The sequence below is a fragment of the Pseudomonas sp. Fl4BN1 genome (genome assembly GCF_009908285.1).
Lineage (GTDB): Bacteria > Pseudomonadota > Gammaproteobacteria > Pseudomonadales > Pseudomonadaceae > Aquipseudomonas.
Genome location: NZ_JAAARM010000040.1, coordinates 1 through 50,929 on the forward strand (window position 1 = coordinate 1; position 50,929 = coordinate 50,929).

48 protein-coding genes are annotated in these 50,929 nt (G+C 62.4%); 26 read left to right on the forward strand and 22 right to left on the reverse strand.

Annotated features, from left to right (window positions below; genetic code table 11):
* Positions 1-233 precede the first annotated feature (233 nt).
* Entirely contained in the window at positions 234-1,466 is a 1,233-nt protein-coding gene (locus GV818_RS28855) for a TPM domain-containing protein (protein WP_161778184.1), read from the reverse strand.
* 286 nt (positions 1,467-1,752) lie between these two features.
* Between GV818_RS28855 and GV818_RS28860 the strand changes: the two genes are divergently transcribed.
* From GV818_RS28860 to GV818_RS28875, 4 genes are all read left to right on the forward strand, one after another.
* Positions 1,753-2,289 carry a DinB family protein gene (locus tag GV818_RS28860; protein ID WP_161778185.1) on the forward strand — a complete coding sequence of 179 codons (537 nt, stop codon included), beginning with the start codon at positions 1,753-1,755 and terminating at the stop codon, positions 2,287-2,289.
* A 163-nt stretch (positions 2,290-2,452) separates the two neighbouring features.
* Positions 2,453-2,701, forward strand: a complete 249-nt coding sequence (locus GV818_RS28865; protein WP_368668913.1) for a YceK/YidQ family lipoprotein — start codon at positions 2,453-2,455, stop codon at positions 2,699-2,701.
* A gap of 63 nt (positions 2,702-2,764) precedes the next feature.
* Positions 2,765-3,019 (forward strand): YceK/YidQ family lipoprotein, encoded by a 255-nt coding sequence (locus GV818_RS28870; protein ID WP_256667537.1) that lies wholly within the window; start codon positions 2,765-2,767, stop codon positions 3,017-3,019.
* Between the two features lie 60 nt (positions 3,020-3,079).
* Positions 3,080-3,469 (forward strand): YceK/YidQ family lipoprotein, encoded by a 390-nt coding sequence (locus GV818_RS28875; protein ID WP_256667536.1) that lies wholly within the window; start codon positions 3,080-3,082, stop codon positions 3,467-3,469.
* Positions 3,470-3,505: 36 nt separating this feature from the next.
* Here GV818_RS28875 and GV818_RS28880 read toward each other — a convergent pair whose 3' ends face one another.
* Positions 3,506-4,279, reverse strand: a complete 774-nt coding sequence (locus tag GV818_RS28880) for an EAL domain-containing protein (protein ID WP_161757530.1) — start codon at positions 4,277-4,279, stop codon at positions 3,506-3,508.
* A 248-nt stretch (positions 4,280-4,527) separates the two neighbouring features.
* Here GV818_RS28880 and GV818_RS28885 point away from each other — a divergent pair, with 248 nt between their 5' ends.
* Positions 4,528-5,529, forward strand: coding sequence for an AraC family transcriptional regulator (locus GV818_RS28885; protein WP_161757529.1), 1,002 nt, complete (start codon positions 4,528-4,530; stop codon positions 5,527-5,529).
* 46 nt (positions 5,530-5,575) lie between these two features.
* Here the strand turns inward: GV818_RS28885 and GV818_RS28890 are convergent, their stop codons facing one another.
* A complete protein-coding gene (locus GV818_RS28890) occupies positions 5,576-6,097 on the reverse strand; it encodes an SgcJ/EcaC family oxidoreductase (protein WP_161757528.1) in 522 nt (173 codons plus the stop codon).
* 172 nt (positions 6,098-6,269) lie between these two features.
* Between GV818_RS28890 and GV818_RS28895 the strand changes: the two genes are divergently transcribed.
* Genes GV818_RS28895 through GV818_RS28910 form a run of 4 tightly spaced genes read left to right on the forward strand, consistent with a single transcriptional unit; the run spans position 6,270 to position 10,871 of the window.
* Positions 6,270-7,433, forward strand: a complete 1,164-nt coding sequence (locus GV818_RS28895) for a sensor histidine kinase (protein WP_161757527.1) — start codon at positions 6,270-6,272, stop codon at positions 7,431-7,433.
* Positions 7,430-8,098 (forward strand): response regulator, encoded by a 669-nt coding sequence (locus tag GV818_RS28900; protein ID WP_161757526.1) that lies wholly within the window; start codon positions 7,430-7,432, stop codon positions 8,096-8,098. The genes GV818_RS28895 and GV818_RS28900 overlap by 4 nt, the downstream gene beginning before the upstream one ends.
* On the forward strand, positions 8,095-10,422 hold the full coding sequence (locus GV818_RS28905) for an ATP-binding protein (protein WP_161757525.1): 2,328 nt from the start codon (positions 8,095-8,097) through the stop codon (positions 10,420-10,422). The genes GV818_RS28900 and GV818_RS28905 overlap by 4 nt, the downstream gene beginning before the upstream one ends.
* Positions 10,419-10,871, forward strand: coding sequence for a response regulator (locus tag GV818_RS28910; protein WP_161757524.1), 453 nt, complete (start codon positions 10,419-10,421; stop codon positions 10,869-10,871). Before GV818_RS28905 ends, GV818_RS28910 begins: the two co-directional genes overlap by 4 nt.
* Positions 10,872-10,988: 117 nt before the next feature.
* On the opposite strand, the gene GV818_RS28915 is transcribed toward GV818_RS28910, so the two are convergent.
* On the reverse strand, positions 10,989-11,786 hold the full coding sequence (locus GV818_RS28915; RefSeq protein ID WP_161778186.1) for an AraC family transcriptional regulator: 798 nt from the start codon (positions 11,784-11,786) through the stop codon (positions 10,989-10,991).
* Between the two features lie 85 nt (positions 11,787-11,871).
* On the opposite strand from GV818_RS28915, the gene GV818_RS28920 reads away from it, so the two are divergent.
* The 5 genes from GV818_RS28920 to GV818_RS28940 all read left to right on the forward strand — a co-directional run bounded on the left by GV818_RS28920 (position 11,872) and on the right by GV818_RS28940 (position 17,209).
* On the forward strand, positions 11,872-12,870 hold the full coding sequence (locus tag GV818_RS28920; RefSeq protein ID WP_161757522.1) for a bile acid:sodium symporter family protein: 999 nt from the start codon (positions 11,872-11,874) through the stop codon (positions 12,868-12,870).
* Positions 12,871-12,974: 104 nt separating this feature from the next.
* Entirely contained in the window at positions 12,975-14,003 is a 1,029-nt protein-coding gene (locus GV818_RS28925) for a hypothetical protein (RefSeq protein WP_161778187.1), read from the forward strand.
* 25 nt (positions 14,004-14,028) lie between these two features.
* On the forward strand, positions 14,029-15,219 hold the full coding sequence (locus GV818_RS28930; RefSeq protein WP_256679551.1) for a hypothetical protein: 1,191 nt from the start codon (positions 14,029-14,031) through the stop codon (positions 15,217-15,219).
* 153 nt (positions 15,220-15,372) lie between these two features.
* Entirely contained in the window at positions 15,373-16,056 is a 684-nt protein-coding gene (locus tag GV818_RS28935; protein ID WP_161778188.1) for a hypothetical protein, read from the forward strand.
* 658 nt (positions 16,057-16,714) lie between these two features.
* A complete protein-coding gene (locus GV818_RS28940) occupies positions 16,715-17,209 on the forward strand; it encodes a hypothetical protein (RefSeq protein ID WP_161778189.1) in 495 nt (164 codons plus the stop codon).
* A 97-nt stretch (positions 17,210-17,306) separates the two neighbouring features.
* On the opposite strand, the gene GV818_RS28945 is transcribed toward GV818_RS28940, so the two are convergent.
* The 10 genes from GV818_RS28945 to GV818_RS28990 all read right to left on the reverse strand — a co-directional run bounded on the left by GV818_RS28945 (position 17,307) and on the right by GV818_RS28990 (position 30,236).
* The gene (locus GV818_RS28945; RefSeq protein WP_161778190.1) at positions 17,307-18,224 is read right to left on the reverse strand and encodes an arginase family protein; all 918 of its coding nucleotides are present in this window, start codon (positions 18,222-18,224) and stop codon (positions 17,307-17,309) included.
* 300 nt (positions 18,225-18,524) lie between these two features.
* Entirely contained in the window at positions 18,525-21,032 is a 2,508-nt protein-coding gene (locus GV818_RS28950) for a TonB-dependent receptor (RefSeq protein ID WP_256679552.1), read from the reverse strand.
* A gap of 198 nt (positions 21,033-21,230) precedes the next feature.
* Entirely contained in the window at positions 21,231-22,235 is a 1,005-nt protein-coding gene (locus GV818_RS28955) for a siderophore ABC transporter substrate-binding protein (RefSeq protein ID WP_218586314.1), read from the reverse strand.
* The gene (locus tag GV818_RS28960; RefSeq protein WP_161778191.1) at positions 22,222-23,013 is read right to left on the reverse strand and encodes an iron ABC transporter ATP-binding protein; all 792 of its coding nucleotides are present in this window, start codon (positions 23,011-23,013) and stop codon (positions 22,222-22,224) included. Before GV818_RS28960 ends, GV818_RS28955 begins: the two co-directional genes overlap by 14 nt.
* Complete coding sequence (locus GV818_RS28965) at positions 23,010-23,960, reverse strand: iron chelate uptake ABC transporter family permease subunit (protein ID WP_161778192.1); 951 nt, start codon at positions 23,958-23,960, stop codon at positions 23,010-23,012. Before GV818_RS28965 ends, GV818_RS28960 begins: the two co-directional genes overlap by 4 nt.
* A complete protein-coding gene (locus GV818_RS28970) occupies positions 23,957-24,898 on the reverse strand; it encodes an ABC transporter permease (protein ID WP_161757515.1) in 942 nt (313 codons plus the stop codon). Before GV818_RS28970 ends, GV818_RS28965 begins: the two co-directional genes overlap by 4 nt.
* Positions 24,899-24,913: 15 nt before the next feature.
* A complete protein-coding gene (locus GV818_RS28975; protein ID WP_161778193.1) occupies positions 24,914-26,674 on the reverse strand; it encodes an ABC transporter ATP-binding protein in 1,761 nt (586 codons plus the stop codon).
* On the reverse strand, positions 26,668-28,476 hold the full coding sequence (locus GV818_RS28980) for an ABC transporter ATP-binding protein (protein WP_161778194.1): 1,809 nt from the start codon (positions 28,474-28,476) through the stop codon (positions 26,668-26,670). The genes GV818_RS28975 and GV818_RS28980 overlap by 7 nt, the downstream gene beginning before the upstream one ends.
* Before the next feature lie 230 nt (positions 28,477-28,706).
* Positions 28,707-29,708 (reverse strand): FecR domain-containing protein, encoded by a 1,002-nt coding sequence (locus tag GV818_RS28985; RefSeq protein ID WP_161778195.1) that lies wholly within the window; start codon positions 29,706-29,708, stop codon positions 28,707-28,709.
* A 9-nt stretch (positions 29,709-29,717) separates the two neighbouring features.
* Positions 29,718-30,236 carry a sigma-70 family RNA polymerase sigma factor gene (locus tag GV818_RS28990; protein WP_161757511.1) on the reverse strand — a complete coding sequence of 173 codons (519 nt, stop codon included), beginning with the start codon at positions 30,234-30,236 and terminating at the stop codon, positions 29,718-29,720.
* 192 nt (positions 30,237-30,428) lie between these two features.
* Between GV818_RS28990 and GV818_RS28995 the strand changes: the two genes are divergently transcribed.
* The 3 genes from GV818_RS28995 (at position 30,429) to GV818_RS29005 (ending at position 32,271) form a co-directional block, all read left to right on the forward strand.
* The gene (locus GV818_RS28995) at positions 30,429-31,154 is read left to right on the forward strand and encodes a CPBP family intramembrane glutamic endopeptidase (RefSeq protein ID WP_372242131.1); all 726 of its coding nucleotides are present in this window, start codon (positions 30,429-30,431) and stop codon (positions 31,152-31,154) included.
* A gap of 70 nt (positions 31,155-31,224) precedes the next feature.
* Positions 31,225-31,845, forward strand: coding sequence for a LysE family translocator (locus GV818_RS29000; protein ID WP_161757510.1), 621 nt, complete (start codon positions 31,225-31,227; stop codon positions 31,843-31,845).
* A gap of 63 nt (positions 31,846-31,908) precedes the next feature.
* Positions 31,909-32,271 (forward strand): hypothetical protein, encoded by a 363-nt coding sequence (locus GV818_RS29005; RefSeq protein WP_161778196.1) that lies wholly within the window; start codon positions 31,909-31,911, stop codon positions 32,269-32,271.
* A gap of 32 nt (positions 32,272-32,303) precedes the next feature.
* Here the strand turns inward: GV818_RS29005 and ptrR are convergent, their stop codons facing one another.
* On the reverse strand, positions 32,304-33,182 hold the full coding sequence (gene ptrR, locus GV818_RS29010) for a putrescine utilization regulator PtrR (protein ID WP_161757508.1): 879 nt from the start codon (positions 33,180-33,182) through the stop codon (positions 32,304-32,306).
* A gap of 101 nt (positions 33,183-33,283) precedes the next feature.
* Here ptrR and GV818_RS29015 point away from each other — a divergent pair, with 101 nt between their 5' ends.
* Positions 33,284-34,675 (forward strand): aldehyde dehydrogenase family protein, encoded by a 1,392-nt coding sequence (locus tag GV818_RS29015; protein WP_161757507.1) that lies wholly within the window; start codon positions 33,284-33,286, stop codon positions 34,673-34,675.
* Between the two features lie 108 nt (positions 34,676-34,783).
* Here the strand turns inward: GV818_RS29015 and GV818_RS29020 are convergent, their stop codons facing one another.
* A complete protein-coding gene (locus tag GV818_RS29020) occupies positions 34,784-36,436 on the reverse strand; it encodes an alpha/beta fold hydrolase (RefSeq protein ID WP_161778197.1) in 1,653 nt (550 codons plus the stop codon).
* Between the two features lie 251 nt (positions 36,437-36,687).
* Between GV818_RS29020 and GV818_RS29025 the strand changes: the two genes are divergently transcribed.
* Together GV818_RS29025 and GV818_RS29030 are read left to right on the forward strand one after the other, a co-directional pair.
* Positions 36,688-36,936: an Arc family DNA-binding protein gene (locus tag GV818_RS29025; RefSeq protein WP_161778198.1), complete on the forward strand. Its 249-nt coding sequence runs from the start codon at positions 36,688-36,690 to the stop codon at positions 36,934-36,936.
* A 278-nt stretch (positions 36,937-37,214) separates the two neighbouring features.
* A complete protein-coding gene (locus GV818_RS29030; protein ID WP_161778199.1) occupies positions 37,215-39,395 on the forward strand; it encodes a TonB-dependent siderophore receptor in 2,181 nt (726 codons plus the stop codon).
* Positions 39,396-39,735: 340 nt separating this feature from the next.
* Here GV818_RS29030 and GV818_RS29035 read toward each other — a convergent pair whose 3' ends face one another.
* A complete protein-coding gene (locus GV818_RS29035; protein ID WP_161757503.1) occupies positions 39,736-40,176 on the reverse strand; it encodes an Lrp/AsnC family transcriptional regulator in 441 nt (146 codons plus the stop codon).
* 137 nt (positions 40,177-40,313) lie between these two features.
* Between GV818_RS29035 and GV818_RS29040 the strand changes: the two genes are divergently transcribed.
* The 5 genes from GV818_RS29040 to GV818_RS29060 all read left to right on the forward strand — a co-directional run bounded on the left by GV818_RS29040 (position 40,314) and on the right by GV818_RS29060 (position 46,573).
* The gene (locus GV818_RS29040) at positions 40,314-43,361 is read left to right on the forward strand and encodes an aminotransferase class III-fold pyridoxal phosphate-dependent enzyme (protein WP_161778200.1); all 3,048 of its coding nucleotides are present in this window, start codon (positions 40,314-40,316) and stop codon (positions 43,359-43,361) included.
* 278 nt (positions 43,362-43,639) lie between these two features.
* Positions 43,640-44,428, forward strand: a complete 789-nt coding sequence (locus GV818_RS29045) for an ABC transporter substrate-binding protein (protein WP_161757501.1) — start codon at positions 43,640-43,642, stop codon at positions 44,426-44,428.
* Positions 44,429-44,491: 63 nt separating this feature from the next.
* Entirely contained in the window at positions 44,492-45,139 is a 648-nt protein-coding gene (locus GV818_RS29050; protein ID WP_161757500.1) for an amino acid ABC transporter permease, read from the forward strand.
* A 10-nt stretch (positions 45,140-45,149) separates the two neighbouring features.
* The gene (locus GV818_RS29055; RefSeq protein ID WP_161757499.1) at positions 45,150-45,809 is read left to right on the forward strand and encodes an amino acid ABC transporter permease; all 660 of its coding nucleotides are present in this window, start codon (positions 45,150-45,152) and stop codon (positions 45,807-45,809) included.
* A complete protein-coding gene (locus tag GV818_RS29060) occupies positions 45,806-46,573 on the forward strand; it encodes an amino acid ABC transporter ATP-binding protein (RefSeq protein WP_161757498.1) in 768 nt (255 codons plus the stop codon). The genes GV818_RS29055 and GV818_RS29060 overlap by 4 nt, the downstream gene beginning before the upstream one ends.
* 405 nt (positions 46,574-46,978) lie before the next feature.
* On the opposite strand, the gene GV818_RS29065 is transcribed toward GV818_RS29060, so the two are convergent.
* The 3 genes from GV818_RS29065 to GV818_RS29075 all read right to left on the reverse strand — a co-directional run bounded on the left by GV818_RS29065 (position 46,979) and on the right by GV818_RS29075 (position 49,196).
* Positions 46,979-47,458, reverse strand: coding sequence for a DUF4265 domain-containing protein (locus GV818_RS29065; RefSeq protein ID WP_161778201.1), 480 nt, complete (start codon positions 47,456-47,458; stop codon positions 46,979-46,981).
* An 86-nt stretch (positions 47,459-47,544) separates the two neighbouring features.
* Complete coding sequence (locus GV818_RS29070) at positions 47,545-48,231, reverse strand: hypothetical protein (protein WP_161778202.1); 687 nt, start codon at positions 48,229-48,231, stop codon at positions 47,545-47,547.
* Positions 48,231-49,196, reverse strand: coding sequence for a hypothetical protein (locus tag GV818_RS29075; protein WP_161778203.1), 966 nt, complete (start codon positions 49,194-49,196; stop codon positions 48,231-48,233). The genes GV818_RS29070 and GV818_RS29075 overlap by 1 nt, the downstream gene beginning before the upstream one ends.
* A gap of 527 nt (positions 49,197-49,723) precedes the next feature.
* Between GV818_RS29075 and GV818_RS29085 the strand changes: the two genes are divergently transcribed.
* Positions 49,724-50,005: a fructose-bisphosphate aldolase gene (locus tag GV818_RS29085; protein ID WP_161778204.1), complete on the forward strand. Its 282-nt coding sequence runs from the start codon at positions 49,724-49,726 to the stop codon at positions 50,003-50,005.
* A 539-nt stretch (positions 50,006-50,544) separates the two neighbouring features.
* On the opposite strand, the gene GV818_RS29090 is transcribed toward GV818_RS29085, so the two are convergent.
* Both GV818_RS29090 and GV818_RS29095 read right to left on the reverse strand, forming a co-directional pair.
* On the reverse strand, positions 50,545-50,817 hold the full coding sequence (locus GV818_RS29090; protein ID WP_372242132.1) for a DUF3800 domain-containing protein: 273 nt from the start codon (positions 50,815-50,817) through the stop codon (positions 50,545-50,547).
* 3 nt (positions 50,818-50,820) lie between these two features.
* On the reverse strand, positions 50,821-50,929 hold a 109-nt coding region (locus tag GV818_RS29095), incomplete at its 5' end, for an IS3 family transposase (RefSeq protein WP_161778143.1).

The following is a 50,929-nucleotide window of genomic DNA, read 5'->3' on the forward strand; positions in this document are numbered from 1 at the left end:
CTCTGACACCCCGCCGCCACCGCTGACTCAGGAACAGAAAGACGCGCTGGAAAAACTCAGGGATGCGCTGAAAGAACAGCCCCGCCCTCCAGTGACGCACACCCCAGCGACCACTTCACTGATCGACGAAGTCGTCTAGCCCAGTAAAGCCGGCGGCCCCGTCTGCACCGCAGCCGGTCCGCCGGCGCAGGAAAGAGCAACGAGCATCAGGCCGCTGCCTCGCCACGCACCTGTCACCAACTGCCCGACGCACCACCGCCGCCACTGGAGCCGCCGCCCCCCGAACTGGAGCTGGAGCTGGAGCGGGTGCTGGAACCGCCACCGCTGCTGCCGCTACTGGCGCCGCTGCTCCAGCGAAAATTTCTGCTGCCGGCAAACAGGACAAAAGCGATGAAATAGGCGAACGGTAGGACCGCCAGCCAGGAGTGCAACGAGTTCCAACCACCGACCGCAGACTCAAGCAACAGAGTCAGCACCAGCAGCACTCCCAGCCGCCACCGAAAACCCTTGGCACTCTTCTTCCAGCTGTTGCGCATCATCCGGTACAGCAGCCAATGACCGCCCAGCACCAGCAACACGCCCGCGGGCACTGCCAGGCCATACAGGAAGGTCGCACTGCCCAGGTACTGGCTGACCAGGGTCAGCAGCGCGATGTACAGCAGCAGGCCCAGCACGCCATAGAACACCCGGCGCGCTTGCCACAACCCACCGAAGGTAGCGCCGCCCACCAACATGCACAGCGGCACCAGGAGCAACTGCATCGGCCACTCTCGCCCGCCCACCACGCCCACCAGCAACGCCGCCAGCAGCAACAGAGCACCCAGGACCCGGCGCCACGCCCAGCCTGCAGCCAGCATCACTCCGGCCACCGAACCAAAGATGAACGCCAGCAGCAGAGCGTAGGCCTCGGGTGGCACCGTCAACGGCGCCGATACCGGCTCCGGCAATTGGCCACCGTCCACCAGCACAATCAAGTCATCCAGGGCCCGCTCGATACCGCCGGCATAGTCCCCCTGGCGAAAGGCCGGGGTCAGGTCCCGGGCAATGATCTGCCCGGCCAGCAAGTCGGTGACCAGAGATTCCAGGCCATAGCCCACCTCGATGCGCACCTGGCGATCGTTCTTTGCCACCAGCAGCAGGATGCCGTCATTGATGCCCTTGCGTCCCAGTTTCCAGGCGCGAAACAGCTGGTTACTCAGGGTCTCGATATTCTGCTCACCCAGGTTGGGCACCAGCATCACGGCGATCTGCGCGCCGCGGCGCTGCTCCAGTGCCGCGAGTTTCTGCTCGATCCGCTGTTGCTCGACAGCGTCGAGGGTGGCGCTCAGATCGATGACCCGGCGCTCCAGGGAAATCTTCACCAGCCCCGGCGGAGGGGACTCGGCGAACACCATCGCCGGCAACAGCAGCCCCAGGAAAACCGCGAGCCACAGGCTGCGGCCTTGTTGCAAAAACGCCTTGATCATCCGTCGCCACCCGCATCGTTCATCCTGAGTGGTCGAACTTTATCACTGCCTCTCGCGGTGGCGATTCGCGGCAGTCAACGACAAGCCAAAAAACCGCTTCGCTAACCAAACCGACCCGAGGCCGACGACCTGTAGGCGTCCGCACAACCGCCCTCAGCGCGGCGTTCATGAGCATGCGCAACCGCGCCCTTGGCAGATATTTTCAAGGATCTATTGCACGCTTGCCCAGAGGCTTGCGAAGCTGTGAGCCGCCTGATCGACCGCCCCGCTATCACAAGGAACGGCAATGAACCGGACTGAGCATCTGTGCCTGATGGCCCGCTACAACCAGTGGATGAACGCCAAGCTCTACAGCGCTGCCCTGACCCTGCCCGATGAGCAGGTCAACCTGGACCGCCGGGCGTTCTTCGGCTCGATCCTCGGCACTCTCAACCATCTGCAGGCCGGTGACCTGATCTGGCTCAAGCGCTTTGCCGAGCATCCAGCGCGGCACCCGACGCTGCTGCCGCTGGACGGCCTGGCCCGACCGCAGGACCTCAAGAGCCTGCTGTTCGCCGACCTGCGCGGGCTCTGGCAGCAGCGCCAATGGCTGGACCAGATCATCCTCGACTGGACCGCCTCCCTGAGCGAAGCCGACCTGGAGCACAACCTGCACTACGCGAACATGCAAGGCACCGCGGGGGTACGCAATATCTACAGCCTGCTGCTGCATTTCTTCAATCACCAGACCCACCACCGGGGTCAAGCCAGCACCTTGCTGACCCAGGCCGGGGTGGACATCGGCGATACCGATCTGTTGCTGCTGATCCCTTCCGAGCCCTGATCAGCCCTCAACCCAGCGCGATCGAAAACGCCCGCTGCCGTAGCCATTATTTATCCGCGCCCAATCTAGCTTCATCACCAGGCTTCTGCGACTATGCGCGCGGAAAAAACCGCTTGCTAAGGAAGGCGCCATCAACGTTCTCAACGCTGTACTTGGGTTGTCTGTGCTGTCCCTCGCGGGCTGCGGCACCCTAATCGCCCGCACCCCCGATTCCCACACCCGCTACGACTACTACAAAGGCACTCAGGCCAACGTCCAACTACTGACCATGCGCGGCGCCAGCGGCTACGACGGCTATGCCACGATGTTCTGCTGGATCACCATCGTCTGCCCGGTAGTGGCCATCGTCAGCCTGCCGGTGGATGCCGTAGCTGACACCGCGCTGCTGCCCTATGACGCGATGAATCACTGAGCCTCTCCCGCCCCTGTCACACCCCTGAGTGGAAGCCTGATCATCCGAATCATCCTTTACCTGTTGCTCAACACCCTGCTGCTGAGCGGTTGCGGCACCTACGTGGTGCGTAGCGGCCATGATTGGCGCGACGACCGCTATTACCGCGGCACGACAATGAACGCGCAGATACTCACCGGCTACGACATGGGCGAAGCACGCAAGATCACTGGCGCCTGCTGGGTAACGGTGGTGTGCCCGATCCTGATGATCGCCAGCCTGCCCCTGGACGCCGCCGTCGACACCGTGCTGCTGCCCTACGACGCGATGCAGCCCTGAGCCTCGCACCCTGCCACTCCCCTGAATGGAATCCCGATCATCCGAATCATCAATTACCTGTTGTTGCTCAACACCCTGCTGCTGACTGGCTGCGGCACCTACATGGCCCGAGGCGGCGGCCTGGACTGGCGCGACGATCGCTACTACCGCAGCACCAAGACCAACGCGCAGCTACTCACCGGCTACGACATGGGCTATGGGCGCATGCTCACCGGCGGCTGCTGGGCGATGGTGGTGTGCCCGATCCTGATGATCGCCAGCCTGCCCCTGGACGCGGCGCTCGACACCGTGCTGCTGCCCTATGACGCCTTCCAGCCGGCACGGCCCCAGCGCAACATGCACGTAGATATGAAGCGTGCGTCCGAGGCAGACCTGCCCGCCCTGCCCCTCGGGGCCGCGGCGCAAGACCCGACGGCCGCCAGCCCGCCCATCAGTACCCAGGCCGATTGAAAGCGTCGCCCTGGCCATGTCCTGGCCAAAGCATGGCTACGCCTGATCCGGCGCACACCGCTCGACCTGCCGCTGCTCCAGGCGACAGCGCCGCCCCAGGCGATCCACCTGGGGTCGGCCGAACAGATAGCCCTGGCCCCACTCGCCGCCGCAGGCCGTGGCCAGGCCCTGGTCGGAGGCGGTCTCCACCCCTTCGATGATCACGCAGGGCGCCAGGGTCTTGCACAGCTGCACCAGGTGGCTGAGGGTCTGGGCGCTGTTGAGCTCGCCGCGGGCGCGCTGGATGTAGCCCTTGTCGATCTTGACGATGTCCGGCCGGGTCTGGCGGATGAATTCCAGGGTGCCCAGGCCCGCGCCGAAATCATCGATGGCCACTCGGCACCCCAGCTCGCGCAGACGCAGGACAAACTCACTGGCCGCCTCGATGCTCGGCGGCGTGGCGCTTTCGGTGATCTCGATCACCAGCCGGGCGGCCACCGAGGGTGAATCGCGCAGCCGCTCAAGGATGGCGTACCAGTAGCCATCGATGATCGCGCTCTGGGCCGAGACATTGCAGCCCAGGCGCAGGCGCTCGTCGCGCCGCAGGCACTCAATCACGCACAGCACCACGCTGCGGTCCAGCTCACGCATCAGTTGGTGCTTTTCCAGCAGCGCCAACGGATAGACGCCACCGCCCAGGGCATCGACATGCCGTAACAGCCCTTCGTGATACAGCACCCGGGTGCTGTCCGGCAGCCATACCACTGGCTGGAACGCCAGCATCAGATGGCCGTCAGCCAGTTCGCGGTAAAAGTCTTTGATGCTTTGCATGACAGATCCATAGGCAAGACAACGGCACACCCCGACCTGAGCAACGCGACGAACTGGCCATCGCCGTCGCTCAAGGGCCCCTGCCCGACCATGATCGGCCCTCCCGCACGCCTCAGGAAGTGTTCCTGGATACCTTTCGCTTGTCCTCGGAAACCCTGCGCCCTGGTTAATCGTCTGCGGCCTTTTGTTTATTGCAATCATGCCCATGGCCCCATCGACATCATTTAGCCACCAGTCCAGGAAGACCTATGCATAGAATGACCAGCGCCAGCTTTCGGGTGCTTGCCGATGTCATGAGAGAGGGTGGCGCCAACGTCGACGCCCTGCTCAAGCAGTTCGGCAGCAGCATTCAGGACGTTGATGAAAACCCCAAGGGCGTCAGGCTGGAACTGGTCTATCACGTGATGCGCGAAGCCACTCGATGCACCGGCAATCCGGACCTCGGCCTGCTGGCCTACAGCAAGGCCCACCCGGCCAACCTGGAGGCCCTGGGCTATGCGGTGATGTCCTGCGCGACCCTCGGTGCGGCGCTGCAACGCCTGGTGGATTACCACGCGCTGATCAGCAACGGCTTCTGCATGTGCCTGGAGCGCAAGCCCCAGGCGCTGAAGCTGATCGGCTTCGATGTCACCGCCGAACCTTCGCTGATGCCTCGCGCGGTGGTCGATGCCGGCGCCGCCCAGACCCTGGGCCTGCTGCACTGGTTGCTCCCCCAGCACAAACCCCAGCCCCTGGCAGCCGCCTTCACCTACCCCGAGCCTGCGGACACTCGCGCGCTGCGGCGCTTGCTGGGGGATAACCTGCAGTTCTGTGCGCCCCACAACAGCCTGACCTTCAGCAGCCAGGACTGCGCCATGGCCCTGCCCACCGCCGACCCGGCGCTGGACGTGCTGCACATGGAATATGCCCGCGCCCGGCTCAACGTGCTGCTCAGCGGCTCGATGACCGCACGCGTTCGTCGGGCCCTCGCGGAATGCCTGGCCCGGGGCGCCCCCAGCGACCTGCCGCACATTGCCGAAATGGTCGGGGTCAGCACCCGCAGCCTGCAACGGCGCCTGGGCCATGAGGACGTGCACTTCTCGGCCCTGCTGGACGAAGCCCGGTTGATGCTGGCCCACAGTTTCCTGCGCAACTCCATGCGCAGCGTGAAGTACATCGGGGCCTTGCTGGGGTTTCGTGACCAGAGCAGTTTTCACAAGGCCTGCATGCGCTGGTTCGGCATGACGCCCGGGCGTTACCGCGAGCAATAAGCACAACGCCGAGCAGAGGCTCGGCGCAATGGCTTGGGGCAATCGATCAGTGGCTGGCTTGCAACTGCGGCTGCACTTGCGGCATGGCCGAAGAGTGGTGGTTGAGGATCTTCCACTGCCCGTCGATACGCTCATAGAGGAAGGTGTAGCGTGCCTGGACTTGCTGCTGCTTGCCGTCGGCAGCGGTCAGGGTAAAGGTGTAGACGCCACTGTCCATCGCCGCATCCGGGCTCAGGTGACGGATTTCGCGGTAGTTGATCTGCCCCACCGGCTTGGACGCCAGGAAATGCTCGAAGTAGTCCTGGATCTGCGCGTGGGTATTGCGTACCTGGTTGGAAACCGTCGGCTGCAGCACCGCGTTGGCCGCATACAGGCCGACCACGGCTTGCGGGTTGCCGGTCTGCAGGGCGGTGTTCCAGCGATCGAACAAGCCGGCAATTTCCCGGTCCTGGATATTCTGCGGTTGCTCGGCCACGGTGCGGTACACGTAAGGCGTGGCTTCCAGGGCCTGGGCCAACGGCGCGGTCAGAACGAAGAACAGGGCCAGGGCGGTGGTTTTCAGTTTCATTCAGTGACTCCAGTGGGTTTCAATAAGCACCACTGTGCCCAGGGCCGCCGCCCGTGCCATCGGCCAACTGGAGCCATCGGCCTATGCCATTCGGCAGATAGGCGCAGCCCGGGGCAGCGGGTCTAATGCCCGAGCCTGTTCACTCGCACCGCCGCCCTGCTGGAGCCTTGCCATGTCCACCCCGCCCCTCGATCCCGCCAGCGCCCTGGCCCTGCGCAGCCAGTACCGGCAATCGCAAAGCCGCGCGGCGCGCCTGCGCCTGCTGGTGGACACCGGCCAGGAACTGCTGCAACTGCCGCCCGAGCAGATGCGCCTGCGGGTGGTACAGCGCGCCTGCGCCTTTGTCGCCATGGATCATGGCGTATTGCTGGAGTGGAGCGAGGATGGCGTGGTGCACGCCAGCGCCACCCAGGGCAGTGCCGAGCGCCTGCAGGCGTTGCGGGCCCTGGCTGAGCAACCGCGCTGGCTGGAGCACCCGGCCAGTCTCGACAGCCCAGTGCTGCGGGTGCTGCTGCACCGCGCCGATGGCCAGGCCTTCGGCGCCCTGTTGCTGGCCAACAGCGTGCCCCTCAGCGCGCCGGACAGCGAAGACCTGGAGTCCCTGCAACTGCTGGCCACGCTGCTGGCGGCGCACCTGGAAAACCGGCGTCTGTTGAACGACCTGCAAGCCCGGGAACGCAGCATGTCGGAATTGGTGCAGCGCCTGTTCAGCGCCCAGGAAGATGAGCGCAAGCGCGTCGCCTATGACCTGCACGATGGCCTGGCGCAAACCCTGGCCGGACTGCATCAGCGCCTGCAGGGTTTCGCCGGACGCTGCCCGTCCTTGCCCGCCGGACTGCAAGGCGAATGGCAGACTATCCTGCAACTGGCCCAGGGCTGTGTCGGTGAGGGCCGGCAGCTGATCGGCGGCCTGCGCCCCCACGTGCTCGATGACTTCGGCCTGCTGCGGGCCATCGACCGTGAAGCCGACCGCCTGCGGGACGCAGGGCTTGCCGTGCACTGGCAGCAGCGTTGCCCGGAACGCCTGCCGGCGGCCCTGGAGATCGCCCTGTTCCGGATTGCCCAGGAAGCCATGAATAACATTCTCAAGCACGCCGGGGCCGCCAACGTGACCCTGAGCCTGGCCCTGGAGCAAGGACAAGCGCTGCTCAGCATCAACGACGATGGCTGCGGCTTCCTCAACCCGCCAGCCCAGGGCGCCGAGCAATGGGGCCAGGTGGCCATGCAGGAGCGCGCCCATCTGCTGGGAGGCCGCTTCACCTGCAACAGCCGGCCCGGCGGCGGGACCTGCATCCAGGCCCAAGTGCCCGTGCAACCCCAGGAGCAACCGCTATGAATTCGGTAATACGCCTAGTCCTGGCGGATGACCATGAAGTCACCCGCACTGGTTTCGTCGCCCTCTTGGCCGGCAACCCGGAGTTCGAGGTGGTCGGCCAGGCCAGGGACGGCGAAGAAGCCCTGGAGCTGTGTGCACAGTTGCACCCGGACATCGCCATCCTCGATATCCGCATGCCCCGGCTCAATGGCCTGGGGGCCGCGCGCCTGCTGCAACAACGCCAGCCCGGGGTCAAGGTGGTGATCTTCACCATGGACGACAGCCCCGACCACCTGGAAGCGGCGATGGCCGCCGGCGCCGTCGGCTACCTGCTCAAGGACGCCAGCCGGGCGGAAGTGATCGCTGCCCTGCAACGCGTCGCCCAGGGCGAGGAAGCCCTGAACAGTGCCGTCAGCGCCCGTCTGCTGCGGCGCATGACCGAGCGCGGCAACGGCCAGGCACCCCAGGCCCAGCCCCTGACCGCCCGGGAGCGCCAGGTGCTGGGCCTGGTGGCCGGCGGTTTCAGCAACCGCGAGATCGGCGAAAAACTCGGTATCACCACCGGCACCGCCAAGGCCCATGTGGAACGGGTGATCGGCAAACTCGGGGCCGCCGACCGCACCCAGGCCGCCGTGCGCGGGATGGCCCTGGGGCTGGTGGCGCAACCTGACGGGCAGTGGCCATGAACCTGCTGAGCGCCCGGCGCTGGGCCGACCTGCCGCTGCGGGGCAAGGCGCTGGTGGTGATCTCCCTGCCGCTGGTGATCCTGCTGCTGTCCCTGGTGCTGATCTACAGCACCGAACGCCAGACCGCCCGCGCCGAGGAAGACGTGCGCCGGGTGCTGCTGGTACAGGGCGATATCCAGGCGGTGCACACCCTGCTGGCGGAAGCCGCCGCCAGCGTGCGCGGCTACCTGCTGACCCGGCGCGAGGACTTCCTCCCCGCCTACCTCCAGGCCCGGCCGCAGATCGAAGCCGCCCTGCAGCGCCTGGACCAGAATGTGCGCGATGCGCGAATGCGTGAATACCTGCAAACCATCGCCCCGCTGATCCGCACCAAACTCGACGGCCTGGTGGCCCTGCGCAACGGCAGCCGTGACGACGCCGATACCGTGACCGCAATCCTGATCGACAACAAGCAGGTACTCGACGTGCTGCGCGAACAGATCAGTGCCATGCGCGTGCGCGAAGACGCGCTGCTGGCCGAGCGCACCGAAGCGGCGGCAGCCACCCGTATGCGCCTGCTGTTCGCCACCCTGCTGGCGGCCGGTTGCGGGCTGTTCGGCGCCATCATCGCGGTGCTGTTGCTGTCCCGGGGCATCGTCTATCGGGTCCAGCAGGTACAGGGCAATGCACAACGCCTGGCCCTGGGCCAGCCGCTGCGCCCGCAGGCGCCAGAGCTGGACGAGATCGGCCAGTTGGGCACCCGCCTGGTGGAAGCCGGGCAACTGCTGGCCGAACGCGAGCGGGCCCTGCGCGACAACGAGGAACGTCTGCGGCTGATCATCGACGGGGTCAAGGACTACGGGATCTTCGCCCTGGATACCGAGGGCCGGGTCACCACCTGGAACGTCGGCGCCGAACGGATCAAGGGCTACCGCGAACAGGAAATCATCGGCCGGCACTTCTCGCTGTTCTACCTGCCGGAAGAATGCCCGCAGCACCCGGACATGGCCCTGCGCGAAGCCACCGCCCACGGTCACTACATGGAAGAGGCCTGGCGCTGTCGCAAGGACGGCAGCCGCTTCTGGGCCAGCGTGGTGATCACCGCGCAGTACGACAGCAGCGGCGCCCTGCGGGGGTTCTCGAAAATCACCCGCGACATCACCGACCGTCGCGCCGCGGAGATCGCCCTGGGCACCGCCCGCGAGGAAGCCGAAAGCGCCAGCCGCGCCAAGAGCGAATTCCTCTCGCGCATGAGCCATGAACTGCGCACCCCGCTGAACGCCATCCTCGGCTTCGCGCAACTGCTGGACATGGACTCCAGCGCCGGCCAGCGGCCTCAGGTCGGACATATCCTGCGGGCCGGCCAGCACCTGCTGGGGCTGATCAACGAGGTGCTGGACATTGCCCGGATCGAGGCCGGGCGCCTGCCGTTGAACGTCGAACCGATGGCCCTGGCCGCGGTGCTGCACGAAGCCCTGACCCTGGTGTCGCCGATGGCCGCCGACGCCGACATTCACCTCGCGGCCCTGCCGCAACTGCCAGCGGACAGCGGGGTGATCGCCGACCGCCAGCGCTTGATCCAGGTGCTGCTCAACCTGCTGTCCAATGCCATCAAGTACAACCGCGCGGGTGGCCAGGTGAGCATCGAAGTGCTGATCGAGGCGCCGCGCCTGCACATCAGCGTGATCGACACCGGTGCCGGGATTGCCGCCGATCACCTGGAGCGCCTGTTCAAGCCCTTCGAACGCCTGGACGCCGACCCCAAGGTCGAAGGCACCGGCCTGGGCCTGGCCCTGAGCAAGAGCCTGCTGGAAATGATGGATGGCAGCCTCAGCGTGCAGAGTGTTCTGGGCCATGGCTGTCGCTTCAGCCTGGAGCTGCCCTTCGTGCAGCTGCCCGACACTGTTGCCGCCGCCCCGTTCGCGGTGCCGGAACTGAACCTGCCGTCCCCCCCGCGGCCGGCCCGGCACCAGGGCAAGATCCTCTGCATCGAAGACAACCTGCAAAGCCTGGCGCTGATCGAAACCCTGCTGCAACGCCGCCCGGGAATTCAGCTGCTGACCAGCATGCAGGGGCAGATCGGCCTCGACCTGGCCCGCCAGCACGCGCCGCAACTGATCCTGCTGGACGTCAACCTGCCGGACCTGCAAGGCCTGGAAGTGCTGCAACGGCTGCGAGCCTCGAGCATCACCGCCAGCACGCCAATCCTGATGATCACCGCCGACGCCAGCGAACCGACCCAACGCGCCCTGCGCGAAGCCGGAGCCACGGCGATCCTGACCAAGCCGATCCACATTCCGGCCTTCCTCGCCCACCTCCAAGCCTGCCTGCCGGAGCCCGTATGACTGCCGATATGCGCATCCTGATCGTCGACGATCAGCGCCCCAACCTCGACCTGATGGAGCAACTGCTGGCCCGCGAAGGGCTGCACAACGTCCTCAGCAGCACCCAGCCGCTGCGCACCCTGGAGCTGTTCAACAGCTTCGAACCGGACCTGGTGATCCTCGACCTGCACATGCCCGAGTTCGACGGTTTCGCGGTGCTGGAACAACTCAACCGGCGCATCCCGGCCAACGACTACCTGCCGATCCTGGTGCTGACCGCCGACGCCACCCGCGACACCCGCCTGCGGGCCCTGGCCCTGGGAGCGCGGGACTTCATCAGCAAGCCGCTGGACGCCCTGGAAACCCTGCTGCGGATCTGGAACCTGCTGGAGACCCGGGCCCTGTACAAGACCTTGCGCACCCTGGTGCCGGCGGAACGTATCGAACTGCTGCGCCCGCCGCGCTCCTGAGTACGCCATTGCACGCTGGCATGACCCGGCATGTGGCCGCCGGCACAGGCTGCACCGGGCCACACTTGCAGGCCGCAGGGTCCGCAGGAGATGAACCCGCTGGCATGCCCCCAAGGTTCACAAGCGGCGAAAGAACTCCCCCGGCGTGGCATCGAACTGCTGGCGAAAGGCGGCGATAAAGGCCGAGGTCGAATCGTAGCCACAGCCCAGTGCTACGTCGGTGACCCGCTCGCCCTGCTCCAGCGGGGTCAAGGCGCCGAGCAGACGCAGGCGCTGGCGCCAGGCGCGAAAGGTCAGGCCGGTGTCCTTGAGGAACAGGCGGCTGAGGGTCTTCTCGGTCACTCCGAGCTTGTGGCTCCACTGGCCCAGGGTGGTGGCTTGCTCCGGGTGCGCTTGCAGACTGCGGTAGATCGAACGCAGGCGCACGTCGTGGGGCAGCGGCAGCATCAGGTCCAACTGCGGCGCCGCGGCCAGCTGATCCAGCAGCACCTGGACCAGGCGCCCGTCGGCACTGTCCTCGACATACGCCACCGGCAACTCACTGAAGCTGCGGATCAACTCCCGCAGCAGGCTGCTGACCGCCAGCACCTGGCAATTGTCGCTGGGCGCCCAGGCGGTGACGCTGCAATCCAGGTACAGGCTACGCATCTCGGTACGCGGCGAGCTGAACACCCGGTGCGGCACGCCGGCAGGAATCCATACCGCCCGTTGTGGCGGGGCGATAAAGCGCCCGCCGCGGGTCTGGATCTCCAGCACCCCGGCAATCGCGTAGGACAATTGCACCCAGGGGTGGCTGTGACGCCGGGTCAGCGCCCGGTTGGGCAGAGATTCGGTGCGCCCGTACACGGGTCGCGGCAGGCTCGGCAGACCGGGAATACTGCGCCGGACGATCTTTTCATGTCCTTTAGGCGGCATTAACTGGCTCATTGGCGTTAGTCGGTAAATTTCAGTCACGTTAGAGTCGCCCCATCGCTCTTGGCAACCCCTGGATGATTCCGTCATGACCCGTTCCCGTCTTTTGCCCGACAACTTCACCCTGACCTTGATCGGCGTGGTGCTGCTGGCCAGCCTGCTGCCCGCCAGCGGTCAGATAGCGGTCGGCTTCGGCTGGCTGACCAACCTCGCCATCGGCCTGCTGTTCTTCCTCCACGGCGCCAAGCTGTCCCGCGAGGCGATCATCGCCGGCGCCGGTCACTGGCGCCTGCACCTCTTGGTGTTCGGCCTGACCTTCGTGCTGTTTCCGCTACTGGGCCTGGCGCTCAAGCCGTTGCTGTCGCCGCTGGTGGGCAATGACCTGTACCTGGGCATGCTCTACCTCTGCGCGCTGCCGGCCACGGTGCAGTCGGCGATTGCCTTCACCTCCCTGGCCCGGGGCAACATTCCTGCGGCCATCTGCAGCGCCGCGGCGTCGAGCCTGTTCGGGATCTTCCTGACCCCGCTGCTGGTGGCCCTGCTGCTCAACGTGCACGGCGACGGCGGCTCGACCCTGGATGCAATCCTCAAGATCAGCGTGCAACTGCTGCTGCCGTTCATTGCCGGGCAGATCGCCCGGCGCTGGATCGGTGCCTGGGTCGGGCGCAACAAGAACTGGCTGCGCTTCGTCGACCAGGGCTCGATCCTGCTGGTGGTGTATGGCGCCTTCAGCGAGGCGGTGAATGAAGGCATCTGGCAGCAGATCCCACTGTGGGAACTGGCCGGCCTGGTGGTCGCCTGCTGCATCCTGCTGGCGTTGGTGCTGCTGGCTGCGAGCGTCCTCGGCAAGCTGTTCGGCTTCAATCAGGAAGACCGCATCACCATCCTCTTCTGCGGTTCGAAGAAGAGCCTGGCCACCGGCGTGCCCATGGCCCAGGTGTTGTTCGCCGGCAGCACCCTGGGCGTGCTGATTTTGCCGTTGATGCTGTTCCACCAGATCCAGCTGATGGTCTGCGCGGTGCTGGCCCAGCGCTACGCCAAGCGCCCGGAGTCGGTGGCCGAGCTGATGGGCCAGGTCGATCCCTAGGTTGCCCGGCAAGGTGGCCCGGCGGCTGGCCGGGCCTGCGGACCGATGGCGATGAGGATTGCGCAATGGCATGATGCCGCGGCGAAAATCACCAAGGACCGCTGATGTTTCCCCATCGAATTTATGCCCCAGCTCAGGACGACCTGAAACTCAAGGTCCAGCTCCATCTGGAGGCCGACCCACAGGCCCGGGTCATCGTCCAGTTCGAGCGTGGCGCACAATATGACGCGAATCTGCTGAACCAGCTCGACGCCCTCTGCGCCCACTACGGCGAGCGCCTCAATGTACGCTTCTACAGCCACTATCCAGGCAGCGCGTTTGACGGCAGAACCTTGCTCGCCCTGCCCAACGTCCAGTCCCTGACCCTGGACTGCCTCGACACCCTGGAGCACTACGAGGCCATTGGCAGCCTGCACAAGCTCAAGGATTTTGCCCTGCAAGTCATCAGCGCCGACCTGCCCGGGCTCCTGGCGCTGCCCAGCCTTCAAGCGCTGCGGGCACTGCGCCTATCCCTGGACAAAGGGCCCGCCATCGACCTGACGCCAATCGGCCAGATGCCCGATCTGCGCCAGCTGGCCATCAGCGTGCAGAGCCACAACCTCGACGTTCTCGGCCAGTGCCCGAACATCGCCAGCTTGTTCCTGCACCGCATGCCGGCCAAGACGACTCTGGGCGTGGTGGCCCAGATGGCTGGCCTGCGCAGCCTGTCGGTGAGTTTCGGCAGCCGCGACGGCATGCCGGAACTGCGCAACCCATACGTGAAGGAACTGGACATCCTGCGGGTGCGCGGCCTGAATCAGCTGGACCTGGGGGGCTTTCCACAGTTGGAAACGCTGAGGATCGAGGACCAGGCGCAATTGAGCCGGCTGGACCTTGGCGGGGCCCCGCAGTTGCGCAAGATGAGCCTGATCAACCTCAAGACCCTGGGGCAACTCAGCGGCCTGAAAACCTCGAATATCGCCGACCTGCGCATCATCAAGGCCCCACAGATGGACCTGCTGACACTGATCGACAGCCAGCTTGCGCCCAACGTGCAACACCTCAAGCTACTCAGTGGCAAACGCGCCGTGGACAAACAGCTCGAAGCCCGACAACAGCAACTGGGCATCCCGGAACCCCGCGGCCCGTTTTGACCGCCACCCTCTCGTAGGAGCGAGCTTGCTCGCGAAGAACGTCAACGATAACCCGCACTCACCGCGAACCTGCGCAGTGCTTGCCATCATCACCAGCACGTCGGCCTCGGCGGCCAGTTGGCTATCGGCGTTACGCCAAGCCCACAGTGATGGCATGATGCCGCGCGACAATCATCAAGGACCGCTGATGCTTCCCCATCGAATCAAAGCACCGACCCAGGCCGACCTGCGCCTGCAGGTCGGTGCCCGGCTGGAGGCCGATCCGCGGGCCCGGGTCATCGTCCAGTGGCACAGCGTCGAGCAATACGATTGCCAACTGCTGGAACAGATCGATGCCCTCTGCGCGCGTTATGGCGAGCGCCTCACCGTGCGTTTCTACGACCACTATTCGAGCAGAGGTTTTGATGGCCGGACCTTGCTCGCCCTGCCCAACGTCCACTCGCTGAGCCTGGACGGCCTCGAAACCCTGGAACATTTCCAGGCCATTGGCCGCCTGCACCAGCTCAGGGAGCTTGCCCTGGAAGTCTTCCGTGCCGATCTGCCCGGGCTTCTGGCCCTGCCCAACCTCGAACGCCTGCACAGCCTGCGGCTCTGCCTGGACCAGGGCCCGGCCATCGATCTGGCGCCGATTGCCTGCATGCCCGAGTTGCAGAGCCTGCACCTCAGCCCGCAGAGCCATGACCTGGAGATGCTGAGCCAGTGTCCGAGCATCAGTACCCTGAGCCTGCATCGCCTGCCGGCCAAGACAACCCTGGGGATGGTCGCCGACATGAGCGGCCTGCGCAGTCTGTCGGTGGCGTTCAGCAGCCGTGAGCAGATGCCCGAACTGCACAGCCCCTCCGTCAGGGAGCTGGAGATCATGCGCGTGCGTGGCCTCAACCGCCTGGACCTGGACGGTTTTCCACAGCTTGACGTGCTGAAGATCGAGGACCAGGCGCAATTGAGCCGGCTGGACCTTGGCGCGGCGCCGCAGTTGCGCAAGATGAGCCTGATCAACCTCAAGACCCTGGAGGAAATCAGCGGCCTGAAAACCTCGAACATCGCCGACCTGCGCATCATCAAGGCCTCACAGATGGACCTGCTGACACTGATCGACAGCCAGTTGCCGCCCAGCGTGCAGCAGCTCAAGCTAGTCAGTGGCAAACACGCCGTGGACAAACAGCTCGAAGCCCGGCAACTGCAACTGGGCATCCCGGAACCCCACGGCCCGTTCTGACCGCCACCCTCTCGTAGGAGCGAGCTTGCTCGTGAAGGACGTCAACGATAACGCGCACCCACAGGGAACATGCGCTGCCTTGGCAAGCATCGCGAGCAAGCTCGCTCCTACAGATCACCCTGCCACCCTTTTTGGACCTGATACGGAGCTCCCATGTCCTTCGTTCCTCGCTTCACCGAGCTGCTGCTGACTCACCTGCAACAGGAAGAACGCCAGCGCATCCTCAAATCCATCGTCGTCACCGCCGCTCCCGAGCTGTGGCTGAGCCTGGAATCGGCGGCGTTGCTGGACATCAATCGCGAGCACTTCGGCCTCGGCGGCCAGCTGGATGAACGCGAAAACTACCGCCTCTACCCCGACCAGCCGCCGCGCAGCAACGTCCCTCGCTGGCTGATCGCCGCCGAACGCCGCAAGGTGGATATCTGGGTCGAGGACAGCTACGCCGAACAGCCCTCTACCGCCATCGAATTCAAGGTGGTGCACAACAACAAGAATGCCTTCCACAAGATCTGGGAAATCCGCAAGGACCTGGTCAAGCCGATTCCCCGCAGCTCACCCCAGGATCGTATCGAACGCTGGGGCCTGGTGCTGCTGACCTACTCGCGCTTCTACAGCGACCAGCAAGGCGGCTACGTCTACGGCAAGTTCGGCAGCCTCGACGCCTTTCTCAAGGCCTTCGAGCACAGCTTGAGCGACCGCGATGAATGGTACGACGGTGCTCCAGAACTGGAGCTGGTGAAGGCACCGACCCTGGTCGCCAACCTTGAAGGCGCTCATTACATCGAGCCGGGAAAAGACGCCGGACTGTATCTGGCGCTGGTCAAATGCAAGGCCTGAGGCGTTTTTCAGTAACCGCTCAAGCCGCCAAGTTCGACGACCACACTGAAAGACCTTCAGTGGGTTTTCGCTCAACCATCGCCGCGGCTTGTCTCAAGCGCGGCACACAGGTGCTGTAACACGTCGCCTTCGACCGCAGCGTGTTCGACACGAAGTTCCCCTGCCCGGCACTCTGCAAAAAATGCTCATCGGGCAGTCAGCGCCTACGACATGGGTTAAAGGATTTCTTGGGATCATCGATATCATGAGCCTCGCCACCCGCAGATCAGGTCACGCCATGCACCATAACCCCATGCAATCCTGCCCCCGCTGTAGATCAGCCCAACACGTCAGGCCCAAGTACATCCTGATAGGCGCTGCAAGCCCCAAAAAACGCTTCGATGGCGAAGAAAAAACAGGCTGTCAACGCGTGGATCAGCTGGCAGTAGATGAATGCGAGCCGGCCCTACTGAAAGCCGCGCCGCTGCAGCAACTGGTCGATGGTTGTTATTGCGATCATTGCGGGGTGGGGTTTGTACCCAGCGCGATTGTACAAGCTGTCGACCGATCATCGCTGTAGAGACAACAACGGGGTGATTCAGGTCGGCTTTGGAAAACTCAACGGTTGGATGGGGGCAGGACTCAATAGGCCCGACCTTATGAAATGGAGACTGACGGCATGCATTGGATTCAGGTGCTCATTGGGCCGATCGAGGCTCTGCTGGAGGCGCGTGACGAACTGCCATCGGCGGTGGTGTGTGCCCTCTGCCAAGGGTTGGCCTTGATACCTGTCACCGACGAAGTCGAGGCGCAGCTTCAGGAACGAGCAAACGATCATGCAACGGCCGTGCAGCCGTTCTCGGGCGAGCTGGCTTACGGGGTAACTGGGCTGGCCACAAAGCTCTCGGGCCGCGGCCCGATTGTCTATGCCGCCACCTACCTGCATGGCGGCACTGGCGGGCAGGATGCCGTCGTTTGGCTTGAGGGTGAGGTGGTTCTGAACATTGGTGACGAGGAGGAGCACATGTCCGCCTGGCCACATTCACCGATCAGTCGCGCATTACGCCGTATCGGTGTCATCGCCCAGGCAGGTGAGGATGAGTTTGATGCGCTGGGCCTCGGCCGCTATCGAAGCAATGACTCATGGGCTGAAGCTCACCGCCCCCATGATTAAAGCGACGAAGCCGCTCGACCCGCCATCAACCGTTGACCGGCTGCTTCCGGCTGGGCGGCAGAAACCGCGCTCTCCTGTACTGGGGCTCCCGAGCAGGTCACTCGCTCAATCGCCTCGGAAATGGCAGCTGCGCCAGGATCCCGACAATGGTCGCGGCATAGCGGCCATCCGGATCGAGGTCCGGATCGAACACCGTGACCGTCATGCCACGGCAGCGCTGATCCGCAACCAACGGGCTGATGATCTGCACCAGGTCGTCGGGAGCGATGCCCGGCGACCCGGGGCTATCCACCGCAGGCATCAGCGCCTGGTCGAGCACATCGATATCCAGGTGTAACCAGAAACCTTGCCCGGGTACCTGATCGAGTGTGCCGGCGATCCGTTGCAGCACCGCCGCAGGGCCAATCCCGAGGGCTTGGAAAACGTCGATACGGTTGATTGCCGTGTGGTTCACATCGGGCCAGAGGAAATTTTCATCACGGTTCTCGCGCTCACCCAGTTGCACCACCTGGTTCTCGGCAACCAGCGGGCCGCTGATTCCCGGCCACTCGGTGGCCAGCGCCTCGCCACGGCCCGTCGCCAGCGCCAGGTCCATGCCCGCCAAGGCGCCCAGGCTTTGCTCGGGATCATAATTGCCGGGATGGCGAAAATCGCTGTGGCCGTCGATATGAATCAGCGAAAGCGCCCCCGAGCGGCGGGCACCGGCCAGCGCCCCGAGCAGAATCGAACAGTCGCCGCCGATGACCAGCGCGAAGTCGCCTTGCCGGCCCGCCTCGGCGACCAGATCGGCCAGTGCCAGATTGAACGAGCGCATGGCGTGGCCATTGCGCAAGCGGGTTCCCGGTTGCGCCTCGGCAGAATAGGTCGGACGCGGCAACTCTTTGAAGGCCCGCGCCTTGACGGCCTGGAGCAGGCCCGCCGCGATCAGTGCCGCTGGCGCACGCCAGGTACCGGGCTGGTGATTGGGCCGCAAAGGGCTCAGCCCAAGGTTCGAGGGCGCCGCGATCAGTTGCATGGGAAGGTCTTCTGCCGGGCTTGCGCGAGTGAAAACATCATTGCTCCTTGGGGGGCATGCCTTGCCAGACCTCGACCCGCGAATAAGGCGGCCGGGCCGAAAGCAAGCACATTGCTTGCACCTTGCCCGAGGAACGAGCGGCGGGCAGCAACCGCCCGCAGCGATCATACACAGCCGTTTCCAGGCGCGGAAGTTTCCCCCCAGGCCCTGCATCACCTAAAGTCCATCGACGAAAACACGACACCGAGCGACCGCAACCGATCTGATTTCAATCAAGCGGCAACGCTGCGCAACTGCCGATCAGAAATCCACTGTCGCCGAAAGCAGCAAGGTACGTGGCGCCCCCAGGCCACCGGACAATCCGCTGCCATCACCGCCGATCCAGGAGCCGAACCAGTAGGCCTTGTTGGCGACGTTCTGCACCGTGGCACGCAAGGTCACCGGTTTGGTCGCCACCTGGGTGGCATAACGGCTACCCAGGTCGAAGGTGGTGTAGGACGCCAGCGCCAGGCGATGGTCGTCGGTGGCGTATTGCTTGCCCGTGTGATTGACGTTGCCGGTCAGGGTCAGGCCGGAAATACTCTCCAGGTCATATTCGGCCCCCAGCTTGGCCACCACCTTGGGCACGCCGGTGACCTGCCGGCCTGCATTGGCGCCCTTGAGCGACTGGGTCAGTACCGCCTGGGTATAGGCCACGCCGCCCATCAGCCGCAGGCTCGATTGCAATTCGCCGAAGAAGGTCCACTCCACGCCACGGTTACGCTGCTCACCGTAGACCCCGAAGACATTGCTCGCCGGATCGGTAAAGGCACTGGGCTTCTCGATCTGGAACAGACTCAGGGTGCTGGCAAAGCTGCCCAGGTCGAGCTTGGTGCCAACCTCGTATTGCCTGGTCTGGTACGGCTGCATGATTTCACCGGCGTTGGCCGCGGTGTCGGGGGCCTCGTTGCCCTGGCTCAGGCCTTCGATGTAGTTGGCATAGAGCGAGACTTCATCGGTGACCTTGATCAGCAGCGCGCTGGCCGGCGACACCCGGCTTTCATCGTACGTCGAGGTCCTCGCTCCCGTGGCCCCATAGTTGCGGCTCTGCACGCTCTGGCGGCGGGCGCCGACGGTCCACTGCACCCGCCCCTGGGCAAACGACAAGGTATCGGCCAGCGCGTAGCTGCCGAGTTCGGCCTGGCTTTTCGAGGTGGTGGCGCCGAAGCCACTCAGGTCCGGAGCGGGCCCGAAATCCAGGTGTTCATAGTGGGTCTGGGCGTGACCATAAAAAGCCGCATCCTTGAAGCGCCAGTTCGAGGTGAAACGGGTGGCGACCAGCGACCAGGCGTGGTCCACCGGGCCGGTCTGGAAGACGCCCTTGAGGCCGGCCTCGGCAGATTTCTGCGCCCCTTTCCTGACCGAGCGAATGGCCGTGGAATCAATGTCACCGGCGTCATTGAGCAGCGTGTCGCGGGTCATCAAGGCGTTGTAACCACCTTCGCGGTGTCCCCAACCGGCATAGGCGGTGATCGCATCGCTCAGGTCGAACTCGCCTCGCAGCACCACGGTCTGCGTGTCATTGATGGTGTAGGCCCAGTCTGGTGCCAGTGAGTGATTGCCCTTCTTCGGGTTGGGCAAGCGGTTGACCCCACTGGCGATCGAGCTGATACCGAAATAGTTGACGCCATCCATGCGCTCGCGCTGTTTGTAGACATCGGCCGACAGCCGCGCACGCTCGCCCCGCCAGTCCAGGCCGAGGGACGACAGCTGCATCTTGTGCTGCTGGTCCTCCACCGCGGTGTCGCCATCGCGGTAAACACCGTTGAAGCGCACCCCCCACTGCTTGTCCTCACCGAAGCGTTCGCCAAGGTCGGCATGCACACCGCCCAGGCCACGGGACTCATAGGTCGTGGTCAGGCGCGCCAAAGGCGCCTCGCCCGCACGCTTGGGCACGATGTTGATGCTGCCGGCAACGCTGCCGTCCGGCGGCATGCCACCGAGCAGTGCCGACGGGCCCTTGAGTACTTCCACCCGCTCGGCCAGCTCGGTGGAACCGCGCATGTTCGGCGCCATGCCGATCAAGCCGTTGAACGTGATGTCGTTGGCGGTGGTGGAAAAACCGCGAATGTAGAAGGTTTCGTAGTTGCTGCGCTTGCTCGGCACGTACACCGAGGGATCGGTGGCGCCAATCACCGAGCCAATGTCCTGGGCCTGGCGGTTCTGCACGAATTCATCGGTGTAGCTGATGGTGCTGAACGGTGTCTCCATGAAGTCCTTGTTACCCAACAGCCCGACCCGGCTGCCGCTGGCGACCTGGCCACCGGCATAGGCCGGCGCCAGGCTGGTCGACGTGGCCTGGCGCCCTTCTACCCGGGTTTCTGGCAGTGCCACGCCGTCTTCACCGTTGGCCGCCGGCGCCAGGGTGTAGCTGCCATTGGCCTGGCGCATGGCTTGCAAACCGTGCGCCTGCAACAGCTCGGCGAACCCCTGGCTGATGCTGTAGGTGCCGGACAAACCACGGCTGCTCTTGCCCTGCAGCAAGCTGGCATTCACCGTCAGTTCCACCCCGGCCTGGGTGGCAAAGGCATTGAGCACCTGCCCCAGCGAACCCGCCGCGACGCTGAAGCTGTGGTGCGCATCCGCCGCCCGTTCAGCACTCTGCGCCAGCACCGGCGACGGGACCGAAAGCAGTGCACCAGCGCTCAACCCCAACAACAGGACCATCGGTAGGGCAGCAAGAGTGCTCGGCGGGGAGACCGCACAAGTGTCTTGCACAGCCTGCGACACACGAAGCGTGACGGGATGTCGGGAACGGCGTTGCACCATGCTGGGCTCCTTTGAGTGGGGAAGAATGAGTGATGCTCACTCTGTCTTCCGAACCAGAAAGCCAAAGCCTCAATCTAAACAATAATCATTTTACATGGAGTGACCATGGGCGGGGCTGGCAACCGCGCGACCTCCCCTGGCAACGGCCCTGCAACCAGTTCCCACAGTCTCTGCAAGGCCCACCGGGCTGCAGGCGGATCAACCCTGATAGCCTTTGATGACCTCGTCGATCACCGTGTTCAGGCAGGTCACGCTGGCGGTGCAGAGGTACCAGGTCTGGGCATCGACGAAGACCACCCGGCCGTTCTTCCAGGCCGTGGTCTGGCGCAGCAGCGGGTTGTCCAGGCTCTGCCGATCGAGGGCCGGACGCCGTTCCATCACTGCGGTTCGGTCCACCACATAGAGAATGTCGGGGTTGGCCTGCTGGATGAACTCGTTGGAGATCGGCTGGCCATGCAGGCCCGCGCCGATGTCCTGGCTGGCGGACTTCACCCCCAGCGTGTCGAAGATGAAACCGTAGCGGGACTTCACCCCGTAGGCGGTGAAGGCACCGTTGTTGTGCAACACGATCAACGCCTTTTCAGGGCGCCCTTCGGTCACCCGCCGGGCCTCTTGCACCTTGGCGTCGATGCCGTCGGCCTTCTGCCGTGCCAGGGCTTGCTTGTCGAAGATCTGCCCCAGGGTGAGCAGGTGATCCTTGGCGGCGGCGATGTAGTTGCCGTTGCTATTGTTCAGGTCGACGTCGAAATGCAGGGTCGGCGCAATCTCCGACAACTGCGGATAACTGTGGGCCTGCAGCGGCGAAATCAGTATCAGGTCGGGCTTGAGTCGATGCACCCGTTCCAGGTTCGGCTGCACCGTGGCGCCGACATCCTCAACGTTCGGGTCGTCCTTGTAGCGGCTGAGGAACGGCGCGACATAGTCCTTGGCGATGCCTACCACCGGCACCCCCAACTGGTCCAGGGTATCGAGTTCGCTCATGTCGAACGCCACCACCCGCTCGGGGCACCGGCTGATCAGCGTGGTCCCCAGTTCGTGCTTGATGCTCCGCGGCTCGAAGCCGGCCTGGGCCGGCGGCGTGGCAGCAGTTGGCGCACCGGCGGCCGCCGATGAGCCGGCCTGCTGGTCGCAGCCTTGCACGGCCGCGCCGATGGCCAGCAACAAGGCCATGGCCCAGCGGCCGTTGAGATTATCCCCGCGCATGTTCACGCTCCTGATCCGATGGGTTGAAGTAGTTGCACAACAGGCCACGCTCGCTGCGCAGCATTTCGAAATCCAGTTCATACAGTTCCTCCAGCCGCGCCCGGGTCACCACCTCCTCCACCGCGCCGCTAAAACGCACCGCACCGTCCTTCATGGCCACGATGTGATCCGAATAGCTGGCGGCGAAATTGATGTCATGCACCACCAGGATCACCGTGCGCCCCTGCTCGTCGCACAGCCGGCGCAAGGCACGCATGATCTGCACCGCGTGCTTCATGTCGAGGTTGTTGAGCGGCTCGTCGAGCAGTAGGCAATCGGTCTGCTGGGCGATGGTCATTGCCAGGAAGACCATTTGCCGCTGGCCGCCGCTGAGTTCATCGATGTAGGCACCGCGCAAACGGTCCAGGGACAGGAAGCTGATGGCCTCATCGATCAGCCGCTGGTCTTCGCGGGTCAGCCGGCCACGGCTGTAGGGAAAGCGCCCAAAGGCCACCAGTTCCTCAACCTTGAGCCGCAGGTTGAAATCCGGGGCCTGGCGCAGGGTCGCAACTTGCTTGGCGTAGGCACTGACCGGCAACTGCGCCACCGGTTGCCCGCCGATCAGGATCTCGCCGCAGGTCGGCTCCAGCAGCCGCGCCATCAGCATCAGCAGGGTGCTCTTGCCGGCACCGTTGGGGCCGATCAGCGAGGTCATCCGGCGCGCGGGGAACTGCACGCTGACATCCCCCAGCACGGTCTTGCGGCCATATGCCTTGTGCAGGTTGTTGACGCTGATCATGTGCGACCTCGGGAGCGAATCATCAGGGCCAGGAAATACCCGCCACACACCAGGTTGACGAGGATCCCGACCGTGGTCTTGTAGTTGAACACCTGCTCCACCAGGAACTGCGCAACGATGAACATCGCGATGGCGAGCGCGCTGCCCATGGGCAGCGTCAGCCGATGGCGGCTGGTTCCGGCCAGGGCATAGGTGAGGTTGGCGACGAAGATGCCCATGAAGGCGGTGGGTCCCAGCAGGCTGGTGGACACCGCCACCAGCACCGCGATCAACGCCAGATACAGACGCACATAGCGCCGGTAATCGACCCCCAGGGACAGTGCCTGATCACGCCCCAGGGCAAGCACATCGAGGCTCGCCAGAGTCTTCAAGCCCAGCAGACCGACCAGCGCCACCAGCACGGCCGAATAGAGCAGCTGCTGGGGCTGGATGCGGTTGAACGAGGTGTAGCTGAACCCCTGGAGCACCGAGAACTCACCGGGGCTGATACTCAGTTGGATGAACTGGGTGAAGGTGCCCAGCACCACGCTCAGCACCAGCCCGAACAACAGCAGGAAGTACAGGTTGCTCCGCGCATCGCGCAGCAGCCAACGATGCAAGGCCCAGGAGTAGCCGAACATGCACAGCAGCGAGATCAGCACATTGCCGTTCGGCCCCAGCAGGGCCAGGCTGCCACTGCCCAGGAGCAGGATCAACAGCGCCTGCAACAGCAGGTAGACCGCCTCGTAGCCCATGATCGCCGGGGTCAGGATGCGGTTGCCGGTGATGCTCTGGAACACCAGGGACGACCAGGCCACGCAGACTCCGCCCAGGCAGATAGCGCCCAGGCGCGCCAGGCGCTTGGGGATCACGTAGTCGAAGTCGAAATCGGCGCCCAGCAACACAAAAGCCAGTGCCAGAACGATCACCAGCAGCCACACGCCGGAATGGATCAAGGCACGGTTCATCGGTGTTTCCAGATGATCAGCACCAGGAACAGCACCCCGCCGACACTGCCGGCAGTCAGGCCGATCGGCACTTCGAAGGGGTAGATCAGCAAGCGGCCGATGATGTCGCACACCAGCAGCAACGACGCGCCGCAGAGGACGATCAGCGGCAGCGTGCGGCGCAGGTTTTCACCGCACTGCAGGGCCAGCAGATTAGGCACCACCAAGCCGACAAAGGGAATCGCGCCCACGGTGATCACCGTGGCCGACACCGTGACCGCCACCAGCATCAGGCCCAGCGCCGCCGTCGCCGCATAGCTCAGGCCCAGGCCGCTGGCCATCTCCTCGCCCATGCCGACCACGGTGAAACGCTGGGCATACAAATAGGTCAGCAGCACGATCGGCAGGATCAGGTAGATGATTTCGTAGTTGCCCTGGACGATCTTCGAAAAATCCCCCAGCAGCCAGCCCTGCATGCTCTGCAGGATGTTGTGTCGATAGGCGTAGAACTCGCCGATGGCACTCAGCACGCTGCCGTACATCAGCCCCACCACCGGCACCAGCACGCTGTTCTGGAAGCGGATGCGGCGGATGATCGCCACGAACAGCAGGCTGGCCGCCAGGCAGAAACCCAGGGCGAACAGCATGCGCCCGGTGGCACCGGCGCCGGGCACCAGGGTCAGCGCCAGGAGGATGCCGAGCTTGGCCGCATCGAGGCCGCCGCACGTGGCCGGCTCGACAAACTTGTTGCGCACGATCTGCTGCAGGATCACCCCGCACAGCGACAGCCCGGCACCGGTCAGCACCAGTGCCGCCAGGCGCGGCAGACGGCTCGCGGTGAGGGTCAGCCAGGCGTCGTCGGAAAAACTCAGCAGCTCGCTCCAGGCCACCTGCTTGGCCCCCACCAGCAGGGACAGCACGCATAACACAAGGAACAGGCACGGTAGGGCTAAACGCATTGACACATTCCCTGCTCAGCTATCTGTCCGCGATGGCTGGGCAATGCGCCAACCCTTCGCGGCCCGGCGCTGGGCCAGGTAGTGCGCATAGACGCCCTGGCGCGCAGCCAGTTGCTGATGGCTGCCCTGCTCGCAGATCCGCCCCTGGTCCAGCACCAGCACCTGATCGGCCATCTCCACCGTCGACAACTGGTGAGCGATGACGATCAAGGTGCAGCGGCCGCGCAAGCGCGCCAGGGTGGCGGCGATAGCGGCCTGGTTTTGCGCATCCAGCGCGGCCGTGGCCTCGTCCACCAGCAGGATCGGTGCGTTCTTGATCAGCGCCCGGGCAATCGAGATGCGCTGGCGCTCGCCGCCGGACAAGCGCGCCCCGCCCTCACCCACCGGCGTCGCCAGCCCTTGCGGCAAGCGCGCGATGATCTCCTCGACCCCGGCTTGGCGCACGGCGTCCAGCACTTCATCATCGCTGGCCCCAGGTTTGCCGAGGCGAATGTTGTCGCCGATGCTGCCCTGGAACAGGTAATTATCCTGGAATATCTGGCTGATCTGCCCGGCCAGTTGCTCCTCGGACATCTGCCGCACGTCCACCCCACCGACCCGCACGCTGCCCTCCTGGACATCGAAGAAACGCGCGATCAGGCGCATCAGGGTGGTCTTGCCCGAGCCGGACGCGCCGACCAGAGCAGTCATACTGCCCGGCTCGACACGCAGGCTGACGCCCTGCACCACCGCCGGCCGTTGCGGGTCATAGCGAAAACCGACATCGAACAGTTCCACCGAGGCATCCCGCGGCGCTTGCCCCGGGCTGGCTTGCGCCAGCGGTGCTGCCGCCAGGACCTCGCGCACCGCCTGCAACTGAACCGCAACACCGCGCAGGGTTTCGCCATAGCCGGCGACGTCCTGCAACGGGTCGATAAAGCGATTGACCAGCACCAGCGCAACGACCAGGGCGATTAGCGAACCCTGATCCAGGCCGCTGCCCAGTTGCCCATCAAGCCACAGCGCGGCGGCGATCAACAGCGCCGCGAAGACCGCCTGCACCAGCCACAGGTTGAGCACCACCGCGGCGGTGGAAAGATGAATCAGGCGCGTGCCCGACTCATGCTGCTGTTCAATCGCCTGCTGCAGGAAGCGCGCACTGCCAGCACCGTTGAATGCCCGCAGCACCGACTGCGCCTGGGCGAACTCGATCATCCGTTGGCTGGCTGCGGCGCTGCTGTGCTGGAAGGCCTGGTCGGTGTTGCGCCCGAGCCTGCTGCTGAGCCAGAACGCAGCAGCGAGGAGCGGCAGCGCCAGCAAGGCAATCAGGCCCATCTGCCACTGCAGCATGAACAACGCCACGACCATCACCAGCGGCGTGGTGATGCCACAGAGCACCGGGGTGAAGACATGGGCCGGCAACTGCGCCACGGCCATCATGCCCTGGGACAACAGGTGGCTGAGCCGCGCAGTGTTCTGCGGATCGAACCAACCGATAGGCAAACGCGCCACATGCTCGCCGAGGCGCTGGCGCCCGCCTTGCAACAGCGCCACGCCGACGGCGACCCCGGCTTTGTCCAGGCGCCGGCGCAAGGCCCAGCAGCCCAGCACCGCCAACAGGAATACCGACAGCCATTGCAGCGCCGCACCGCGATCGCCGCCCAGCAGGTGGCTGAGCACCGGCACCTGCGTGGTAATGGTCAGCCCACAGAGCAGCCCATAGACCAGCGCCATGGCCACATACCGGCGGAAGATCGGCGCGTCATCGCCCAACAATTGGATAAAGGTCTTCAGCATGTCGGTAGCGCCTGTTTACCGGTCTGTGCATAGCCGCCCTGCGCCCACAGGCGTGCATAGCGGCCATTGAGGGCGAGCAGTTGGGCATGGCTGCCCTGCTCATGAATCCGCCCGTGTTCCAGCACGATGATGCGATCGGCGTGCATCACCGTGTCGAGCCGGTGTGCGATCACCAGCAGCGTGCGGCCCTGGGCAAACCGCGACAGCGCCTCCTGGATCGCCACCTCGTTCTCGGCGTCGGCGGCTGCGGTGGCTTCATCCAGCACCAGCAGTGGCGGTGCCAGCAACACTGCCCGGGCGATGCTCACCCGCTGCTGCTCACCACCGGAAAGTTGCGCGTCCTCGCCCACCACCGAGTGGTAACCACGGGGCAGGCGCTGGATGCATTCATGAATGTTCGCCGCACGAGCAGCCGCCTCGATCTCCTCCTGGCTGGCATCGGGCCGGCCCAGGGCGATGTTCTCGGCGATGCTGGCGTGGATCAGCCGGACTTCCTGCAGGACAAAACCGATGCGCCGGTACAGCTCCGCGGCCTCGATGGCGCGCAGGTCGACGCCCCCCAGGGTGATGCGCCCCTCGGTGGGATCGAAAAAACGCAGCAGCAGCCTAGCCAGGGTCGATTTGCCCGAGCCGGAAGCGCCGACAATGGCGGTCACCGTGCCGGGCTTGAGGGTGAAGCTGATGTCCGCCAGCACCGGGTGCTGCGGGTCGTAGGCATAACCGAGCTGCTCCACCCGCACTTCAGCATCCTTGGGCAACAGCGGCTGGCCGGGGGCGAGCGGCGCCAGCACCGGGGTTTGCAGCAGCACCTGCACACGCTGGGCAGCGCCGGCGGCGTTGTCCAGGTCGTGGGTGATGTAGTTCAGCAGCAACAACGGCGCGCAAATCCCCGGCGTGACCAGGGCAAAGGGCAGCACCTCGACCGCGGTCATCCAGCCGAGGCTGACGAACAATATGCCGAACGCCAGCACCAGTCCCAGCACCGTGACCGGGGCAATCATCGCGTTGGCGTTGGCCATGCTGCCCACCAGCGGCCGGGTGAAATCAATGAAGGCTTCGCCGAATTCATCCACCGCCTCGCGGTAGCTGGTATGAGCCTTGCCGGTGGCGCCAAAGGCCTTGACCACGGGAATGCCGTGGATGAACTCGACCACCGCGTTGTTGATCCGCGTCAGCCGCGCGACAAACCCCTGCATGTTGCGGGCGCTGGCTTTCAGCGTCTTGGCGAAGAACAGGAAAAACCCCGGGAACGGCAACAGCGACACCAGTGCCATGCGCCAGTCCAGTGCAAACAGATAGAGCACCGACACCAGGATCGCCCCGGCGCAGCGGCCCACGGTGGTGTAGAAATGCGCGGTCAGGCTGTGCAGGGTGCCGATGTCGTCCTGCAGTGCCTGCTTGACCTCGCCCGAGGCCCGCTCGGTGAACCAGCCCAGCGGCACCTGGGACAAACGCTGGGTAATCGCCAGGCGCAGGTGGCGGGTCATATGATTGTCGGCCAGGTGCGCCACGGTTTCGGCCGCGGACATCAGCAGCATGCCGAGGAACAGGCTCAGCACGCTGAGGCCGACGGTCCACCACAGCTCGCGCTGCACCTGAGCCAGGGCCGTGCTCAGGGAGGTCCCGTCGGCCAAGACGAGGCCGGCGATATGCGCAATGCCGGCCAGGGGCACCAGGGTCAGCATGCTACCGATGGCCGCCAACAGCGCCGCCGCCATCAGCCGCCCGCGTATCGGCTGCAAGATCTGCGAGACTGCAGCACGCCCCTGAGGCGGGGTCACGGGCGCATCACTGTTACTCATGGAGTCTCCCTGACGGAATCTGCATCGGCGTTGCCATGGGCCGCCATCGCCGGCTCGATCAGCCTGCTGACGCGCACTGCCCGACGCCGCGAACACCGAGAATGGGTTCGCTCTTACCTGTCTTCCGAACGAGAAGGCAAAACCCTCAATCGAAATTGCGACGAATGTTCACTGTCGATTGCCGGCAGCCGCACCGAGGGATTTCATCCAGGGGGATGACCGATGAGCGTTCAGACCGCAGCGCGCACCGTGACCCAGTAGCGGGTGCGCCTGATCACTTCCACGGGCAGTGCCAGGGTCAGGTTGTGCAGCGCGCGGTCGGTGTCCAGCAGCGAGAACACGCCACTGACTTGCAGCATCGCCACCTCGTCGGCGCAACGCAGCACGCCGCTGCGATAGCGGCCCAGCTCGGCGAGCAGTTGGTCCAGGCGCATGCTGTCTGCCACCAATACCCCCCGGACCCAGGCCGCGCTGCTCTCGGTGACCGCCCCCGAGGCCTGCACCGCGCCTTTCGAGAAGGTCGCGCCGTGACCGGCATCCACCCGCAGCAGGGCACCGGCGGCGTAGTCGGGCTGGACTTCCACCGCGCCCTCGAACACCGCCACCTGAGAGCTGTCGTCACTCTGGCGCAGACTGAAACGCGTGCCCAGCGCGCGGACCTTGCCGTCGCGGCCCTGCACCCGGAACGGCCGGGGCGAGCTGGCCGGATCGGGCGCGGTAGTGACCAGGATTTCACCGGCGCGCAGCACCACCAGCCGTTGCAACTCATCGAATTGCACGTCGATGGCCGAGGCCGAGGCCAGCACCACCTGGGTGCCATCCGGCAGCGTAACCTGGCGAATCTCACCGGTGCCGGAACTGTGGGCGGCCATCGTCATCTGCCACGCGTCGGTGCCGCGCATGACATAGGCCAGGCCACCGGCGCTGAACATCAGGGTCAGTAGCTGCAAGGTTCTTCGGCGGTTCAAGTAGGCGCCGGAGGCCGGCTCACGCAAGGTATGGCGGGCCACTTCAGCGGGCACGCTGGAGAACTTTTCCTCGAAGGCCTTGAGGCGGTTCCAGGCGAGTTCGTGATGCGGGTGTTCGCCACGCCAATGCAGGCATGCGGCCTGGTCTTCGGCACTGGCATCGTCGGCCCACAAGCGGGCCATCCACAGCACTGCCTGCTCGACGACTTCAGTGGCGATCTCGCCAGGTTCCGCAGCGCGGTCAGTAGGTTGGCCAATGGGCATGGGAAAAGCTCAGAACTCCGATCCGTGCAGGGCCTGATAGCAGGCCAACAGGCCGGCGGCAATGTACTTCTCCACCGACGACACCGACACCTGCAGTTCGACGGCGATCTGGCGATAGCTCATACCGTCCAGCTTGCACAGCAACAACGCCTTGCGCGCCTTGGCCGAGAGGCTCTGCAGCGCGGCATCGATCTCGATCAATGCCTCGATGGCCAGGGCTCGGGTTTCCTCGCAGGCGACCAGGGGTTCGGGCAGCAGGGCCAGGGCTTCCAGATAAGCCGACTCGATCCGGCGCCGGCGATACAGGTCGATCACCAGGCCGTTGGCAATCTGCGCGAGGTGCCGTCGCGACTCATCGACGGGAGGCAACTGGCCCTTTCTCATGAGCTGGACATACACATCGTGGGCCAGGTCCGCGGCATCGAAGGCATTGCCGAGCTTGCGCCGCAACAGGCTGCGCAACCAACTGTTGTGATCGACGTATAGCGTTTCAACCTGGCGCTGAAATACAAACTCTCCGATGCTCACGGACCTCTCCTGTGCCCGATGGCCAGGGGAAGGTGGACACAAAGGGTAATTGATAACTGTTTGCAATAATATCGAGTGGACAAAGGCCGCGCAATCGCTTCGCCACTTCTGCCAGAAACATCCACGGTCAAATGACGCGCAGAATTAAGTGATGGCATAATGCCTCTTTTCCCGCACATTCATGGAGTGACTGTGATTCATCCGTCTGCCATCCCTCAGCAACTGTCCGCCCCAACGCCTTCCCCCTATCGCTTCTTGCCTCGGCTGGGAATGTTCATTCTGGCCACCCTGGTGTTCTTCCTGGCGGCGGTTCCCGGGATCTTGCTGATCCCGGCCCAGATGCAGGCCTACCTGGTATTCATCTCCATGGAGGGCTTGAGCATGCTGCTCTTGCTCGCGCTCTTGCTGATGCAATACCGCGCAGGGTTCAGCGCCGCACTGCGTGGGCACAGGGTCCGCGCACCCCTGCGGATTGGCGCCTTGTGCATGTTTGCAGCCTATGCGCTATGCGGAGTGGCCGTCGCCACTCTGGGCTTGCCTGAAGAAGCCTTCATGACCGAGTTGCTGGCCGGCCTCACGACTTGGCAAACGCTGATCAAGGTTGCCTCGCTGATCGTCGTGCCGCCGATTGCCGAGGAACTGTTTTTCCGCCACTACCTGCTGCGCCTGTTTCCCTACGAGAACAGCCAGGTCTGGAAATGGGTCGCTATCATCACCAGCGCGGCCATCTTCTCCGGCCTCCATAGCCAGTACGGCAACGCATCGACATTCGCCCTGATCTTCGCCAGTGGCTGCATTTTCGCCGTGGCCAGAATAGTCAGCGGCGGCCTGCTGGTCCCGATCGCCCTGCACGCCCTGGCGGAGGTTTTCGCGATATCCCTGGATACGCTGCTAAGACTGACAGGACTGTACGTCTGAGCGCAGGACCATCGGCAGCGTCTGGGCCCTGTGCTAACGTGCCCGCACCCTCATCTTGAAGTGCTACGCCATGTCGCTCACTGACAACCTCCTGGCCTTCACCTTCGCCGCCACCCTGCTGACCCTGACCCCGGGCCTGGATACCGCCCTGGTGCTACGCACCGCCACGGTGGAAGGCAAGCAACAGGCGTTGCGCGCCGCCCTGGGCATCAATGCCGGCTGCCTGATCTGGGGCGCCACCGTAGCGTTTGGCCTGGGCGCCTTGATTGCCCTATCGGAGCTCGCGTTCAGCCTGCTGAAATACTGCGGCGCGGCCTACCTCGCCTGGCTCGGGCTGAACATGCTGCGGCGCCCACGGCGCTCATTTTCCTCCGTGGGTACGGACGGCAAGCCCGGGGCCAACTGGTTTCTCAAAGGCATGCTGGGCAACGTGCTCAATCCCAAGGTAGGGGTTTTCTATGTGTCCTTTCTTCCGCAATTCATCCCTCAAGGCCAGCCGATGGTGGCCTGGACTTTCGGCTTGGTGAGCATCCACGTGGTGATCGGCCTGCTCTGGTCGTTAATGCTGATCGGCGCTACCCGGCCCCTGGCGGGCGTGCTGCAACGCGAGCACGTGATCCAGTGGATGGACCGCACTACCGGCATGATCTTCGTGCTGTTTGCGGCTCGCCTGGCCTTGAGCAAGCGCTGAGGCCAAGCTCTGGCCCCTCGGGTTTCAGTTCGGGTTGCGCCACACACTTTGCAGCAGGTCTACATGCGTACAATCATTTCAATCCTGCTTTTGCTCGCCAGCGGCTGGGCCGTCGCCGGATACGACATGCATATCACCCGCAAGCCCTTCTGGGCAGATGAGTCCGGGCCGAAAGTCAGCTTCGAACAATGGCTGGCCTACCTGCGGCACGACCCCCAAGTCGCCAGGGATCTTGCCAACAGCAGCGAGGACTTCATGGTTGCCCTGCCCGGCGAGTCCTTTCCCCTCTGGTACAACCCGCAACTGGGCGAGCTCTATACCAAGAACCCGACGCAGCAGGCCATGCGCAAACTGCAGCGCATTGCACAGGCGCTGGACGCCAGGGTGCAGGGCGATGACGGCGAGTTCTATCCATCGCCACCCTGAGTCCATCAGCCCGCTGATCAGGCCCGCGGCCTTCAAGCCTCGGCCAGTACCGCCCCTCGCTCCTCCAGCAACTTCACAAACATGCTTAGGCTCTGGGACACCGTGCCACGCCGCCAGACCAGCCAGGTCTGCAGGAAACGAAAGCGCGGTGACAAGGGCCAGACACTCACCGTGGCGCAACCGGGCATGCTTTCGAGCATGCTGCGGGGCATCAGCGCCAGGCCGGCGCCAGCGCTGACGCAGGCCAGCATGCCGTGGTAGGACTCCATTTCGTGGATCTTGCCCGGCACCGCAGCGTCCTGGGTGAACCAGCTTTCAAAGTGATGGCGATAGGAACAGTTGGCGCGGAAGGCGTAGATGCTTTCACCATTGACCTCCCGCGCCCGACTGATAGGCGCGTGCCCCAGGGGCGCAATCAAGACCATCTCTTCCTCGAACACCGGCAACCCTTCCAGGGCCGGGTGGCGCACCGGGCCGTCGACAAAGGCCGCCACCAGCCGGCCCGACAGCACGCCTTCGATCATGGTCCCCGAAGGCCCCGTGGACAGGTCCAGTTCGACCTTGGCGTATTGCTGGTTGTAGGCCGCGAGCAAGGCCGGAATGCGCACCGCCGCAGTACTTTCCAATGAGCCCAGGGCAAAGGGCCCCTGGGGCTCTTCGCCGGCCACGGTCAGCCGCGCCTCGGCCACCAGGTCGAGAATGCGCCGGGCATAGTCGAGGAAGTTCCAGCCGGCGGGCGACAGGCGCATGCGGTTCTTCTCGCGGATGAACAATTCCACGCCCAGATCCTGCTCCAGTTGCTTGATCCGCGTGGTCAGGTTCGACGGCACCCGGTGGATCAACTGCGCGGCGGCGCTGATGCTGCCCTGCTCGGCAACCGCCTTGAATATTTCCAGCTGGACCAGATCCACTGCATTCTCCAAACGTGAACGATTCGCTCAATATTATTCAGTTTTCAGCAAAGAAACAGCCCCGTAACCTGCAGCCATTCCCACCTGAGCAGGACGGTGCCATGACCCGCGTTTCCAGCCATACCCATGCCTTGTCGATCAACCCTGCCACTGGCGAGCAGATCGGCGCCTACCCCTATGAGTCCGACAGCGCACTGGATGCCGCCCTGGGCCGCGCCACAGAAGGCTTCGCCCAATGGAAACGCCAGAGCCCTGGCGCCCGTGCCGCGCTGCTCAAGGCCCTGGCCCAGGCCCTGCGCGACAACAGCGAAGGCATGGCGCGGATGATCACCCAGGAGATGGGCAAGCCGGTGCCCCAGGCCCGCGGCGAGATCGAGAAATGCGCCCAGCTGTGCCTGTGGTACGCCGAACATGGCCCGGCCATGCTCGCCCCTGAAGCGACCCTGGTAGAGCACGACAAGGCGCGTATCGAGTACCGCCCCCTGGGCCCGATCCTCGCGGTAATGCCGTGGAACTTCCCGATCTGGCAGGTGCTGCGCGGCGCGGTACCGGCGCTGATCGCCGGCAACACCTATGTGCTCAAGCACGCACCGAATGTGATGGGCAGCGCCTACCTGCTGTTGGAAGCGTTCAAGCAGGCCGGCTTCCCGGCGGGCGTATTCGAGCTGATCAACGTCACCCCGGACGGCGTGTCCCGGGCCATCGTCGACCGTCGCATCGCCGCCGTGACCCTGACCGGCAGCGTGCGTGCCGGCATGGCCATCGGCGCCCAGGCCGGCGCGGCGCTAAAGAAATGCGTGCTGGAGTTGGGCGGTTCCGATCCGTTCATCGTGCTCAACGACGCCGACCTCGACGAAGCGGTGAAAGCCGCGGTCATCGGCCGCTACCAGAACACCGGCCAGGTCTGCGCCGCGGCCAAGCGCCTGATCATCGAACAAGGGGTGGTTGAGCAATTCACCCGCAAGTTCGTCGAGGCCACCCGCGCCCTGGTAATCGGCGACCCACTGGCCAACGACACCTACATCGGCCCCATGGCCCGCTTCGACCTGCGCGACGAACTGCACCAGCAAGTGCAAGCGACCCTGGCCGAAGGTGCAAGCCTGCTGCTGGGCGGACACAAGGCCGAAGGCGCCGGCAACTACTACCCGCCGACGGTGCTGGCAGGCGTCACCGACCAGATGACCTCGTTCAAGCAGGAGCTGTTTGGCCCGGTAGCCTCGATCATCACCGCCCGCGACGCCCGGCACGCCCTGGCCCTGGCCAACGACAGCGAGTTCGGCCTGACCGCGACGATCTACACTCGCGACCTGGAACTGGCCCGGCAACTCACCGACGAGCTGGAGACCGGTGGCGTGTTCATCAACGGCTACAGCGCCAGCGACCCGCGCGTGACCTTTGGTGGGGTGAAGAAAAGCGGTTTTGGTCGCGAACTGTCGCACTTCGGCGTGCGCGAGTTCTGCAACGCCCAGACGGTGTGGCTGGATCGGCGTTAATCGCGAAACAAACCCGGGCGCCTGAGTGCCGGGGTCAAAAAACGGACCTGCAACAGGTCCGTTTCTATTTGCCAAACATCGGCGTGCCTGACCCGGAAGGAATCGATCTCAGATCGTGTCCATCACGAAGTACACCAACACCGCCGCAACCATCACCCGTCCTTCATGGTGATGGGCAATGCCCGACCACGCCAGGCAACCCAACACGACACTGCCCAGCGCCAGGACCGAGGCAAACACCTGCATCTTGAACTTGAACGGGGCCGACGGCTGTTGACACCAGTCAGCCTCTGGCGGATCAGGCATCAACGGCGTTTCGGTTGTTTCGGCGAGCACATAGTCGATGATTTTCGGTTGATTCGGCCGTTGCAGCGGCTTGCCATGGTCCCCCTTGAACCAACGGGTCTGCGTACTGAAAGCGCAGCCATCCAGATCATCAAAACCATCGACGCCGCCAGTGCCCACGTCGTGAAAACCGATCCGATGCAAGCCACGGCATAACCCGCCCACGGGCCAATCCTCGGAGCTGCATTGGTTCACCAGCGTGCCAACTCGGCGCGCGAGCATGTCCTTCCAGGGAAACTCTCGAGGCAGAACGCTACCTGCCAGGTACACCCGATCAAACATCAGGGACGACACCTGAAGCAGGCTGGTGCCAAGAATGTAGGTGCCATTGCTGTGGCCGATAAAACGGAACTTCACATCCGGATTACGCGCCACATGGTAGCTGTAGCGATCGAGAAACCAGGGAAGGTTGCTGCGACGCACCCAGGGCAAGGCAAACTTGATCGCGGAAAACCAGCCATAGGTGGAACGGTCCACCAGCACCGGCGGCTCCGCACCCTGTTGGCCGGTGCCACTGCTCTTGCATTGTTGCTCGATGGCCTCGGCGATATCGGTGACCCATCCCGAATTACCGTCACGGATACCGTGCAGCACAAACACCACCAGCCTGGGTCCGGTGACGGCCAGCTCCTGGGCCTTCTCGGGTTCGCGCTCCTGGGGGTCCGGGTCCTGGAACACTTGCAGTATCCGGGCAAACCCGGCCGTACCAGGAGCCGCAGCCGGATCGAAGAGATTGCTGTGGTCGGCCCCCTCGATAGTGACCGTGTAGGAATTGGCGAACGCCTCGGTATCACGTACATCCTCACGGGCCACCACGCCGTCGATATCACCGAGAAACTGCACGACAAAGGGCCGATGTTCATCGTCACGTTCATGGAAATGGCGCATCCAGGCCAAGCGCAGGTCGGTGACAAAAAACGAGCCTTTTTCCAACTCCAGGAGCCAGCCCAGGGCAAACCAGGAAGGAGGCTTGAGCATTAGCCATTGCAGGGAGATGAGTTTCATCAGCGCCAGGCTCAACGCCCAGGAGGTGGTGGCGTAAGGTCGAAAGCCCCGGTTGATGGACGCGAACAACAGCACCGACTCGACCTTGTGCCACCAGTCTCGCCGCTGCGGGTGATCCGGGTAGGCACCCGCGGCCAGCAGATAAGTGTCGCGGATGATCATGCCGCCGGCGCTGTGCCCGACCAGGATGATTCGGCTGCGCTCCTTGGCCAGGTGATCGATTTTCTCCAGCAATTGGCAGCTAAGCGTCCGGACCTGGGCGGCGCGAAAGACGTTCTTCAGTCCACGCGTATCGTGATGATGCCAGTCGCCGGTTATCCCCTGCTCACGCAGCCTGGCTTCAAGCCGCTTCCAGGCGCCCGCGTGATTGCCTAGGCCACCGACCACAATGATGAGCGGTTCGTCGCGCATGGAGCACCTCCCTGTGAGTTGAGTCGCGAGGCCATTTTGCAGTGCCAGGATCGCGACGTCACCTCGACAAGAGACTCCTGAAACGGCCTGACCAATTCATTTCATCGCCCTACCGAGAAAGGGACTACCTCATTACTGGAAAACATGTAGCACGCACCAGACACGCACCTTTTACTTTTCAGAGTTTTCCTAAAGAAATCCACGGAGTGACATTCATATGATGTTTCTTTTGCCACGATCAGAGGTTATGCATGCACGCCCCCGTTCAGAAGTTCATTGTTCGTCTCCCGGATGATCTTCACTCACAAGTCAAAAGCATCGCCAAAGAACAGAACCGCAGCATGAACCATGAAATCGTCAATCGCCTGGAAAAGTCCCTGGTCGACGACGAGTCCCGTGACCTGTCTGAAAAGATCGTGGCCCTGCTGCTGCAAAAGGTCGAGTCACTGGAACAGCAACTCGAATGCCTGCAACCCAAAAACCAGGAGGCTGACCTGTAGTACGGTCCCCCCTCTGCCGGCCCCTGCCGCATCGCCTCCCACACCTGAGCCATTGCTCCCCGACAACCTCGCCTCCTCCTTCGTCTTTACCGCTGCGCCACAGCTTGTATGATGGCGCCTGGCAAAAAACACCCACGCCCGCCCACTGCCATCTACAGGCCTGACCCCCTCAGGACTACCCTGCGGTTCCCCGACGCACGTGCAGGTTGCCCATCGCCAGCCCCAGGAGCCCGACCCAGGTTTTTGCCAACCGGCAGGGTCGCCCTCAAGGAATGTTCATGAACCGGATTTACCCGTCCTCCCGCCTGCAAGCCTGCAGCACCGCCTTGACCTTCAATCGCCTGAGCCTTGGCCTGCTGCTGGCCAGCAGCGCATCCGCGGCCAATGCCGCAAGCACCGAATTGCCCACCCAGACCGTGACCGGCGAAGGGCAGTCCGGCTACCAGGCACAGACGGCCTCGGTGGGCAGCTTCGAAGAAGCGCCGCTGCTCGATACCCCGGCCTCCATCAGCGTGTTCAACGAAGCGTTGATCAAGGACCAGCAGGCACGGCTGCTCAGCGAGGTGCTGCGCAATGATGCCTCGGTGGGCCAGAGTTATGCGCCGGTGGGCTACTACGAAAACTTCATGCTGCGCGGCTTCTCGCTAAATGCCGCCAACAGCTACCGGATCAATGGCCGGAGCATTGCCGGGGAGCAGAACGTCGGCCTGGAAAACAAGGAACGGGTGGAAGTGCTCAAGGGCCTGTCCGGCCTGGAGAGCGGCATCAGCGAACCGGGTGGGCTGATCAACTACGTGACCAAGCGCCCGACCGATGTGCGCTCGGTCACCCTGTCCACTGACGACCGTGGCAGCGGTTATGTCGCCACCGATGTCGGTGGCTGGTTCGGCAGCGAACAGCAGTTCGGCCTGCGGGCCAACCTGGCCCATGAAGACCTGCATTCCTATGTGGAACACACCAATGGCCAGCGCGACTTTGCCTCGCTGGCCTTTGACTGGAACATCAGCCCTGATGCGTTGCTGCAACTGGACGTGGAATATCAGACCAAGGAGCAGCGCTCGGCCCCGGGTTATCAACTGCTTGGCGGCAGCGCCCTGCCCCATCACGCCTCGCCGAAAAAGCTGCTGGGGCACCAGAGTGGTACCAAGCCGGTGAGCAGTGAGGCGCTGAACATCAGTGGCAACTTCGAGTACCGCTTCAACGATGACTGGAAAGGCAATCTCAGTGCATCACGTAGCCGGGTGGTGATTGATGATTACAGCTCGTTTGCGTGGGGCTGTTATGGCTGTGGTGGGCCCGCTCCGGAGAACGCCTTCGGACCCGATGGAACCTATGACATCTATGACTTCCGCAGCCCTGACGATACCCGGCGCAATGACGACGTTCAGGCAGTGCTCAATGGTCGTTTCCAGACCGGCCGCCTCGGGCATGAACTGAGCGTCGGAACCAGCGCGTTTCGGCGGGTGGTGGACAAGCGCGAGTCGATCAATGAATGGATCGGCAACGGTAATATCAACAGCGAGCCGGCGACTGTTGCCCGCTACGCTGGCCCACTCAAAGATTCCCATCGACGCCTCGACAGTCGCCAGTACGGCCTGTTCCTCAATGACCGGATCAGCTTCAACGAACAGTGGCAGACCGTGCTCGGCGGGCGCGAAGTGCGTCTCGATGAAGAGAGCTTCGACCAGGACGGCAATAGCGCCCGGCATACCCAGCGCTATGTGTTCCTGCCTCAAGCGGCGCTGATCTATAAACCCATGGCCAATCTGTCGCTGTATACCCGTTACAGCAAGGGCCTGTCCCTGGGAGGCGAAGCGCCGTGGTTTGCCACCAACAAGGGTGCAATTCTCGAACCGAGTGTTTCGCGACAGATCGAGGCCGGCATCAAATACGACTGGCAACGCATGAGCTTCACCACCGCGCTGTTCCAGATGCGCCAGGCCAACCAGTACTCGCGCCCCAATGCCGATGGCAAGTTCACCTACATCCAGCAAGGCCAGCAGAAAAACACCGGCCTGGAACTCTCGGCCAATGGCTGGGCCACCGAACGCCTGCAGATTGCCGCCAGCGTCGCCGCGATCCGCGCGCGGGTCAGCGGCACCGACACCCCGTCCTACGAAGGTCACCAGGCCCTCAACGTGCCCAAGCTGCGCGCCAGCCTGCAGGGCGACTACGCCCTGCCCGGGTTCGACGGCCTGGCGCTGCTGGGTGGCGTGCAATACAGCGCCCGCAAATACGCGGACCGCGTGGGTAATGTCGAGACCGGCGCCTATGCGGTGTTCAACATTGGTAGCCGCTACAGCACCCGTATCGACGGCTACGACACGGTGTTGCGCCTGACCGTGGACAACCTGTTCGACAAGCGCTACTGGCGCGATGTCGGCGAGTACCTGGGGGACGATTATCTGTTCCAGGGCCCGCCGTTGACGGCGCGGTTGAGTGCGTCGATCAACTTCTGATGCCCGCTAGCGGTCCTGGACTTCAAGCAGTCGGGCTACCAGGCCGATTGCTTGATCGCATACTTGGGCGCTTTGGCGGCCATTGAGCAAGTCTTGGTGACACGCCAGCAACATGAATGCACCAAGGGCACAGCCTCGCGGCGTTGATCCCTGGCATTCGGGGTGACGCACGCCTTACTGCAAGGCAACGCAGCACAACGCCCACGGTCTTCATTGCGCTGCCCCCGGGCAACTTGCAGTTGCTCAGGCGGCTACGCAACGGCTCCCCCTCTGCCAGCACCTGCTACATATCCACCCGATGCTTCGGACAACCCGACGCCGCAAGCGCCGAGTGCTTACGTCAAGAGGGCTGTCGATCAATGTCACGCCGAAGAACCACGGCGGTGGTGATGTCTTCAACGGTTTCGTGACTCGCGACCAAATCTCTCACTCGATTCAGATCGTCAATAGTCCGGGCTTCGACCTCAATCACCAGATCAAGCTGGCCACTTACCGAGGAGACACGTCGTACCTGCGAGTTTTGCGCCAGCAGGTCTAGCAGGCTCACTGCCGGTGTGCGCTTGAGGCTCACCAGAAGGATGGCGCGAATCACGTTGGCATCGATTTCGCCGATATCCGCTCGGTAGCCTCTGATCACGCCATTGCGTTCAAGGTTGATCACTCGCTCGCTGGTAGCACTTCTGGAAAGGCCGATTCGCGCCGCCAATGTCTTCAGTGCAACCCGCGCCTCTTTAGACAGAATTTCGAGTATTTCGCGATCTTTCACGTCCAAGTCGCGCATCAGACCCCCTCAAGTTTGCTACTGAAATTATGCCGGTCGATTCCGACAATATGCCGGCTAACGCCGACCGTATACCTACTGTCATCCAGGATTTCGCATGCCAAGCTATCTGAAAAATCGCCTGGAAAATAATAACTATGACAAATCTTTCCCATCCTGTGCCCCAGTTCTCGACAGGGGATGCCGAAAAGCTCGGTGAGCAGCTTTTCAACGTAATCGGCACGGCCACGCCACTGGATGGCGAGCGCGACCGTAACTACCGGTTGAAGACCGGCACCGATGCGGAGTGGATTCTGAAAGTCGTCAATTCGACTGAGCCGCGGGTTGAAAGCGAGTTTCAAGCGGCGATTCTCAGCCACCTGGCGAGTAACAATCCCGAACTTGCCGTGCCCTTTCTGAAGAAAAGCCTTGCAGGTGATTTCCTCGCCTCGGCGCTAGCGCCCTCCGGTGAAACCCATGCGGTGCGCTTGGTCGGCTGGCTGCATGGCACACCGCTGGCCGAGGTCGATCGCACGTTCGAATTGATGCGCAGCCTTGGCCAAGCGTTCGGTGACATTGATCGGGCACTCCAGGGTTTCATGCACCCGGGAGCGGTACGTGACCTGGACTGGGATTTGCGGCATGCCGCGCGCTCGCGCTCACGCCTGCACTTCGTCAAAGACCCTGGCAAAAGAGCAATCCTGCAGCGTTTCATGGATGGCTTCGAAAAAAACGTGCAGCCGAAACTTTCCCGTCTGCGTGCACAGATCATTCACAACGACGGCAATGACTGGAACATCCTCGTCGACTCCCAGGATCATCGGAAAGTCTCAGGCATCATTGATTTTGGCGATGCCGTGCATACGATCCTGATTGCCGAAGTCGCCATCACCTGCGCCTATTCCATTCTCGACATGGAAGATCCGATTGGCGCCGCCGCCGCTCTGGCTGCCGGTTTCCATGAAAAATATCCTCTGCAGCCGGAGGAGCTTGATGTGCTGTTCAACCTGATTGCGATGCGCCTGGTCACCAGCGTCACGTTGTCTGCATCGCGCTATGCACAGACCGAAGACAATCCCTACCTGGCCATCAGTGAAGCGCCGGCCTGGCGCCTGCTGGAGAAGATGGACCGCATGAACCCGCGACTGGCGACGGCGATCCTGCGCAAAGCCTGCGGTTTTGACGCGATCGAAGGCGCCGGAGCAGTCCGGCGCTGGGTGGCCGAGCACCACCGGTCCTTTGCGCAGATCGTGCGTCCTTCTGCGGCGACCATGAGCAAGATGATCGCGCCGTTCGGCGATGCCTCCCATGTAATGACCATCGCTTCAGCCGAGCAGCGCCCAGTGCAAGCGAGCAAATGGTGGAATGAGTTTGCAGCTGAGCACAACGTAAAGCTCGGCATCGGGCCATGGGGCGAGGCAAGAACCATCTACACCGACAGCGCATTCGAATCGCGATTCATCGAAGGACAGCGCCGGGTTCTTCACGTCGGCGTTGACTTGATCATGCCCGCTGGAACGCCGCTTTATACCCCGGTTGCCGGTGTAGTGCGCAGTGTCGAAGTCGAGCGCGAGCCACTGGGTTATGGCGGTTTGATCATGCTTGAGCATGCGCCTGAAGGTTGCCCGCCATTCCTGACCTTGTGGGGTCACATGGCTCACGAAGCACTGGCACGCCTCAAGCCCGGCGACCGCCTGGAGGCTGGCGCGCTGGTGGGCTACATGGGGACGGATAAAGAAAACGGCGGATGGATCCCGCATCTGCATTTGCAGATGTCGACTGACACCGAGTTGAAGGCGAACGAGTTCATCGGCGTAGGTGAAGTGGCCTATTTTCAGGTCTGGGCCGACTTGTTCCCCGACGCATCAGCCCTCGCCGGCATTCCTCCAGAAACCTACAGCCAGGAGGGGCGCACCAAAGCAGAGATCGTGGCGAAGCGTAAAGAGCTGTTGCTGCCAAACCTGTCGATTTCCTACTCGGACCCGATCAAATTCGTTCGCGGTGACGGGGTCTGGCTGATCGACAACTTTGGTAGGGCCTACCTGGACTGCTTCAATAACGTGTGCCACCTCGGCCACTGCCATCCCGATGTGGTGGAGGCGCTTTCGCGGCAAGCAGCACGCCTGAATACCAACACCCGTTACCTCCACGACAATATTGTCGAATATGCCGAACGGCTCACCGCTACGTTGCCGGAAGGTTTGGCGGTAGCGTCCTTCGGCTGCTCAGGCAGTGAAGCCAATAGCCTGATGCTGCGCATGGCGCGCAACCACACGGGGCGTAACGACGCCATCGTGCTGGATTGGGCTTACCACGGCACCACCCAGGAACTGATTGACCTCAGCCCTTACAAATACAAGCGCAAGGCCGGTAAAGGGCGTGCAGAACACGTGTTTGAGGCGGTCGTCCCGGATGCTTACCGTGCGCCTGAAGACTGGTCGTTCGAGGAGCTTGGCAAGCGTTATGCCGAAAGCGTGGCGGAGCAGATCGAGAGCATGCGCAAGCAAGGCAGGTCTCCAGCTTTGTTTTTGGCGGAGTCCATTCCCAGTGTCGCCGGGCAACTGTTCTTCCCCCAAAACTACTTGAAAGAAGTCTATGCCATGGTGCGTGCAGAGGGCGGTCTGTGCCTGGCGGACGAAGTCCAGGTCGGCTTTGGCCGTGTCGGTAGCCACTGGTGGGCGTTTGAAACCCAGGGGGTGGTTCCCGATGCAGTGTCCATGGGCAAACCCATTGGCAATGGCCATCCCCTGTCAGCGGTGGTGACCAGCCGTGAGCTCGCAGACAGCTTCAACAACGGCATGGAGTACTTCAATACCTTTGCCGGCAGCCCGGTTTCATGCGCTGTCGGGTTGTCCGTACTGGATGTGATCGAGCGCGACAACCTGAAACTCAACGCCCTGACCGTGGGTAACTATCTGCTCGACGGTTTGCGCAAGCTGCAGCAGCGCTACGATGCAATCGGTGATGTGCGTGGGCTCGGTCTGTTCCTTGGGATCGAACTGGTTACTGATCGCCAAACGAAAATCCCAGCCACAGGCTTGGCCAAGAAAGTCGCCGACGGTGCCAGGGAGCGAGGCATTTTGATCGGCACTGAAGGCCCCCATGACAATGTTCTAAAAATGCGCCCTTCGATGATTTTCAGTAAAACCAATGCTGACTTCTTGCTTGAGGTCCTGGACGAAAGCTTCAAGGCCGCACTCCAGTAAATCATCGATATGGTGGCGTGCGACAAGAGACTGGAGACTGGAGACTCACGATCTGGTCAACCTTGTCGCACGTTATCTGCAATTCAAAACCGCACGCCCGACAGTGTTTTGCAGCGAGCCTCAAAGCCTACCTGACAGAGTGCCGGCCAACTCCGGCAATCTGTCAGGCAGGCTGTCACATTGCCTGGTGCTTTCCAAAAGCGCCTATGCAAGACTTTTCGTGACGGCTGGGTGCATAGCCCAAAAACCAAATAATAATATTTCTAAGGTGCTATCGAATGCTCACTAAAAAGCTCAAGGGCCTGGTTGTTGCCTGCGCCGTAACGGCTGCGACGCTACTCTCCACCACCGCTGTTCACGCCGATGAATTGAAGTCGATCCAGGAATCCAAAGAGATCCGTATCGCAATGAGTGGCCAATACGCACCCTTCAGCTTTGCCAACGCACAGAACCAGATTGTCGGCTTCGACGCGTCCATCAGCGAGGCCATTGCGCAGCAGATGGGGGTCAAAGTGACGATCATCACCACGCCATTCGACGGGATCATCGCCGGCCTGCTGGCGAAAAAATACGACGCCATTATCGCGTCCATGTCCATTACCCCGGAACGCCAGAAGGCCGTGGACTTCGTCGGTCCCTATTACCATGCCGGCCGTACGATCGTGGTGAAGGACAGTTCTTCGATCAAAAGCTTTGATGATCTGAAGGATGTGACGGTCGGGGTGACGCTCGGGGACATCCACGACAAATGGGCCCGGGCCCGTGGCAACCTGAAGGTCAGAAGCTACAAAGGCCTTCCCGAAATGCTGGTGGACTTGGACGCCGGGCGCATCGATGCACTGGTGATGGACAGTGTGCCCGTGATGGTCGCCGTCAAGGAAACAGGACAGCAGGTACGCCTGATCAGTACCCCTGAAGACCAGGGGGGAGCTGAAGGCCTGGGCATTGCCCTGCGCAAAAATAACCCCGAGCTCAAGGCGGCGATACAGAAGGCGCTGGAAGACATCCTCGCCAATGGCACCTACGAAAAGATCTCGATGAAGTGGATTGGCCGCGATATCCGCTAATTCACCTTGAGTCTGGCCCGACTCAACCTCGGGCCAGACGACCTGACTTTTCCGAGGGTCCCCATGGATCTGACATTGATACAGCGCATATTCCCATTTTTCCTGGAAGCGGCCTGGATTACGCTGCAGATCTCTGCATTGGCACTGCTACTGGGCTTCCTGGTCGCGATCGTGCTGGTTGCCGGACGGTTGTCCACCGTCTTCATCTTTCGATGCCTGGCAAGGCTCTACATAAGCGTCTTTCGTGGCACACCCTGCCTGGTTCAGCTGTTCATCATCTACTTCGGCGGACCACAGATCGGACTGGAGCTGGAGCCGTTTGCTGCCGGGGTCATTGGCTTGGGTCTCAACATCGCGGCCTACATGGCGGAATCCATTCGTGGCGCAATCAGCAACGTTGACCCGGGCCAGGAAGAGGCGGCGCGTTCAATTGGCTTCGGCCGCCGACAAACCTTGTGGCTGATCACCCTGCCACAAGCGGCAAAGTTGATGATAAGACCACTGGGAGTTAACGCTGTCGCGCTGATCAAGGGTTCTGCCTTGGTGTCGACAATCTCTGTTGTTGAGCTCTCCTACACGGCACAGCGCTTTATCAGTTCAACCTACAAGCCTTTTGAAATCTTCACAGTATCGGCCCTGCTTTACATTGTGATGGTCTACTCGGTCAGGTTCATTATTGACTATCTCGATAACCGCTTCGCGGCAAGGTGAGAGCATTCACATGCAAAGCCTGGACTTTAGTATCGTCACCCCCTATTACGAGCTGCTCATGACCGGTCTTTGGTGGACGATCGTGATGTTCTTAAGCTCCAGCGTATTGAGTTTGATTGCCGGTGTAGCCTTTACCCTTATCGTTCTTTACGCACCCAAGGTTCTGGCCTTGCCCGTGCGCTTTCTGACCTGGTTGCTCATGGGGACTCCCCTGCTGCTTCAGCTGTACCTGATTTATTACGGGCTGGTGCAAGTCGGGATTGATATTCCCGCACTGGCGGCGGGCATCATCGGCCTTAGCCTGCACTTCGCCGTCTACAACGCCGACGTCATTCGGGCAGGCGTGATGTCGGTAGACCCTGGCCAGATTGAAGGCGCGCGGTCTATCGGCCTCAGCCGTGGACAGACCCAGCGCTACATCGTCGTGCCACAAGCGCTTCGCCGCACCATTGCGCCGCTTGGCAACAACCTGATTGTGCTGTTGAAGGACACCTCCCTGGTTTCCATCATTGGTATTGCCGAGTTGGTGTACAGCGCACAACTTGCAGTGAGCGATACCTATAGCCCCTTTGAGTTTTATCTGACTGTTGCGGTTATTTACTATGCAGCCAATCTTGTTCTCGAAGCCGGCCTGCACCTTCTTGAAAAAAAGGTAGAGATGTCACGATGATCAGCGAAAAGTTCATGGTTGAGGTAAAGGGCGCCCGCAAGGCTTACGGAGCCCTTGAAGTACTCAAGGGCATCGATCTCTCGGTCTCTCGCGGACAAATCATTGCCATCATCGGCCCCAGCGGATCTGGCAAAAGCACACTTCTGCGATCAATTAATCAGCTGGAAGTGCTTAACGATGGTGAGGTCTGGCTGGACGGTGACCAAGTCAATCGGCCATTGAAAGGGCGCGCGTTTGAACAGCATATAAATGCCGTGCGCCAGCAGATGGGCATGGTGTTCCAGCACTTCAATCTGTTCCCGCACTTGACCGTGTACGAAAACATTGCACTTGGCCCGATAAAACTAAAGGGGCTGACGAAAAAAGCGGCTCGTGAGTTGGCGATGGAGTATTTGTTGAAAGTGGGCCTGGACAACAAAGTCGATGAGTATCCCTCTCGCCTGTCCGGCGGACAGAAGCAACGCGTTGCTATCGCCAGGGCACTGGCGATGCAGCCGAAAGTCATGCTGTTCGATGAAGCCACATCAGCACTTGACCCAGAGCTGGTCGAAGAGGTCAACCTGGTCATGAAACAACTGGCGGCAGAGCACATGACCATGTTGATCGTCACTCACGAAATGCGCTTTGCTGGCGAAGTTGCCGACCGGATTGTCTTTATGGATGGCGGGGTTGTCGTGGAGGAAGGGCCGCCGCGGGAGATTCTGCAAAACCCGGTTCAGGAACGAACCCGCTCGTTCTTGAAAAAACATTTGCACGATCGATAAGGTGCGCTTCCCGAGCGCCTTGTCTGCACCCTGTGGGCAACCTTCGATTACTCACAGGGTGCATCTACTGATCAAGATTGGCGCCGCGTAATCGGGTAAATACGCCAACTGCCCCGCCCGCCTTCTTCAGCACCATCGTGGTGGGCTGGCTGCCCCAGGTAACGAAAACACCCAAGCCGCGATGCACTTCATGGCCGCCATCCTGCTGATCGGCGGCGCATCCGGCCTGATGCTCAATCACGTACGCAAGACAGCACGACTACAAACTGCCTGACGCCGCCCTCCCTGTAGGAGCCGGCTTGCCGGCGAAGGCGCCCTCAAGCCCGCCCTCGCCGGCACAAAATATCGAAACCATCTACGCCACCCCGCCACCCCCAAGAGCAACACCATCGCGGACCACTTGAATCAGTCCAGCCACCAGTTCAACAGCGTCTCGTCCTCATCGTCATCGAGGTTTTTATAAACGTTCGCGTAATACCACTGGATCCCAGTCTTTTCGCGAAAGCCATCGAAAAACCTATTGATGTTCTCCATCCCGTTTTTTGCAGGGACCGCCAACGCTAGCGTCCCCCCGCACACCCCATCCAGAGTCCCATTCAACTCACCAATGACATCGCTTTCGAGTGCCGTAATCACTGCTGGATCAATGTAATCGGCATAGATCTGAATGCAGAAATTCCCGCCCCGCTTCAGCACTTGCGCCGGAGCATCGGGATTGCGGATGGAAACGACATCGCCCCGCGCCAGGTTTTGCGCCAGCCCCGGTGAGGACAGCAACTCGTAAATATCCTCATCGATCTGCCGCGCCAGCAGCTCCTCGCGAACGGCGCCATCGTCATCGGCCATATACACCTGAATCAGCACAGGGGATTGCCTGTCATCCATACGAGGCTCCACAACTTCCAGGTTCAACACCAGACTCATCCAATCCACTAGCCGCCACGTCGCACAAGGGCGCCAATCAACGGGCCTCAAGGCAACGGCGCAAAGCTCCCACCGCCCTCATTCCAGCGAAACCCCGGGAACTTGCAGTCCTTGAAAGCAATCCGCAGTTGCTCCCCTTCACCCTGCAACTGCAAGGTATCCACCCCCTGATTCGGACAGCCCGGTGCCGCGATCGCCAGGCTCACCAGCAACTTGCCGGTGGCCTTGTCCATCACCTCCACCGTCGTGATCCGCCGATCACTGCCCTGCATCGGCACCTGGAAATACCAGCGTTTGGTGGAAGCGCTCTGCAACAGCCTGGTGACCGGCTGCGGCCACGAGCGATCCGAATCCACCAGGCCCACCAGCTTCAGCGCAATCGGCAAAGTCTTGCCCGTGCGATAACTGGTCCAGGTGCCGCGCACCTGCTCCTGCTGGCGGTAGTTCATCAAGTCATTGAACTGCAAACGCGCCACCGGCAAACCCTGCTCGTCCAGCTCATCCATGGCCAGCACCTTGTTGCTGAAGTTGAAGGTCGGCTTGAGACGAATCGGCGTGCGATAGCGCTGATAGGCATAGGTACCCTGGTACACCGCGTTCTGGCTGCCCAGGGTCAAGACAATCGCCTGCTTGCCCAGCGTCCCCTCATACACCCCATGAGACGCCTGCGCAGGCAGCAGCCACAGCGCCAATACCAGTACCGCCAGCCCCCGAGCAAAATCAAACCCGCGCATCAGAAACGCTCCTCGCCCGACGACAGAAACTGCAACCGATCAGGGCTGATGACCCGGTAATAATCCCAACGCCGAGTGCGCTGATCGAAATTGATAAAGTCCTGCTTGCTGAACTCCACCTGGCCACTGGGGGAAAAGCGCAACGTACCGTCCACCGCGAACTGCTCCAACTGCGCATGACGCAGATACTTCCGGCCTTCACGGTTGTACAGATAATACTGAGTGGGCGAGCACCACAGCCGTCCATCCTCCTCGGCCACGCGATAGCTCTGGGCCTGGAAATCGATCCGCGCCTCATCCTGAAAATGCCCGAAGGTCAGGGTCTTGGTCCCCACCGAAGATAGGCACCACTGGCCACTGATCTCCTGCACTCGCCGGCCGGTAACCCGGCTCATCACCCGAATACTGTCCACCTGCCCGACCTCCTCCCCGGCCTTGCGCGCGGCATGCACACTGAAATAGAAATCCCGATCGAACACCGGCTGCAACAACTCCCCGTCAAACGCCTCCCGCTGACTGCCACCAAAGCGCGTCACCCGCTGCAACTGCAACGGCTGCTGCGTGCCCGTGCGCAAATCCACCAGACTGCCCTGCAGCGCCTCCGCGCCCTCGGCGAACGGCTGCAACGACACCGCTGCCGCAGGCAGGGTCGGGTTGTCCATGATGTTGATCAACAGCCCAGAGCCGGGATGGAAGGGGGTGGACTCCAAGGCCATTGGCAGGCGCTCGGAGTCGGAGAACCAGTAGCCGGACATGCCGCCGTATTGGGAGTCGTAGGTTAGGGCCAGTTCAACCGGGGTTTCGCCGAGGGTACCGCGGTAGGTGGTGGTGGGGTTGGCTTGGGCGGTTGAGGTGATTAGCCCAAGGCCGAGCAAGAGCACTGGGGCCAGGCGGAACAGGAGGTGTTGCAGGTGACGCTGTTTGCCAGCCCTTGTTTGCGTACTGCTGCCAATGGACTGGGTCATGCCTGCGCTCCTTGCGGTGGGGAAAAGGGGCGCAGGATAGCAAAATCGATAGAAGCTCAGATGGATTTGCCGAGGCCTGGCCCGAATCTGAAATGGTCCAACAGGCTGTTGGACAATTGCCGTGGGGCCATAATCTGCTGCTGATCACCAAGCTGAAGGCCAATACAGCTAGTGTCAGGCACAGCGCATATGAATTCCCTGGAGAGTTCAGTCGGTCCTTACTCGCAATAGAGACCGTTCCTACAGAAGCGCCATTGTCCCAGACCTGCCCTGCCCCTATAGTTTTCTCGTTCGCTGATTTCGATCAGCGACCGGGTTTCGCAGCCCAACAGAAAAGTCGAACTACACCGCCAATGCCAACTCAGGCACACTTCGCCTGCGTTTCGTTTTATGGCGGCTGTACGTGGGAGACCTCCGGGTCTGCCGGGTTTGTTCTTTTCCTCGGTCTGCGAACCCGCGTACAGCTGCCACCCCGTTGATTCGCAGCAACAGGTGGCAACTTTTCTATTCTTGAAAAGGACGATGCCATGAATGCTCAAGACTTATCCGAACGATTTATTCCCATGACCCCAATCGCCAGCGATGGGCCGGTACTGTTTGTTGACAGCCAGGCGCCGTTGGTGGACTTGCATGCGTGTGCCAGTGAGCGGTTGGTGACTGCGCTGGATTATCTGAATTTGATGGCCTGCACTACGCTGCGAGATGCGAGCAATAAGGACATGGGCACGGTGACCAATACCGCCAGGTTATTGCTGCAGGATGTGCGGGATGTGTTGGGGGTGATTGAGACAAGGGCGTTTAGCGAGTGATTTAGACTCCAAGGAAGCCGGCCACAAGCCGGCTTTTTAATTCCAAAAAAACCCGTATTCACTAGGCATAGCCGTCTTTTTCCTATTCTTAACCCAAAACTTGATCCACAAGTTTTTGGAATACCAACGAGCGGGAAGCTTGGAATTGCCCACTACGTCAAACCCGCTTCTTTACCTCCCGTCCCTTACCAAGCTCATGCCCTTGCCCCGCCGATAGTTGAAAGATTTTGTCGTGATCCTATAACTCAAGTACTACCTCTTATTTGCTAGGCACTGTACGAAAAGTAATGTCGTAGACACCGCCGCCAACAAGCCAGCGTGACCATCCTAACAACGCTGGGCTACCTGAAAACCTCACTCCTGTGCGAGGCCTGGACGCTTGGCAGGCGCCTCCTCGGTTAGATCTGGCGGTAAGTGGCGATCCTAATCTGAAAAGACGAACGTACTCAAGGCGCTGCTTGGTGAAGAAGTGCAGGCTATGCAAGTGGCGGGGAGGTGATGGGCATCCCCATATCCTGAGCATGCCTTACCCTTCCACTTTAGACGTTGAATCGTGCCGCTGAATCGAGTTCGTCAATGTCGCCTTCTTCAATTTTTAGATCTAGCATCTGGATAACGAGGTCAGCCATGTCGTCTTTAAAATTACGTTCCCCGTCATGGTTAAGAATTCGACCTATCGCTCCAGCGATCACATCTGACAATTGGATCAGAGCACTATTTTTTGATGAGGCTGTCTGCAATGAGGTCAATTGCAGTTTATCCTCATACCGTTTTTTGAAGGTTTCCCCTACACGGTCTGAATCGCCCCGGATTCTCTAGACACCTTGCAAGCTCATTGCGTAACGCTTTTCAAACTCTACCGGTGACAGGTGCTTGTTGAAACCATGGCGGCGTTTTACGTTGTAGAACATCTCGATGTAATCG

Coding starts and splice junctions, on each gene's coding strand:
- GV818_RS29000 (WP_161757510.1), top strand. CDS start 31,225: ATGTCGCTCACTGACAACCTCCTGGCCTTCACCTTCGCCGCCACCCTG.
- GV818_RS28890 (WP_161757528.1), bottom strand. CDS start 6,097: ATGAAACTGAAAACCACCGCCCTGGCCCTGTTCTTCGTTCTGACCGCG.
- GV818_RS29020 (WP_161778197.1), bottom strand. CDS start 36,436: ATGCGCGACGAACCGCTCATCATTGTGGTCGGTGGCCTAGGCAATCAC.
- GV818_RS29015 (WP_161757507.1), top strand. CDS start 33,284: ATGACCCGCGTTTCCAGCCATACCCATGCCTTGTCGATCAACCCTGCC.
- GV818_RS29050 (WP_161757500.1), top strand. CDS start 44,492: ATGGATCTGACATTGATACAGCGCATATTCCCATTTTTCCTGGAAGCG.
- GV818_RS28860 (WP_161778185.1), top strand. CDS start 1,753: ATGAACCGGACTGAGCATCTGTGCCTGATGGCCCGCTACAACCAGTGG.
- GV818_RS28855 (WP_161778184.1), bottom strand. CDS start 1,466: ATGATCAAGGCGTTTTTGCAACAAGGCCGCAGCCTGTGGCTCGCGGTT.
- GV818_RS28915 (WP_161778186.1), bottom strand. CDS start 11,786: ATGCCGCCTAAAGGACATGAAAAGATCGTCCGGCGCAGTATTCCCGGT.
- GV818_RS28960 (WP_161778191.1), bottom strand. CDS start 23,013: ATGATCAGCGTCAACAACCTGCACAAGGCATATGGCCGCAAGACCGTG.
- GV818_RS28985 (WP_161778195.1), bottom strand. CDS start 29,708: ATGCCCATTGGCCAACCTACTGACCGCGCTGCGGAACCTGGCGAGATC.
- GV818_RS29065 (WP_161778201.1), bottom strand. CDS start 47,458: ATGGATGACAGGCAATCCCCTGTGCTGATTCAGGTGTATATGGCCGAT.
- GV818_RS29075 (WP_161778203.1), bottom strand. CDS start 49,196: ATGACCCAGTCCATTGGCAGCAGTACGCAAACAAGGGCTGGCAAACAG.
- GV818_RS28920 (WP_161757522.1), top strand. CDS start 11,872: ATGACCCGTTCCCGTCTTTTGCCCGACAACTTCACCCTGACCTTGATC.
- GV818_RS29085 (WP_161778204.1), top strand. CDS start 49,724: ATGAATGCTCAAGACTTATCCGAACGATTTATTCCCATGACCCCAATC.
- GV818_RS29055 (WP_161757499.1), top strand. CDS start 45,150: ATGCAAAGCCTGGACTTTAGTATCGTCACCCCCTATTACGAGCTGCTC.
- GV818_RS28905 (WP_161757525.1), top strand. CDS start 8,095: ATGAACCTGCTGAGCGCCCGGCGCTGGGCCGACCTGCCGCTGCGGGGC.
- GV818_RS29030 (WP_161778199.1), top strand. CDS start 37,215: ATGAACCGGATTTACCCGTCCTCCCGCCTGCAAGCCTGCAGCACCGCC.
- GV818_RS29040 (WP_161778200.1), top strand. CDS start 40,314: ATGACAAATCTTTCCCATCCTGTGCCCCAGTTCTCGACAGGGGATGCC.
- GV818_RS28925 (WP_161778187.1), top strand. CDS start 12,975: ATGTTTCCCCATCGAATTTATGCCCCAGCTCAGGACGACCTGAAACTC.
- GV818_RS28945 (WP_161778190.1), bottom strand. CDS start 18,224: ATGCAACTGATCGCGGCGCCCTCGAACCTTGGGCTGAGCCCTTTGCGG.
- GV818_RS28935 (WP_161778188.1), top strand. CDS start 15,373: ATGTCCTTCGTTCCTCGCTTCACCGAGCTGCTGCTGACTCACCTGCAA.
- GV818_RS28910 (WP_161757524.1), top strand. CDS start 10,419: ATGACTGCCGATATGCGCATCCTGATCGTCGACGATCAGCGCCCCAAC.
- GV818_RS29070 (WP_161778202.1), bottom strand. CDS start 48,231: ATGCGCGGGTTTGATTTTGCTCGGGGGCTGGCGGTACTGGTATTGGCG.
- GV818_RS29035 (WP_161757503.1), bottom strand. CDS start 40,176: ATGCGCGACTTGGACGTGAAAGATCGCGAAATACTCGAAATTCTGTCT.
- GV818_RS28970 (WP_161757515.1), bottom strand. CDS start 24,898: ATGCGTTTAGCCCTACCGTGCCTGTTCCTTGTGTTATGCGTGCTGTCC.
- GV818_RS28965 (WP_161778192.1), bottom strand. CDS start 23,960: ATGAACCGTGCCTTGATCCATTCCGGCGTGTGGCTGCTGGTGATCGTT.
- GV818_RS28980 (WP_161778194.1), bottom strand. CDS start 28,476: ATGAGTAACAGTGATGCGCCCGTGACCCCGCCTCAGGGGCGTGCTGCA.
- GV818_RS28895 (WP_161757527.1), top strand. CDS start 6,270: ATGTCCACCCCGCCCCTCGATCCCGCCAGCGCCCTGGCCCTGCGCAGC.
- GV818_RS29025 (WP_161778198.1), top strand. CDS start 36,688: ATGCACGCCCCCGTTCAGAAGTTCATTGTTCGTCTCCCGGATGATCTT.
- GV818_RS28880 (WP_161757530.1), bottom strand. CDS start 4,279: ATGCAAAGCATCAAAGACTTTTACCGCGAACTGGCTGACGGCCATCTG.
- GV818_RS28900 (WP_161757526.1), top strand. CDS start 7,430: ATGAATTCGGTAATACGCCTAGTCCTGGCGGATGACCATGAAGTCACC.
- GV818_RS28975 (WP_161778193.1), bottom strand. CDS start 26,674: ATGCTGAAGACCTTTATCCAATTGTTGGGCGATGACGCGCCGATCTTC.
- GV818_RS29005 (WP_161778196.1), top strand. CDS start 31,909: ATGCGTACAATCATTTCAATCCTGCTTTTGCTCGCCAGCGGCTGGGCC.
- GV818_RS29060 (WP_161757498.1), top strand. CDS start 45,806: ATGATCAGCGAAAAGTTCATGGTTGAGGTAAAGGGCGCCCGCAAGGCT.
- GV818_RS28940 (WP_161778189.1), top strand. CDS start 16,715: ATGCATTGGATTCAGGTGCTCATTGGGCCGATCGAGGCTCTGCTGGAG.
- GV818_RS28955 (WP_218586314.1), bottom strand. CDS start 22,235: ATGCGCGGGGATAATCTCAACGGCCGCTGGGCCATGGCCTTGTTGCTG.
- GV818_RS28950 (WP_256679552.1), bottom strand. CDS start 21,032: ATGGTGCAACGCCGTTCCCGACATCCCGTCACGCTTCGTGTGTCGCAG.
- GV818_RS28885 (WP_161757529.1), top strand. CDS start 4,528: ATGCATAGAATGACCAGCGCCAGCTTTCGGGTGCTTGCCGATGTCATG.
- GV818_RS29045 (WP_161757501.1), top strand. CDS start 43,640: ATGCTCACTAAAAAGCTCAAGGGCCTGGTTGTTGCCTGCGCCGTAACG.